Below are 57,671 nucleotides of genomic sequence, written 5' to 3'. Positions count from 1 at the left end.
TTGCAACATGCCCAGTTGGGCAATGGATAGCTTCATAGTTGGGATGGTATTGCGGCGCAGCATGCCGAGTTTTTGTCGCATATCAGAGGAGACCTTGACCATGTTGCGCATCTGTGGAGTAGTTGCCCAGGCTACATAAAGACGACTAACATACTCTGTATGTTGTTGCTCCAAGGTATTGATAACCTCGGTCATTCGAGCTAGCTCTTCTGATTTGCGGTGATGTTCAGGTGTCTGGCTGTCGAGTTGGACCAGCTCAGTCTGAATGGTGTTGGCACGTGAAGCAGCTTCCTGTTGACTAGCTTCAATAAAAGCAATGACCCCAACCAAATTTTCTACAGATTTTGTATTTTCTTCAATCAGCATTTCAGCCGAAACGATGTTGCGTGCTAAAACTTCTTCCTGTACAACTACGCTAGCAGCCATAGAGTCCATTTTTTGTTCTACATTTTTGGAATCAAAGTAAAATTCTTGTAGTGTATTTCCAGTTTGTTTGAACAATTTCTGCAAGAAGTTAGGCTTTTTCTCTAACTCTGCAGGTGTTGCGTCCTTGTACTTGGCCACAAAACCATGCAATTCTCGATTGGCATTAGCCAAGAGCTCATCTACTTGTGGAATTTCCAGTTTTTTCTGTTCTGCTAAGATATGGTTGACGGTCGTATTGACCTCTTCCACAGCAGATGTTCCAAAATCGAGTAGGGCATTTTGATCATGGATGAAACTATCCACTAGTGCGGGAGCTTTTGCACGAATAGCTGCTTGTTGCTCACTGCTTAATTTTTCAAAAAAATTGAGCTGGCCAGTGCCAGAATTGGCTTCGGCTTTGATGATTTCGGTGGTTTTGTCTGTTTTGGTGATAGCGTTATTGGCTATTTTATCGATGTCGAAGTGAAATGTCTCAGTCATTGTTTCTTCTCCTTTGTGCTGTCTTTAGTGTTTATCGAACTTATCTGAGAGAAAGTCCTTATCCGATTGGTGAGCATGCATCATCCGCAGACTAATTTCAAAGTCTTGAAGTTGGCTTTCATTGAGCCTACGAAGTGTTTCATCTAGGTCTAAATCAAATTGCTTGATAGCTTCTTGAGCTTGTATCAGGCGTTCATCCGCATGGTAATAATTCTTAGGTGATTCCTTGATTTTTAGATAACCATCTAAAATATCCTTGAAACGCTTCATATTGATGTGGTGCAAGGCTTCCAGTTCAGATTGATTTTCGGCTTCCTTAATCTTTTGCAAAATCAGGTGGTGATCACACTGGATATTGCGGTAGTATTGGATGATTTCAGGAGCCATTCGTAGGACAACTTCTTCTTCGCTAGTGGCTGGTTTGCTATCTGGTGAGATGTGTTGTTTTTTTAATTCTGTTTGAATAGCCTCGATTTGAGAGTTGATTTTCTGTGAAATCTTTGTAAAATCTGTGATATCAATATATTTTTGAATGGAGTACACCAAATAGGAATAGGAGGTTAACTTTTGTAATAATTTCTTGGCTGTGTTCTCGAATTTCAGATAATTTTGTTGGTCCAATAAATTCCCCAACCCAAGCATTTCTCGCTCAGATTGTTTCAGGTTGGTTTCAATCAGAAGTAGCTGCTCGTGGGCAATTTTTTTCTGACGTCGAGACTTTTGGGTAATTAAAAAATAAGTCCCAACACCCACACCTCCAATTAGGATGAGTGGAAGTAAGTTGGAAATAATAAAAATCAGGGAGATAATACCGAAAAAAGTTAGGACAGCTGTGCGTTGATTTCTGTTTGTATAGTAAGGCTTTTTGCCCATGGTTGTCACATCTTTCTAATCATTGTACTATCTGTATTTTACAGAAAAAAGCTGGTTATGACAACTGTTTTCATTGATTTTGGACTAAAATTCCCTTACTTGATAGGTGAAAGAGTTTCAGGGGAAATAGCAATTCAAAAAGCTATAAAAAGATTGCAAAAATGTTATAAAGTCTCTTGGAACTGTCAAGGTTACATCTTGGTGGACGGAAAGCTCCAAACCATTATGTGACGGGCAAAGTGCGATAAAGTAATTGATTATACAGCTATCGACTATGGAGTAGTTTATGCAAGGTAGTAGAAACGCCAAAAAGATTCGTCTATGCTCAGTTGACCACCAACATTCAAAAATGCCATGTGCCGAATTTGCTAAAAATAGGGGAAAGGACTTCTAAGATTCTTGGTTTTTTTAAAAATCAAAAACAGAAAAAATAAGCTTTTAAAAAACCGCCAACTGGCGGTTTTTTGCATGTTCTGAATTAAGCCAACTCAGGAAAAAGCTTCAACAGGATTTTCTTAGTGACAATTTGGCCAGGGCCTTCATGACAATAGGTGTGCATATACATGGATGGGTTAAAATTGAGCTCAATACAGGTGCAGGCTGGATTCTCCTGAGTCGAAGGAATGTTAGGATCTGGAATAATCAAGTCTACACCGCAGACCCAAGCTCCCATAGCCGTAGCCATATCTGCTGCGATTTGCTTGTAAGACTCATCCATGGTTTCGGTCACATCGATGGAATCACCACCGGTAGAAATATTGGAATTACCTCGTAGATCAGCCTTCACCCCCGCAGCTAGGATCGTGTCCGGTCGATAACCTTGTTGCTCCAGCATAAGAAGTTCGATATCGCCCAAGTCAATGATTTCGAGCGGAGAGCGGTGTTCACGACCCCGCAAGGGATTTTGATTTTTAAGTTCTACCAATTCTTGAATGGTATGAATACCATCCCCAATCACATTGGCTGCCACCCGTAGGAGTACAGCTTCACATTTGCCATCTAAGACAAAGAAGCGGTACTCGGTGCCTGGGATGAACTCCTCTACAAGAACATCGGAATCCTCTGAAAAGGCGATGTCCAAGGCTTTGTCATAGTCAGATAAGCTAGCTGGTTCCTGAAAAATGGAAATCCCCAGACCGAAGTTGGTTGATTTGGGTTTGACGACAATGGCCTTGTCCCTTACTTGGGCAAAGTAGCGAAGAGCCTCGCTTTTCTGACGAAACTCGCTACCAGCTGGTACAGGAAAGCCGGCTCCATGGAGAATTTTTTTAGTCACAGTTTTATTAGCCATGGCTAGGGGCACGACGTAATTGTCCTTGGAAGTCATATTGCCATTTTTGATTAACTCAACATGGTCAGTATGCCAGACTTTGATAAACTGGTCATTCTCATCCAAAATCTCTATATTTAGCCCCATCTGTATAGCGTCAAAGAGGATCATTTGAGTGGATAGTTCCATGTTTTCATACCCCTTTAAAGCGTAAGGAGCGGACCAGGCATCAGTATGAAAGAGCTGTCCTTGTTTGCGACCGAAAGATTCTAAGGAATGATTTTCAATATGAGCATAGAGCTGTCCTCCAATGGTCAGGTTGGGGTCAGCAATGGCTGCTCTGATAGTTTCCATCAGCTGTTTGTAATACTCATCGAGTTGGAAATGACGGATGACGTGCTCCATAGCTATTAAGATAGAGTCCACATCGGCTGTTTCTGGTAATTCTTCAAGTGGATGGCTAAGGGCAATTTGCTCGTTTAGGACTTGAGCTTGAGCTAGTTGGTTATCTACATCGGTCAAGTCATCTAGCCATAATAGGGCTAGGATAAAGAGGTGGACTGTATCTAGAGTTTCTTGGCTTATGGCTAAGGCCTCAAAGGGATTGAGGTCAAAACAGCGGAATTCCAAGTAGCGGATTCCCTTGGTTAAGTAGTCACGATTGCGTTGACTACCGCGCAAACGAACGGCAGAGTAAAATTCTTTCTCGGCGGATAGTTTGCCTGATGCCACACAGTCCTCCAGTTTGGTCACATAGGTTTCTAGACTCGAAAAGGAAATCTGGACATCATCGGCATTGACATAGCCATAGGAGCTGTTGCGTAGAGAACGAACAGGATAAGAAGGGGGATTCTTAAAAAAGTCAGCCTCTGCCAAGGGACTAGCTCCATAGAGATAGGTTAGAAGCCAGCGGTAGCGAAGAAAATTCTGGGCTAGTTTGAGATAGAGATCATTTCTGAAAGTTACGAAATGTTCATAGTCGCTGATTTCAAACAAGGATTGTGTTAAATCTTTGCCTAATTCAAAGTTGTAATGAATTCCCGACATGGATTGGAGAAGTTTACCGTAGCGTTGTCCCAAACTGACCCGATATTGGTATTCGTAGTCATTTTCTAAGGCAGCAATCTGAATCTCCTCTTCGGTGATGTAAGGAGGCATAGAGAGAGGCCATAGATACTCGGACTTCTCCATAGAACGGCTGGCTACATCTGTGATAGCACCTAGAAATCGTAAGGCCTCTTTTGTCGAGTGGCTGACAGGAGTAATTAACTCTAATTGGGGCTCGCTATAGTCCGTCTGAATATAGGGATGAAAAGAGCGGTTGCCTAGTGAGTTTGGATGGGGAGTTTGAGCAAGTTTGTTTTGGTGATTGATTCGTAGAGATTCTCTTTCTAGTCCAAAATTTCCCTGTAAAATGGGACTGTTTGGCTGTAGTCGTTGTAAAATGTTGGATAGGGTCATGTCTTTGCCTCGAGATTTATATTATCTCTATTTTATACCCTTTCTAGGTCAAAAACAAATTTTTACTACGTTAGCATGGGATAGGAAAAAGTTTGAGGTTCTTACAAAATTCGGAAAAAAATAAAATATTAGAGACAAAAGAACAAAACATTCGGTTTTTCTCTTGCCAATGTCCTTTCTTGAAAAAAAGTTCGTTTTTTATTATAATAAGGTGTAAACAAGACTTGTGGGTGCAATTCCCACCATTTGTTTTGAGGAAAGGACTGGGCAGGTCGTTTCTTGCCTATACATATAAATATGACATCAGTAGTAGTTGTTGGAACCCAGTGGGGTGATGAAGGTAAGGGTAAAATTACAGATTTTTTATCTGCCAATGCAGAAGTAATCGCCCGTTATCAAGGTGGTGACAATGCGGGTCACACCATTGTTATCGATGATAAAAAGTTCAAGTTACACCTGATTCCATCGGGCATTTTCTTCCCAGAAAAAATTTCTGTCATCGGAAACGGGGTTGTTGTTAATCCAAAATCTTTAGTGAAGGAGCTGGCCTATCTTCATGATGAAGGTGTTTCAACAGAGAGCCTGAGAATTTCCGATCGTGCCCATGTCATCCTGCCTTACCATATCAAGCTAGACCAATTGCAGGAAGAAGCTAAGGGAGAGAATAAGATCGGAACGACCAACAAGGGAATCGGCCCAGCTTACATGGATAAGGCGGCTCGTGTAGGGATTCGGATTGCTGATCTTCTAGACAAGGACATTTTTGCAGAGCGTCTTCGTATTAACCTAGAGGAGAAAAACCGCCAATTCACAAAACTCTATGATTCAGAGGCCCTTTCCTTTGAAGATATTTTTGAAGAATATTATGAATATGGTCAACAAATCAAGCAGTATGTGACTGATACCTCGGTGATTCTGAACGATGCCTTAGATGCAGGAAAACGGGTTCTCTTTGAGGGAGCTCAAGGGGTCATGTTGGATATTGACCAGGGGACCTATCCGTATGTGACTTCCTCCAATCCAGTAGCTGGTGGTGTGACCATTGGTTCTGGGGTTGGACCAAGTAAGATTGACAAGGTAGTTGGAGTCTGCAAGGCTTATACTAGCCGTGTTGGGGATGGTCCTTTCCCGACCGAACTCTTTGATGAAGTGGGCGAGCGCATCCGAGAAGTTGGGCATGAGTATGGCACAACAACTGGTCGTCCGCGCCGTGTTGGATGGTTTGACTCCGTTGTCATGCGTCATAGTCGTCGCGTATCAGGGATCACCAATCTTTCCCTTAACTCTATTGACGTCTTATCTGGCCTAGATACGGTCAAAATCTGTGTGGCTTATGATTTGGATGGTGAGCGGATAGACCATTACCCAGCTAGTTTAGAGGCCCTCAAGCGTTGCAAACCAATCTATGAAGAACTACCAGGTTGGCAGGAAGACATCACAGGTGTACGTAGCCTAGATGAATTACCAGAAAATGCCCGTAACTATGTTCGCCGTGTGAGTGAACTGGTCGGTGTCCGTATTTCAACCTTCTCAGTTGGCCCAGGTCGAGAGCAAACCAATATTCTAGAATCAGTTTGGGGAACTATTTAAACAGTAGAATTCTAAACAAATTTCCACCTGCTGGTCAAACAGTAGAAGAATAACTATAAAAAAGGCTTACAATCCAATTTTTTGGAATACAGTTGTAAGTCTTTTGTTTATTTCATAGATTTGATTGTTACAGCCTCTCTGTAACAGTTTCTATCTGAAGTAGATAAGTCATGAGAGAAGGAACTATAAGAATATTGAAAGGACTTTGTGTAAACGCTAACAAACTATGGTATAATAAAATAAATCATGTATTATATGTGCAACTGTATCAAGCAATATGCGAATAAAACAATGAGAACAAGGTAGTCTGTTCCTGTAGAAAGAGGGGGTATTAGGTTTCAAGAGAGTGTATAGTGTAGAAAGATCTTGTTTGGAGATGCTGGGCTAATTTGTTGGAGGTAATGGCTATGAAAAAAACTGTAAACAAAACGATGCGTTGGTTGGTATGGCTCGTATTCTTTAACTTCCTTTTTTTAGGCGGTCTTATTGCTGGCTGTAGCAAGAAAGAGCAGTCGATTACGTTAACGGTTTGGCATGTCTATGGTGGACAGACAGACTCTCCCTTGAATGTCATGATTGAGGAGTTTAATCAGACGGTGGGAAAAGAAAAGGGCATTACTTTACAAGTTACCCAAGTTTCAAATACCAACACGATACATAAAGCGGTTTTGGCAGCCTCTAAAAATGAACCTGGTGCTGCTGATCTTCCTGACTTGTTTATTTCTTATCCTAAGACCTTGTTAGCTATGTCGGATTCTTCGGTACTGGTTGATTTCCAAGATTATTTTTCCGAGGAAGAACTTTCATCCTTTGTTCCAGCATTCTTGCAAGAAGGGATGATTGACGAGGAGTTACTGGTCTTGCCAGTTGCGAAATCAACAGAGATTTTATTTGTTAATCAGACGCTCTTTGAGCGTTTTGCAACTGAAACAGGCGCAAATCTCGAACAATTGAAAACGTGGGAAGGCTTATTCCAGATGTCGAAAGAGTATCGAAAATGGACAGATCATCAGACACCGGAAGTAGTTGGTGACGGCAAGAGCTTGTTTGTTCATGATTACCACTTTAATTACCTTCAAGTTGGAATAACATCAATGGGTGAGGATTTTTTTAAAGAAGGGACGATTGCCTTTGACCAAAATTTTACGAAAGCTTGGTTACCTTATGCAAGGGCAGCCATTCAAGGTGGAATTTGGTTACAAGATGGCTATGCTACGGAACCCTTACGGACTGGAGAGATTATTGTGAGTGTTGCTTCCTCTGCCAGTGTGCTCTATTATGAAGACATTGTGACTTATCCAAATAATATCTCCGAACCAATTACTGTGCAGGCTTTCCCGATTCCTATTTTTGAAGATGGCTCTCGATTGGTGATGCAGCGTGGTGCTGGATTTTGTTTAACCAAGTCAACACCTGAGCGAGAAAAAGCGGCTAGTGAGTTTTTAAAGTGGTTAACAGAGCCAAAATGTAATGTCCGTTTTGTGACTCAAGTTGGCTATATGCCAGTGAAAAAAGATGCTTTTACTTATTTGCCAGAAGCCGTTACAAGCATGAAAAATCCGAAATATAAGAGCCTTTATGAGGCCTTTATCCAAACACAACAAGACTACTCTTTTTATACTGCTCCTCAGCTTTCTAACTACTTAGAGCTAGAAATGGAAGTTGAAAAAAATGCCCGTAAAATTCTCAGAGAGGCGAGGGAAAATTATGTGGCGGAGGTTGCTAGTTGGAAAGGTCTATCAGCAGAGGAAAAGGAGTCAAGAGAAGAACAATTAGCCCAGCAACTGGCATTAGAATCACTAGCGAATTTTCAAGATATGATAGAACAGTTTCAGGAATAAAAAAGGATGACAAAATAGGCGAAGAATGGGATGTGGAGGGACGATATGAAAAGGAGATTGCATGAACTAAGACACCTGCTCTTCATGTTCAACAAGGGCAATATTACCCTGCGAAGCAAACTCTTAGCATACTTGCTGTTTATGTCTTTGACAGCTTTTGGCATTTTAATACTGGTGCTGGCTACCTCAGGAGCAATTTTTAATTTTGAACATCAAGTCAGACAAGTATTGGAAATAAAAGCCAATCAAACAGCGGCATCTGTCCAAGATGTAATGGATATTATGACTGGCTATGGGGACAATATGGCTAGGAACCTTAGTCATCAAATAGAGTATCAACTCGAAGAGCATGGATTAAAAACAGTCGAAGGCCTGGACAATCAGCCAGAGATTTTATTAGACATACAGAAAGATTTTTTTGCAGAACTTAATACAACATTAAAGGTGACACGCAGTAGTGGCACCTATGCGACTCTAAATGCAACAATAAATACAGAGGCACCACATGCTGAGAAGTATCGCAGCGGTGTTTATCTGAGATTGGCCAATGTGGGGCATCATGTTCAGCTAGATCCAGATATTTTCTATTTCAGGGGAATTCCTGATATCGCTAGAGAAAAGGGATTAGAACTACATAACCGCTGGAACTTGGAGTTTGATATTGATGCATTTCCAGAATTCACAGAATGTTTCCAAGCCAAGCAGAAGTCAGGTTTTTGGACAGATAGTCGCCGAATACAGGATAGCTGGGAGAAGGCTATGTTTTATCATGCCCCTCTTTACGGCAGTCAAGGTGAGTTCTATGGTGTTTGTGGTGTAGAGCTGAGCGATCTATACATGAAACTATCTTATCCAGTCGTTGAAACAGAGTTTGGTCCTGCAATGACAGTAATGGCGCCCTTGGAAAAAGATCAATTAGAGATTGGGAAAGGTCTGGTTGGAGGTTCGACACCAACTTGGAACGATAGGCATCTCTCCTTAGTAGAAAACAACAATAGCGAACTCACTTATTATCAAGATGGTGTCGATAGCTATTTGGGGATTGAAAAGCCAGTCTCAATCGCAGGAAAGGAAGAGCAGAATTGGAAAGTGGTCGTTTTAATCCCCCACAGAATTTATATGGAACGTGTATCGGAGCATAGAGCTAGGCTAATCTTATCTGTCTTTCTTTTTATTCTATGTATGGGGACCATGTCTCTCATTATTTCGAGAAAATTTGTTCATCCAATTGTCAAAGGTTTGGAGTTTATTCAAACACAAAAGGACTATTCTACTTTCAGTACGGGAATTTCAGAACTGGATGTTCTTATTCGATTTTTGGAATCGCAACCACATGCAGAACAGCTTTCAGACCGAGGATTGCCAGAAGATATTGAGGAATTACTAGTGCGTTTTTCAGATGGAATCAAAACATTATCGGCTGCTGAGTACCATGTTTTTCATTTTTACTTGGAGGGACACAGTGTTTCCCAAATTCCAGAGTTAGCTTTTATCAGCATGAGTACAGTGAAAAAGCACAATCGCAATATCTATACAAAGCTAGGAATTTCTTCTAATGATGAATTACTCCTGTTGATTGATTTATTCAGAAGGTGTGGACGGATAGAGGAATTACACAGGCAGGAGTAGCCAAAATCGTAAAAAATGAATGGTATACCAGGTATACTTTTTCCAAAAGTAGTGGAAAAGTATCCTGGGTACCATTTTTTTCTTATAAAAACTAAAGTAAACTGATGGTGTAGAAAGCAGATGGCAAGGAGTTTGTAGGGCAAGAGCAGTGGGGAAGCGAGGTGATAGCGTGCGAAAGATTATTGCAGGAAAATTGGAGGACTGCTCAACAGAAGATGTATTTTGTTTTGCACTTACCTGCGAAGTGTGTGGTCGTGTATGGAAAAGCTCCTTAAAACGCTTCACAAAAGCGGGTGAATCCCCGACAGCAGAAGGGAGGAGGATTATTTACCAGAAAGTCTATCAGAGAGAGCAAGAACGCGCCAAAATTCAGGCTATTCAAGAAGCGATGAATCGATTTAGCCTTTGTCCAATCTGTGAGCGGTTAAGTTGTGACCATTGTTTTTTAGTCTGCGATGATATTGATATGTGCTGTCAGTGTGCAGAAAAATTGCAGGCAGTTGGTAGTGCTGTTCGGAAAAAAATGGATTTGGAGAGTGGGTAATCAGTTCTTTTCCAGTGTCTATTTTTAGTAAATCAGCTTCATAGTTGACAAAATCTCTATGCAATCGTTAGCTAGAGATTCAGAAAGACTACACCTATAGAGAGGAGGTATACTGCTGACCATACAAAATGAGCATGATGCTGGTTGTAATGAGAACACTACAGTGATTATCATTGGAAGAAAGGAGAAACTAGATGAAAAAATACGAGGTTTTAGGTGGGAATCTACCTGTTGTTATCTGCGAATTAGAAGCCGGAGAGTCCATGATTACAGAGAGCGGCAGTATGAGTTGGATGAGTCCTAATATGAAAATGGAAACAGTTTCTGGTGGTGGAATGAAAAAAATGCTGGGTCGTCTAGTATCTGGAGATTCTGTATTTCAAAATAAATACACTGCAGAAGGTCAGGATGGGATGATTGCATTTGCCTCAAGCTTTCCTGGTGATATTAAGGCATTACAAATTTCTCCAGGAAAATCAATCATTGTCCAAAAGAGTGCCTTTCTTGCATCAGAAACGGGTGTGGAATTATCCATGCACTTCCAGAAAAAATTAGGAAAAGGAATATTTGGTGGTGAAGGCTTTGTGATGCAAAAGTTAAGTGGCAATGGCATAGCTTTTATCGAAATTGATGGTCATGCTCAAGAGTATGATTTAGAAGCTGGTCAAGAATTGCTGGTGAGTACCGGCTACTTGGCAGCAATGGATGAAACTTGCACCATGGATGTTGTGGCTGTGAAAGGAGCCAAAAACATGTTATTAGGTGGTGAAGGTATCTTTAATACAGTCGTGAGAGGACCAGGGAAAGTATACCTACAAACTATGCCAATTAGCAATGTTGCAGAGCTCTTAAGTCCCTATTTTACAAATAAATAATAACAATTGAAAAGGAGAGATGACGAATGAAAAAGAAGATAAGCTGGTTATTGGGCACAATCATCATGCTGGCCTTAGTGCTATTGAGCGCATGTGGTGGAGCAACTGCTGAGAAAAGTCCTTATGAAGGAAAGTGGGTCGGAGTTGTTCTAGAAGGCTATGGCGTCGTAGAACCTGTTGAAAAAGCCTTGGGTGAAGCAATGGCCATCGAAGTGAAAAATGGAGGGAAAGCCGTCCTGACATTTGGTGAAGAAACTGGAAGCGGTAAATGGACTGTTGAGGATAACCAGATAACATTTGATATAGATGGAGTTGAAATGGTTGGGGTCATTGAAGAGAACATTTTTACCATTGATGACATATTTGGTATGGGTGTAAAGGTTATCTTTGCAAAAGAAGGTAGTGATGAAGCCAATCCAGAAATTTATATGAAGGAATAAAGCTGATGAAAAGAAAGACGTCTTCAATTAGACTCAGAGATGAATGATGACGAGGGGAATCATGTGGATGGTATGGTAGGTATAAAGAGCATACTGTACAAAGTAGCCTTGCGTCCTATATCTCTTGTGGCCTTTTTGCTAGTCTTAGTAGATAGGAGGGAAGAAGATTGAAAAAACATGTACGGCTGATGATATGCATTCTTATGAGTGTAATGGTGCTAGTGGCCTGTGGTCAGAAAACGCCGAAAGTAGATCAAAATCAACCAGAAGTAGAATTTACAGACCGGGAGAAACTAGATATGGGTTTTCTTCAGGTTTATATTCCGAAGACATGGCAATATGATAAAGAAAAAATGCAAAAAACTGACAGCTTTTCCGTTGTAACATTCTTTGATGGAGAGCAAGCAGACAGCTCCACTAGCACAGTAAAAGTGGAAGCAACTAAAGAAGATACTTATCAGTTTAGAAGCAAACTGTTTACGAATGCTGTAGATTTAAAAGATTATGCAGACGGAAAAGTAAAAACGACTGCTATAGGAAATGCAGAGTATGTGAATCTACCTGAAAAGTATGGACAGACTCTCTATATGTATCGTCATACACCGTCAGGTATTTCTTATACAATTAGTGTCAAAGGAGAGAAAGACAATGATGTTATTCAAGAATTGTTTGAAGGAATCATTGTCGATTTGAAAGATACTGGCAATAAGGAAGCCCCATGGCCTTGGGACGGTCAGGCGATAGCACCTGAAGTTGAAAAACAGATGGTAGGCACCTATACCATTTCTCCGAAATTCATTCCTTTTGATGAGCCAGAAACCAACTTTCATTCCACAGATCATCGGTTTATGAAGTATGAAAACCAATTGTTTCTCCTGTTTCAACATGATCTCCATACCTATGAATGGAAAGAGAAAGGCTTGAAACATGTTTCCACATTGGAATTGGATGATGAATATGAATATGTGTCATTAGGTAAGGATGGAATGCTTTATCTATCACAAGGTGTTTTCGAAGTCATCGGTGTAAAAGATGGAAAGAAGGCGCTCCAAACAACAGTTAAGGGTGATTTGGCGATGCACCCTTCGGGTGATTGGGGTATCAGCTTCTGGAGCAGTACCGATCCACAAAAGGTGACCGACCAAAATGGAAATTTAACCGCAGAACCCTGGATATTGACCGGTTTGAACGACGATGCCAATCGTCAAGGTCCGTTCTCTAGCATAGATAATGTGGAAATCACACAACAATACATCATGGTTGCTGGGAAAATAGCCGATGAAGATGATGCGACTAAAATCATTGTGTACAGCCATGACGGCAATCCGCTATTCACATTAGGAGGTGGTGGCTCCCAACATGATGATTTGTTAGGTTTCATTACAGGGATGGCTGAAACAGAAAATGGTTTTGTAGCTATTGATGGGAATATGCGTGAGATTCAATTTTGGACCAAGGATGGCACTCATATTGGTTCAATCGATTCAGACGATCTATTTGGAACCAATTACCCATGGCTGGAAGATATGCAACGGCTAGAAGATGGGGAGATACTAGTCATGTTAACTCAGAAAAGAGAGGACCATTCTGCTGAAGAAGTCTTGCTCTTTAGTTTCACAGGTTTCTAAAACCTTACGAGATATGAGAGCTAGACCTCCTTTTATGGAAGTAAGCTTAATGTAGGTTGAATGTTCTAGGAACATTGACAGATATTCGGATGATAAGAGAGGACTGTTAACCTCCCTGTCCTCTTGCTGTCTAAGAGACAAATGTCTATCCGATATCAAGTTAGATTGATGAAACAATTCATTTTTTGAAGGTTTCGTCAATCTTTTTTTGGGCTTAAAAATGCTAGAACGGCTATCTTTTTCTGTATCATACTGAGTTATTTGTTAGAGTACATGAGATTGAGTGGTTAAGATTTAGGTAGAAAAAGTGTTGACTTGAACGCTTTACCGCATCTTCGGTGTTTCTTGGCCTTGCTTTCGATTTGATTTTTGTTATAATAGAACATATTAAAAAATGAGGTGAAGAGAATGGGACAATTTATTTTTCCAGTGTTAATGTTGGGCTTGCTAGGTTGGATGGTATTTTCTCAAAAGAAACAGCAACAAAACCGTGTCAACGCCCTTAACCAAATTAAAAAAGGTGATGAAATCGTCACTATTGGTGGTCTATATGGTATCGTAGATGAAATCAATGACCAAAAAGTAGTTTTGGACATCGATGGCATCTACCTAACTTTTGACCGCTCTGCCATCCGTAACCGTGTCACAGAAGCGGCGTCAATTGTTCCAGTAGAGGCTGCGATTGAGGGAACCAACGAAGAGAGCGACAGCGCTATCGAAGAATAACAGTGGTTATTCTTTTTTTGTTAAAAGGGCTATGAGGAAAAGGAAGATGAATTACAAGGAATTGTTAGAATCTGGTGAGCCTATTTACCACGAAAGTGAACGCTTCAAACATTTTAAAAATCCAGCGACATCAGAGCGCTATTTTGCAAACTATATCAGCTATAAACGGATGCCTAGTCTATCTGATTTGGAGGCAGACTTGGCCTACTTGGCGCAAGAGCAAGCAAGGTATATCAGTGACTATGCTCTCCTTTTCTTTGTAGAGAATGAGGAACTTTCGGTAGAAATGGCAGATTATCTAAAAAAACTGGGATTTGACTGTTGCAAGAATCTTATTTTTACTAGCCCTGTTGAGGATTTACAACTGACACTTCGAGACTTGGGAGGGATTCGGATTGTAGAGTTGGATGAAGAATACTTGGATGCCTACCTAGAAGCTTCCTATCAGCATCATTTGCAATATGGTTCAGCCTATGCTGATCAGATGTTGGCTGACAATCGCAGCCATCTGTTAACTAATAACTCAAAAGTCTATCTGGCCTTGGATGGGTCAAGGATAGTTGGATCTGTTACGGCTTGGTTTTTCGGGGATTATGTAGAGATTGATGATTATCAGGTAGATGAGGCCTATCAAGGTCGTGGCATCGGCACAGCTCTCCAATTAGCTGCTTTGAAGAACCAGAAACAAGCAATCTTGATTGCAGAAGAAGTCAACCGAGCGATGTACCATCATCAAGGGTACGAGGAAGTAGCTTTCTATTGGACAAGCTTACGCAGTAACAGTCGCCATAGAACGGATCACTAAATCACCTGTTCTGGCTTATCACTCGTTGTCGGACATGTTGCATCTCTTGAAATTATGTTATAATAGTATGATTATAACTAATGAGGAAAAATGATGTTTACCTTTGGTTTTAGAAAAAAAGAAAAAGATGAGCTAGTGTTGGACATTCCCAAGCATATTGCAATCATCATGGATGGAAATGGTCGTTGGGCCAAAAAGCGGATGCAACCTCGGATTATGGGACATAAGGCAGGGATGGATGCCTTGCAAAAAGTGACGAAGGCTGCATCAGATATGGGAGTTAAGGTGCTGACAGTTTATGCCTTTTCGACAGAAAACTGGAGCAGACCTGAAAAGGAAGTAAAATTCATCATGAATTTACCTGTGGAATTTTACGATAAGTATGTGCCTGATCTACATGCTAACAATGTCCGTATCCAGATGATTGGAGATCATGACCGCTTGCCTGAAGCAACCATGACAGCTCTCTATAGGGCTGAAAATAAGACCAAGAACAATACTGGTTTGATTCTGAACTTTGCTCTCAACTACGGAGGACGAGATGAAATCACCAAGGCAGTTCGCTCGATTGTACAGGATACTTTGGATGCCAAGTTTAACCCTGGGGATATTGATGAAGAATTGATTGCAGACTATCTTTATACGGGTTGCTTGCCGGATAAGCTAAGAGACCCAGATTTAGTGATTCGGACTAGTGGTGAGCAACGTCTCAGCAACTTTTTACCCTGGCAAACAGCCTATAGCGAGCTCTATTTTACAGATATAGCTTGGCCGGATTTTGATGAGATAGCCTTGCGGACAGCTATCGAAGAATACAACCGCCGCCATAGACGTTTTGGTGGTATCTAAGGAGAAAGAAATGAACAGAGATTTACAAAAACGGGTCATTTTTGGTGCGCTCGCCTTGGTGGTTTTCATTCCACTTTTAATTAAGGGTGGGGTCATTTTTCAGCTCTTTATCGGCTTTCTAGCCATGATTGCGACAGCTGAGTTGCTTAAGATGAACCGCTTATTGCCTAGTTCGATTGAAGGGATATTGGCCATGTTGGCTGCTCTAGTCTTGACCCTGCCACTGGAGACTTATCTTTCATTTCTACCGACTGATGGTAACTATGTCGCCTTTGGTATTGTGGTTTTTCTCTTGCTTGGATCGATTGTCTTTAATATTGGACAGTATTCCTATGCAGATGTTGTCTATCCGATTGCCTCTAGTTTTTATGTAGGAATTGGCTTTCACAACCTAGTGGTTGCTCGGATGGATAGCCTCAACAAGGTTTTCTTTGCACTTCTTATCGTCTGGGCGACAGACACAGGTGCCTATCTGATTGGTCGCCAGATTGGTCGTCACCGGCTCATGCCACGTGTTTCTCCCAATAAGACAATAGAAGGTTTTATCGGTGGCATTTTGTCAGCTGTCACTGTATCAGCTGTATTTCTCATTTTGGATAAGCAAGTGGTGACCGGCTACTCCTTTGGTGTAACCTTGCTCTTGGTGGCAATCTTTTCTGTTTTTGCCCAGTTTGGAGATTTGGTGGAAAGTGCCATCAAACGGCACTTCGGTGTTAAAGATTCGGGGAAAATGATTCCAGGTCACGGTGGTATTTTGGACCGCTTTGATAGTTTGATTTTTGTCTTCCCTATCATGCATTTTTTCGGTCTATTTTAAGGAGATTCTATGCAGGGAATTATTGCATTTATATTTATATTTGGTGTCATCGTGGTGGTTCACGAGTTCGGACATTTCTATTTTGCTAAAAAGGCTGGCATTCTGGTACGGGAATTTGCAATCGGAATGGGACCTAAAATCTTTGCCCATATTGGAAAAGATGGAACAGCCTATACTATCCGGATGCTCCCCCTTGGTGGCTATGTTCGCATGGCAGGATGGGGAGAGGATAAAACGGAGATTAAGACGGGAACACCAGCCTCTTTGAGTCTTAATGAAAAAGGGATTGTGACCCGTATCAATCTGTCTGAAAAAATTCTGGACAATACCAGTCTACCCATGAATGTGACCAGTTTTGATTTTGAGGATCAGTTGATTCTAACAGGTTTGGTCTTGGATGAAAGTAAGACTTTCAAGGTTGACCATGATGCGACCATCATTGAAGAAGATGGAACGGAGGTGCGGATTGCACCGCTAGATGTCCAGTATCAAAATGCTAGCATCTGGGGTCGCTTAATGACAAACTTTGCTGGTCCTCTTAACAACTTTATATTAGGTGTTTTAGCCTTTATTCTCTTTTTCTTTCTCCAAGGTGGTGTTCCAGATGTGAGTACCAATCAAGTAACTGTTACGGATGGTGGTGCCCTTCAGGCAGCCGGTGTGAAAACAGGTGCTAGGATATTGGAAATCAATGGAAAAGAAGTGGCTGACTACGAAGTATTATCTTCGATTCTTGCTCAAGTCAATGAGGATGCCAAGGAGGCTCCAGTGCTGGATTTGGTAGTCGAAGAAAATGGTAAAGAAAGCAATCTTCAAATTACGACCATAAAGGATCAGGGCTACTATCGACTCGGTGTTTCGCCTCATTTGAAGTCCGGTTTTGTCGAAACAGTTGTTGGTGGCTTCCGTGAGGCTGGAGCCACTGCTCTTTTGATTGTCAATGCTCTGAAAAATCTCATTGCTAGCTTTGATGTCAAACAACTAGGTGGTCCAGTAGCTATTTACAACGTCAGCTCTCAGGCGGCTGAAGGAGGGATTCTCCCTGTTTTGAGGCTGTTGGCTATGCTGTCCATCAATCTGGGTATCTTTAATTTGATTCCTATTCCAGCCCTAGATGGCGGTAAAATCCTTATCAATCTGATTGAGGCTATCCGTCGCAAACCACTCAAACAGGAAACAGAGTCCTATATTACTCTAGCTGGTGTTGCTATTATGGTGTTGCTCATGCTGGTTGTGACCTGGAATGATATCATGAGAGTATTTTTCTAACAATAGACAACGGATAATGAAAATTTAGTAACTTAATTGAAAGGAAGTTTTCGTTCTAAACTGCTTGGTTTAGAATGGAATCAGGCGGAAGCTTGCATAGATACGTTCAGTCGTGGCTGTCATTCCAGACTCTTCGACTGTTTCGCTTAGCTGCTACTTCTTACGCCTGTTGTATCTTAATTATGAAACAATCTAAAATGATAATCCCGACGCTTCGGGAGATGCCTTCGGATGCTCAGGTAATTAGCCATGCTCTCATGGTACGAGCAGGTTATGTTCGCCAAGTATCGGCTGGTATTTATAGCTATTTACCATTAGCCAACCGTGTTATTGAGAAAGCCAAGACGATTATGCGCCAAGAGTTTGACAAAATCGGAGCTGTTGAGTTTCTAGCTCCTGCTCTCTTGTCGGCAGATATTTGGAGAGAGTCAGGTCGTTACGATACATACGGAGACGACCTCTACAAGCTCAAAAACCGCGAAGGTTCGGACTTTATCTTGGGACCAACTCACGAAGAAACTGTAACTCTTTTAGCTCGAGATGCGGTCAAGTCCTACAAGCAGTTGCCGCTCAATATCTATCAAATCCAGCCTAAGTATCGTGATGAAAAGAGACCTCGAAATGGGCTTTTGCGCGGTCGTGAGTTTATCATGAAAGATGGCTACAGTTTCCATGCAAATTATGAAAGTCTCGATGTGACCTATAATGATTATAAGACAGCCTATGAAGCCATTTTCACGCGCAGCGGTCTTGATTTCAAGGCTATTATCGGTGATGGTGGTGCTATGGGTGGTAAGGATAGCCAAGAATTTATGGCTATTACTCCAGATCGAACGGACCTCAATCGTTGGTTGGTCTTGGATAAGTCAGTTGGTTCTTTGGAGGAGATTCCAGAAAATGTATTGGCTGAAATTCGCTCAGAGCTATCTGCCTGGATGGTGTCTGGCGAGGATACCATTGCCTATTCTAGCGAGTCAGACTATGCAGCGAACTTAGAGATGGCTACTAGCGAATACAAACCTTCTGGTAAGATTGTTACAGAAGCAGATTTGGTCAAGGTTGAAACGCCAGACTGCAAGTCCATCGATGAGGTAGCAGCTTTCTTACAGATACCGACAGAAGAAACCATCAAAACAATGGTCTTCAAAGCAGATGGAGAACTGGTTGTAACGCTCTTAATGGGCAATGATCAAGTTAACGATGTCAAATTGAAGAATTACCTTGGTGCAGACTTCTTCGATGTAGCAGATGAGGCTGAAGTACAGGCTATCTTTGGGGCTAGATTTGGCTCACTTGGTCCGGTTGGTCTCCCAGACAATATTCAGATTATTGCGGACCGCAAGGTTCAGGATATAAAAAATGCTGTTGTTGGGGCTAATCAAGATGGTTATCATTACACGGGTGCCAATGCCGGTCGTGATTTCCAAGTGAGCGAATATGTAGATATTCGCGAAGTTAAGGAAGGAGAAGTGTCTCCTGATGGCCAGGGAGTATTGCAGTTTGCGCGTGGTATTGAGATTGGCCATATTTTCAAGCTAGGCACTCGGTATTCAGACAGTATGAAAGCCCACGTTTTGGATGAAAATGGACGTAGTGTGCCAATTATCATGGGTTCTTATGGTATAGGAGTCAGTCGTCTCTTGTCCGCTGTCTTAGAGCAACATGCTCGCTTATTTGTCAATAAGACACCTAAAGGCGATTTTCGTTATGCTTGGGGTATCAACTTCCCTAAAGAATTAGCACCATTTGATGTGCATCTGATTCCGGTGAATGTCAAGGATGAAGAAGCTATGACGCTGACAGCTAGTATCGAAAGCAACTTACTAACAGCTGGTTATGAAGTGTTGACAGATGACCGCAACGAACGGGCTGGTGTTAAGTTCTCTGATAGTGATTTGATTGGGTTGCCGATTCGCATTACTGTTGGTAAAAAGGCAGCTGAAGGCATTGTTGAAGTCAAAATCAAAGGGACAGGTGATACAGTGGAGGTCCATGTGGACCAGTTGTTGGAAACTTTGGCTATATTAACCCAAGACTTATAAGAATAGAAAAGCCTGAGGAAATCCCTCAAGCTTTTTCTTCTATCTGACCGCCCCTCTTTTCTCGAAAACGACTGATGAATGTGATAAAATAGAAATATTATGTTACCCCTAGAAAAGAAAGTTCTTTGGGTACAAAATAGGGAGACTCTATGTCAGATAAATTTCAGCTTCTTTTAGAGCAGATTGGCATGCCGCTTGAGTTACGAGAATCAGGGGCTTTTTCTGCTGGAAAAATTGAGAATGTTTTGCTTCATAAAATCAGTAAGGTCTGGGAATTTACTTTCCGCCTGCCACAGGTTTTGGACATCAGTCATTACCAGCTCTTAAAGGCACGTCTCCACAATGAATTTGCAAAGACAGGGAACCAGGCCCGCTTTCAGATAGTGACCGATAATCAAGAAATATCTGCTCAACTCTTGCAGGCTTATTATCGTCAGGCTTTTGAGGAAGAACTTTGCCAGAGTGCGGGTTTCAAATCGCTTTTTCAGGATTTGAAGGTGACGTATGAGGATAGTCAGGTCTGGATTGAAGGCCCACAAAGCGTGGATACGCTTCACTTTCGCAAGAATCATCTCCCCAATCTCATTCAACAGTTTGAGCGTTTTGGTTTTGGGCAGTTGAGGGTAGATATCCGAGTCTGTCAGGAGATGACCCAGCAGCAAGAGCAAGTCTTCCATGCTCAAAATGAACAAATATATCAAAAAGCCAATCAGGAGAATCTGGAAGCCCTGGAACAACTAGCTCAGATGACTCCGCCGCCTGTGTCAGAAGCTCAGCCAGTTGGAGGGAATTTCCAAGACTTTAAGAAGAAAAAAGTAGCTCGACCTTCTCTGGACAAAGAACCTATCACTCCGATGGTAGAGGTGGAGACAGAAGAAAATCGTCTGGTTTTTGAAGGCTTAGTCTTTGAAGTAGAGCAAAAAACAACTCGAACAGGTCGTGTTATTATCAACTTTAAGATGACTGATTATACTTCCTCCTTCAAACTGCAAAAATGGGCAAAGGATGAAGAGGATGCTCAGAAGTTTGATATGATCAAAAAGGGCAATTGGTTGCGGGTTCGTGGGAATATCGAAACGAACATGTATACGCGGGATTTGACCATGAATGTTCAAGATGTACAGGAAGTTAAGAAAGAAATCCGTAAGGATTTGATGCCGGAAGGCCAGAAGCGCATCGAGTTTCATGCTCATACCAATATGTCTACCATGGATGCTCTTCCTCCGGTGGAAGATTTGATTGCACGGGCAGCAGCATGGGGCCATAAAGCTATTGCCATCACGGACCATGCCAATGTCCAATCGTTTCCTCACGGCTACCATGCAGCTCGCAAAGCTGGGATTCAGGCTATCTTTGGCTTGGAAGCTAATCTTGTAGAGGACAGCATTCCCATCACTTTCAATGAAGTTTCGATGGATTTGAAAGAAGCAACTTATGTGGTCTTCGATGTGGAAACCACTGGGCTATCAGCCGAGCATAATAGCCTGATTCAAATTGCAGCCTCTAAGATGGAAAAGGGCAATATCATCGAACAATTTGATGAATTTATTGACCCAGGGCATCCCTTATCAGCCTTTACAACAGAGTTGACAGGAATCACCGATAACCATGTTAAGGGCTCAAAACCTCTTTTGCAGGTCTTGCAAGAATTTCAGGCTTTTTGTCAGGATGCTGTCTTAGTAGCTCATAATGCTAGTTTTGACGTAGGCTTTATGAATGCCAACTATGAGCGCCACGGTCTACCCCTGATTAGCCAACCAGTCATTGATACTCTTGAATTTGCCCGAAACCTTTATCCAGAATACAAGCGCCATGGTTTGGGGCCATTGACCAAGCGTTTCCAAGTGTCTTTGGAGCACCACCATATGGCCAACTATGATGCTGAAGCAACAGGTCGTCTTCTTTTTATCTTTATCAATGATGTCAGAGACCGTCATGGGATTACCAATCTGGTCGATTTGAATACGCGTCTAGTGCGAGAAGATTCGTATAAGAAGGCCCGTGTCAAGCATGCTACTATCTATGTGACCAATCAGGTAGGATTGAAAAATATTTTTAAGCTGGTTTCCCTCTCTAATGTCAAGTATTTCGAAGGAGTTGCGCGGATTCCAAAAACAGTCTTAGAACAGCATCGGGAAGGCTTGATACTGGGAACTGCTTGTGCAGATGGGGAGGTATTTGATACCTTGCTATCACAAGGATTTGAAGCAGCGCTGTCTGTGGTGGATGAGTATGACTTTATTGAGGTGATGCCTCCAGCTCTGTACGCCCCCCTCATTGCCCGTGATTTAATCAAGGATGAAGAGGCCATTCGTCAAATCATCCGTGATTTGATTGAACTGGGTCGTAGGAGTGGTAAACCAGTCATTGCAACAGGAAACGTCCATTATTTGGATCCTGAAGAAGAGATTTATCGTGAAATTATAGTGCGGGCTCTAGGTCAGAGTTCAATGATGAACTGGACTATTGGATCAGGCGAAGATGCTCAGCCAGCACCTCTACCGAAGGCTCATTTTCGGACGACCAACGAAATGTTGGATGAGTTTAACTTCTTGGGAGAGAATCTGGCTAGGGAAATTGTCATCACCAACCCAAATCAACTTCTAGAGTGTTTTGAAGACATCGAAGTGGTTAAAAAGGACCTCTATACTCCGTATATTGAGAGGGCAGAGGAACAGGTTGCTGAGATGACCTATGCCAAGGCCTTTGAAATCTATGGCAATCCCCTGCCAGATATCATCGACCTGCGTATCGAAAAGGAACTGTCGTCCATTTTGGGAAATGGTTTTGCTGTGATTTATCTGGCTTCACAGATGTTGGTACAACGTTCCAATGAACGAGGTTACCTAGTCGGTTCACGGGGTTCTGTCGGATCCAGCTTTGTTGCAACTATGATTGGCATTACAGAGGTCAACCCAATGCCTCCACACTATGTCTGTCCGAACTGTCAGCACTCAGAGTTTATTACCGATGGTTCTTACGGTTCTGGATTTGATATGCCTGATAAGAACTGTGAAAAATGTGGACATCCGTACAATAAAGATGGTCAGGATATTCCTTTTGAGACCTTCCTTGGTTTCGATGGAGATAAGGTACCCGATATCGATTTGAACTTCTCAGGTGATGATCAGCCGGACGCCCATTTGGATGTTCGAGCTATTTTTGGAGAAGAGTATGCTTTTCGGGCAGGTACCGTGGGTACTGTTGCTGCTAAAACAGCCTATGGATTTGTTCGTGGGTATGAGCGGGACTATGGTAAGTTTTATAAGGATGTGGAAGTAGAACGTCTGGCTGCTGGTGCGGCTGGTGTGAAGCGCACAACTGGTCAGCATCCGGGTGGTATCGTTGTTATTCCTGATTACATGGATGTTTATGACTTCACCCCTGTTCAATACCCTGCCGATGATAATACGGCTACCTGGCAAACAACCCACTTTAATTTCCATGATATCGATGAGAATATCCTCAAATTGGATGTCTTGGGTCATGATGATCCGACGATGGTTCGAAAGCTACAGCAACTATCAGGTATTGATCCAAATACCATTCCCTTTGATGACAAGGGTGTGATGGCGCTCTTTACTGGGACGGAGATTCTTGGCGTTTCACCAGAACAAATCGGAACACCGACAGGGATGTTGGGTATTCCGGAATTTGGAACCAACTTTGTTCGTGGCATGGTAGAAGAAACCCATCCAACCACTTTTTCTGAGCTGTTGCAATTATCTGGTCTATCTCATGGTACCGATGTATGGTTGGGCAATGCGCAGGATTTAATTAAGTCAGGAATTGCTAACCTATCTACGGTAATTGGTTGTCGGGATGATATCATGGTGTATCTAATGCATGCCGGTCTCCCGCCCAAGATGGCCTTTAACATCATGGAGCGTGTTCGTAAGGGACTCTGGCTCAAGATTTCAGAGGAAGAACGCAATAGCTATATCCAAGCTATGAAAGACAATCATGTACCTGACTGGTACATCGAATCTTGTGGAAAAATCAAGTACATGTTCCCCAAAGCCCATGCAGCAGCCTATGTCATGATGGCCCTGCGAGTGGCCTATTTCAAAGTGCATCATCCAATTTTTTATTATTGTGCTTATTTTTCTATCCGTGCCAAGGCCTTTGACTTGGCAGTGATGTCTGGTGGTCTGGATAAGGTCAAGGCTAAGATGGAAGAAATCTCCCTCAAGAAGAAAAACAATGAGGCTTCCAATGTCGAAAATGATCTTTACACTACTTTAGAAATTGTCAATGAGATGCTGGAACGTGGTTTCAAGTTTGGAAAACTTGACCTCTACAAGTCCGATGCGATCGAGTTTCTGATTGAAGGGGATACGTTGATTCCACCATTTGTGGCCATGGATGGTCTGGGAGAAAACGTAGCCAAGCAAGTAGTAGCGGCCCGTGCACAAGGTGAGTTTCTGTCCAAAACAGAGCTTCGCAAACGCGGAGGTCTCTCTAGCACTTTGGTCGAAAAAATGGACGACATGGGGATTCTTGGCCGAATGCCAGAAGATAACCAACTCAGTCTTTTTGATGAATTATTTTAGCAATATACACTAGAAATAGTAACCATAAATGACATGTTTACCTGATAGTCTTTTTTATCTTCAATTCTGGTAAACGTCCTAAAATATGGTACAATGTTCTAGTATTATGATTTAAAGGAGAATTTCATGGTTTTACCAAATTTCAAAGAAAACCTAAAAAAATATGCCCATCTCTTAGTTAAGCAGGGTATCAACGTACAGCCAGGTCATACTGTGGCCTTGACTATTTCCGTTGAGCAGGCTGAATTGGCTCGTCTGTTGGTGCAAGAAGCTTATGCTCTTGGAGCTGTCGAGGTCCTAGTGACATGGACAGATGAGTTTGTAACCCGCCAGAACTACCTCCATGTACCAGAGGAACGTTTGGAGAACATCCCTCAATACCGAGTGGAAGAGATGAACTATGTTTTGGATAAGAAAGCTAGTCGCTTGGGGATTTTATCATCAGCTCCAGATGCACTAAGTGGCGTGGATCCAGAAAAATTGTCCAAAGCCACTCGTGCTCTTAATATCGCTTTAAAACCACTTCGTTTAGCTAGCCAAGCCAACAAGATTAGCTGGACTCTAGGTGCGGCTGCAGGTGCAGCTTGGGCTAAACAAGTCTTTCCAGAAGCAGCTAGCGAAGAAGAAGCTGTTGATTTACTTTGGGACCAAATCTTCAAGACTTGCCGTGTCTATGAAGAAGATCCAGTACAAGCTTGGGTAGAGCATGAAGCACGCTTAGATGAGAAGGCTGCTATTTTGAACAAAGAGCAGTTTGTGAAATTACACTACCGTGCACCGGGTACAGATTTGGTATTGGGAATGCCAAAACATCATGTCTGGGAATCTGCTGGTTCTGTCAATGCTCAGGGAGAACACTTTGTGGCCAACATGCCAACAGAGGAAGTTTTCACAGCTCCAGATTTTCGAGTTGCAGATGGTTATGTGACCTCAACGAAACCACTCAGCTACAATGGAAACCTAATCGAAGGAATTAAGGTAACCTTTGAAAACGGTCAAATTACTGATGTTTCAGCTGAAAAAGGTGATGAGGTCATGAAGAAATTGGTCTTTGATAATCGTGGCGCACGTGCCTTGGGAGAAGTTGCCTTGGTGCCAGATAAGAGCCCGATTTCTCAATCTAATATCACTTTCTTGACCACCCTCTTTGATGAGAATGCTTCCAACCACTTGGCTATCGGTGCAGCCTATGCTTTCTCTATTGAAGGTGGAACAGAAATGTCTGAAGAAGAGCTAGAAGCAGCAGGGATGAACCGCTCTGATGTCCATGTAGACTTTATGATTGGTTCTGATAAGATGGACATTGACGGAATTCGCGAAGATGGTACCGTCGTTCCTATCTTCCGCCAAGGAGACTGGGCGATTTAACTTGAGTTGACAAGAATATATAAAAAGAGTTCTGCTATTAGCAGAACTCTTTTTGGAGATCTAGTTTAATATCTGTGTACCTGATTACTCAATAATCAACATCCCATCTTTCACAGCTAATGGATGCTCTGGATCAATCCGGTCGTAGAACATGATACCGTTGATATGGTCAATTTCATGCTGAACCACAATGGCATTGAAGCCCTTGAGCTTGAGCTTTTTCTTTTCGCCCTCTTTGTCAAAGTACTCAACAGTGATGCGAGCGTGTCGGATGACATAGCCTGGGACCTCGCGATCTACGGATAGGCAACCTTCGCCACCTTCAATAGCGGCTTCTTGGACAGAGTGGGAAATGATACGAGGATTATACATGATTTCCTGCAGTGAATAGGCTTCTGGAGGTGGATTGCCTTCCTGATCCTCTGGATTGGGGACTAGGACAGCGATGATACGGCGACTAACATCCAGCTGAGGAGCTGCAAGCCCTACACCACCGCGTAAGTTCATTTTTTCTGCCATAACAGGATCTTGGGAATGTTTCAGGAATTGCAACATTTTTTCGCCAAGAATGATATCTTGATCAGATAAGGGAAGCTCCACTTCTTGTGCAGTAAGGCGTAGAGTTGGATGACCTTCACGGATAATATCTTCCATGTCGATCAGATGGGCAGGCTTGGTCAGTTTTTCAATTGCAGACATGTTCTCTCACTTTCTATTTTCAGGTATAACTTTCTATTCTCAAGTATAAATAGTATATCATGATTAGACGGATTTTTAAATAGGACAGGTCAAGGATGGATACGTAGTTTTTCTAAAACTGCCCGATCGCAAAGGAAATACCCCTTTCCTTGTTTAAGAATAATCCTTTTTTCTAAAAAAAACTTGATAGTTCGCAAGAGATGGCGGTAGCTCGTACCAAAAGAATCCGCTAGGAGATGGAGCTCTAGTTGGAAATATCCTTGGTTTTCTATGTCTAGAATATGGGTGGCGAGGCGTTCTTTAACCGAGTAGCCGATGTTGGAAGCGGCTTGGATATTTTGTTGGTAGAGACTGGTTGCTAGTCCTTTGCCCACCTTATAGAGGAAACTGACATCGCTCAATAGTTCTTGGCGGTTGTATAGGGGTAACTGAACCACCCAAACCTTCTCAAGGGGAATCACTGATGAGACAATCTTTTGGTTCGTCATCAGTTCGATATTTCCGATTAGATTGGGGCTACTAGAGATATCTAGGATATACTCCTTACCATTAAAGAGTTTGCGGACAATCTTAACTTTTCCCTTTACTACTAACGAGAGAGCGGTTAATTGCTCATCCTGTTGGCAAATAGCTTCTCCTGCTTCGTAGGTGACCAGACGGAGTTTAGGTCGGTAGCTTTCTGGGAAGACCTGGCGGGTGTGAGAGGAGGTCAGAAAGGATTGGATGAGATAGGTATCTTTAATTATTTTCATATTTATTTTTGTGACATTTGTCCTATTATTTTCTTCTGGTCTCTATTATACTAGATAAGGTAAAAAATGAAAATAAAGGTGAATCATGAAACAGATTATTGAAAAAATCAGCATTCTCTCTCTCTCTCTTATGCTGGTATCGACCTTTGCGGTCTCGCCTGCCTTACCCCAAATGATTGATTATTTTGGTCGACAAGGTTATGCGGCCAGTCAGGTGGAATTTCTAATCACCATCACCTCTCTTTTTATCATGATTAGTTTATTGGCCAATCCCATCTTTGTCCGTTTCTTATCTGATAGGGCTTTGGTGATATTGGGACTGACTCTGATGGCCTTGGGTGGATCCCTGCCTTTTCTCTTTCCCAACTATTACATGGTCTTTTTGTCTAGGACTCTTCTGGGATTGGGCATTGGTCTTATCAATGCACGGGCCATCAATATTGTAGGTCTTTTCTATCAAGGCAAGGAACGCATTCAGATGATGGGCTTACGTGGCTCTTTTGAGGTTTTGGGTAGTGCTAGTTTGACTATTTTGGTTGGCTGGCTGAGTGGATTTGGTTGGCAAACAGCCTTTCTAGCTTATTTAGTGGCTCTTATCATTCTCTTTCTTTTTATCCGTTTTGTACCCAAGCGTGAGCTATCAACAGAAAAGACCTCACCTGATAGACCTAAGCTCACTAAGGACCTCTGGAAAATGGGTTTGAGATTAGCCTTTTTAGCTTTCTTTGTCATCAATGTCAACACCTTCACCACCATCCGTATCCCTCTTATCGTGACAGACAATCAACTGGGAACAGCGGTACAGGCCAGCTGGATTTTGGGTGGGATGCAGCTGATGGGGATTATCTCAGGAGCTCTTTTTGGTTTTTTAGTGGGCCGTCTAAAAGAGTGGCTTCTACCAGTAGCCTATGTGGCTTTTGGTCTATCTATTCTGATTGTAGCCTTTTCAACCAATCTTTTCCTGCTGGGGGTTGGAGCTATGATTTCAGGTTTCTGTTATAGTGTGGTTCTCACGATTGTCTTTAGCCAGACAGCAGAAAAAACACCACCAAGTTTGCTGATGGCGGTCATGACTGTGGTTTTAGCAGGTTGCAATATCGGAGGAGCAACAGCCTCTATTTTGCCAAACTTCCTAGAAAGTCTCAATCCCACACCAACAGGAGCCTTTGGTATCTATGCTGTCGGTTGTGCCTTGATCAGTTTGTTGTTGATTTACCAGCAATTTTCTAGAAAAAAATCTCTTTAAGTTTTCTCTAAGGTTTCCTTTAGGATTTTTTAAGGAAATACAATTATACTTCTATTATCCTAGTAATAGGAAAACAAATTTTCTTTTTCATATATCTCCTGGGAAGAACACTGAGCAATCGGTGTTTTTTCTATTTTTTAGCAATATTTTTGTTATAATAACCGTATGCGATTGGATAAATTTTTAGTGGACTGCGGAGCCGGTTCACGAACGGAAGTCAAAAAACACCTAAAAAATAAGGCAGTCATGGTCAATGGCAAAGTGGAGACATCAGCTAAGTGTCAGGTGGATGAAAAGGCTGACAAGGTTACTTTTCAAGGACAGGTTTTGCAGCATGAGACCTTTGTGTATTACTTGCTCAATAAACCCCCAGGTGTCATTTCAGCCACAGAAGATGCTAGACATAGGACAGTTTTAGACCTGCTAGATGATCCAGCGCGCCGCAAGCAGGTTTTTCCTGTAGGACGTTTGGATATTGATACCCACGGTCTTTTGCTTTTGACGAACAACGGAGACTTGGCTCATGCCATGTTATCTCCCAAAAAGCACGTGGATAAAATTTACCAAGCTCAGATTAGAGGAATCATGACTGAACAGGATGTGGAAAGATTTCGTCAAGGTATTGAACTGAAAGATATGAGATGCTTACCAGCTGAATTGGAAATTATGGAACTAGATGAAGCTAACCACACCAGTCTCGTCCGCATCACCATTCGAGAGGGGAAATTTCATCAGGTCAAACGCATGGTAGCTGCCTGTGGCAAAGAGGTTACAGACCTTCAGCGTCTCAGTATGGGGCCGTTAGTTTTGGATGAAAATCTGCCAATCGGAACGTTTCGTAGACTGACAGAGGCTGAACGAGCTAGCTTGTCAATCTTTGGTGTGGTGTTGTAGGAGTCCACTTTTTCGAGTGTATCCTTTTGAATGTTCGGTTTTCAGAACAAAATCAGCAAAAATCCTAGCTATCTCCGCTGCTTTATGCTACAATACTACAAGCGTAGGTTTTTAAACTCATCCTGTGAGGTGAGAAAGACATCAAGAAATATTGAGGGCCTATGACTACTATAATAGAACTGGGCCTTTTTGCATGCCCAGAAAAGGAGAATATATGGAAATGAAGATGCAAGTTTCGGAGCATGATGAGCGAACAGCTCTGGATTTAGATGTGTCCAAAGTAGATTTGTTATTGGATGTGGATGATAAGCCAGAGTTTGGCAAAGGGTTGCTCCTTAGTTTTCAGCACGTTTTTGCCATGTTTGGTGCAACTATCTTGGTGCCTCTTATCCTAAACATGCCCGTCTCGGTAGCCCTCTTTGCATCAGGGGTGGGAACTTTGATTTATCAAGTGGCAACCAACTTTAAGGTTCCGGTCTATCTGGGGTCATCCTTTGCCTATATTTCAGCGATGGCGGTAGCCATTAAAGCTTTGGATGGGAATGTTTCTGCAGCTCAGACAGGCATTCTCTTTGTTGGTCTTATCTATGTGCTCATTGCTAGTTTGGTAAAAGTGGTTGGTACAAAATGGATTGACACCCTTTTACCGCCTATTGTCATCGGTCCTATGATTATCATTATCGGTCTTGGTTTGGCTAATTCAGCTGTGACGAATGCTGGTTTTGTAGTAGATGGGGACTGGAAACAGATGTTAGCGGCGATTATCACTTTCCTCATCGCAGCTTTTGTTAACACCAATGGTAAAGGTTTTATCAAAATTATTCCTTTCCTTATTGCCATTATCGGTGGCTATGTCGCATCTATTTTCCTTGGATTGGTTGATTTTACGCCTGTACTAGAAGCTGCTTGGTTTGAGTTGCCTGGTTTTGTCCTGCCTTTTAAAACAGGGGTTTTCAAAAGTTTTGAACTCTACTTTGGTCCTGAGATGCTCGCTATTTTACCCATTGCTATCGTAACGGTTGCGGAGCACATCGGAGACCATACTGTGCTTAGTCAAATCTGTGGCCGTCAGTTCTTAAAGGATCCAGGGCTGAACCGTACCTTGATTGGGGATGGAGTGGCAACAGCCGTTTCAGCTTTACTTGGTGGACCAGCCAATACGACTTACGGTGAAAATACAGGGGTGGTTGGTATGACCCGTATTGCCTCAGTATCCGTCATCCGTAATGCTGCCTTTATCGCTATTGCCTTTTCTTTCTTTGGTAAATTTACAGCACTCATCTCTACTATCCCGAATGCTGTCTTAGGCGGTATGTCGATTCTTCTCTATGGAGTCATTGCTAGTAATGGCCTCAAGGTTCTCATTGAGAGACGTGTGGATTTTGGTCAGGTTCGCAATCTCATTATTGCAAGTTCTATGTTGGTTCTCGGTTTAGGTGGTGCTGTCCTTAACCTTGGTGCCTTGACACTTTCAGGTACCGCTCTTAGTGCCATTGTTGGTGTTGTGATGAATCTGATTTTACCAAAAGCAGATAGATAGAGAGCTAAATCATATTTAGATATAAATGCTAATATTAATATATATTTTTGAAAAATAAAACGTTATTTAGTAAGGATTGATTAGAAAAAATCAATCCTTTCAAGGTTGTAGTGTGTGTGAAATAGACTGCTTTAGCATGTAATTCAGAAGCTTTCCAATAATAAACGGAAACGATAGATGCCTAGAAATTTTTGGCCAGTCAAGAAAAAATACAAGTAGTTGACAAAGTGAGTAAAGACTGATAGACTAATAGAAGTCCTATGGACAATCTAGCTCATCTTGGTTGCAGGAGATGCCAACCTGCCACTCAGATTCAGCTCAAATACAAAGGAGAAATACTCATGGCAATTTCAAAAGAGAAAAAAAATGAAATCATGACACAGTACGCTCGTCATGAAGGCGATACTGGTTCAGTAGAAGTGCAAGTTGCAGTCCTTACTTGGGAAATCAACCACCTCAACAACCATATCAAACAACACAAAAAAGACCATGCAACTTATCGTGGTTTGATGAAGAAAATCGGTCGCCGTCGTAACCTCTTGGCTTACCTTCGTCGCACTGATGTAAACCGTTACCGTGACTTGATCCAATCTCTTGGACTTCGTCGTTAATTTTAGGTCTAACCCCCTTTATGCGCTGTTGGCTTGTTTTGCTGGGCTTGGTCTCTGTATTGATAAGCTGCAGGGCTATAAGGAAGTTGATGACCTAAAATATAAAGTTTGCCTATTGTAGGAAACGTTTAGATTGAAGAAAACTGTCTGTAAAGCCTGTTTCTTCAATCTTTTTTTGTGGAAAAAACGAAGTGCTCCCTATCACATTTTAGAGAATGTTCATGAAGTATGCCACTACTTTCCTATACTTATCTTGCAGTACACTTAGAGAACTCATCTCGCATCTGAACTTTCCATCAGTTGATGGGAAGTGTTTTTAATTATAATAATTCTAATTAATTGTCTTTGCAGTTCAAGAGTGCTATACTGGACTTATGAAAATATTTGAATTAAAAAAGCTGGGTTTATCAGCCCCAGATAAGGTTATTTTAGAAGATATCAGCTTGTCAATTGAAAAAGGGAGTCATCTGACCATCACAGGCCCTTCAGGTTCTGGCAAGAGTAGTCTACTCAAAGTGCTCTCTAGTCTAGTTTCTCACACCTCTGGAACCTTGCTCTATCAAGGACAGGATGTACAACACTTAGACCCAGTAGCCTATCGTAGGCAGGTTTCCTATTGTTTTCAGCAACCAGTCCTCTTTGGTCAAACGGTACGGGATAATCTGACTTTTCCTTTTGAAATTCGTGGTCTTCCTTTTGACATGGAGAAGGTGTCGAGCGCTCTCAATCGTTTAAATTTGAGTTCTGAATTTCTGGATAAGCCGATAAAGGAGCTCTCTGGTGGAGAGAAACAGCGAGTAGCCCTTGTGCGCAATCTCCTCTTTGAACCTGAGGTTTTACTGTTGGACGAAGTGACTTCTGGCTTGGATGAGAAAACCAAGTCTCTCTTGCGTTCGTTCTTACAGGATTTACACCAGAAGGGGATGACGCTCATTGAGGTAACACATGACCAAATGGAGCTGGAACAAGCCAAACAGCTAGTGAACATTGTAGAAGGGAGGCTAGTCTATGGCTAAAGTTGATATTTCTTATTTATCCCTATTTCTGGCTTTGAGTTTAGTTCTAGTTGCTCTCACTATTAGTAGCAAGGAGAAACTTGGTTTGACCAAGGATATTGTTGTCAGTGTGGTACGGACGATTGTCCAGTTGACAGTGGTTGGTTACCTTCTCTACTATATCTTTGATGTCGATCACATTTTCCTGACGTTGACTATGGTTCTGATGATTATCTTCAATGCCAGTCGTCAGGCAAACAAGCGCAATCCTAATCACAACAAACGGTTTATCCAATCTTTCTTGGCTATCTTTTTAGCAACAGGATTGACGCTGACGGTTTTGGTGTTGTCAGGAGCGATTCAGTTTCTGCCCTCTCAGCTTATTCCGATAACAGGAATGATTGCTAGCAATAGTATGGTGGCTATCGGACTATGCTATAGAGAGATGAATAGTCTCTTTCGAGATCAACGCCAGCAAGTTATGGAAAAATTGGCTCTAGGGGCTCCCGTCAAGCTCGCCAGCGCGAGTATTGTCCGACAGTCTATTCGCACGGCCATGCAACCAACTATTGATTCTGCTAAGACAGTTGGCCTAGTGAGTCTTCCTGGCATGATGTCGGGCCTTATCTTTGCGGGGGTCAATCCTATTTTTGCTATTAAGTACCAGATTATGGTTATGTTTATGCTACTATCCGCAACCAGCTTGGGAGCTGTTGTTGCAGCTTATTTTGCCTATCGGAATTATTTCAATGATCGGGCGCAACTGGATTTTGAGGAGGAAAAGCTGTAGTTTTTAGAAAACCTCTTTTATGATATACTAGATAAAAAGGGGGTAGGAGCTATGATTTGGTCAATGATTATCGGAGTTTTGATTGGTGCGGTGGCTGGTGCCATCACCAATCGTGGAGAAAATATGGGCTGCTTCTTTAAGATGTTTGCCGGTCTAATCGGTTCATCTGTTGGTCAGGCCTTGCTAGGCAGCTGGGGACCGTCTCTAGCTGGTATGGCCTTGATTCCATCTATTGTGGGAGCTATCATCGTGATTGCAGTAGTTGAGTTTTTCTTTGGAAAAAACCGCTAAGTAGCAAAATACATTAGTGAAGATATCTTGTTTTTTCGATGTAAGGGGAAACAAGGTATCTTTTTGCAATGAATTTGGAAAATAACCTTTCTTTTTTCATAAAATATGATATAATACCTTGGATTATGCAATATAGGAGATAAAAATGAAAGCTTCAAATAGTGCCCTCATTGATAATTTGGCTAAGTCAATTGAGAAAAAAGACAATCTTTCTAGGAACAGTTATACTAAGTACGCTGTTCGTGCGATGCTAGCGACCATGTTCTTGACCCTAGGAACGGGCATAGCTTTTTATATCTCTATGTATGTAGATGCTATTGTCCCCCATGCAGGTAAACTATTTTATGCCTTTATGTTTAGCTGGTCTCTCGTTATGATTGTTTACATGAATGCAGAATTGGGTACCTCCAATATGATGTATATGACGAGTGCAGTTTACAATAAAAAACTTCGTTTTTGGACAGCGGCAAAAATTTTAGCTATTTGCGTCTTTTTCAACTTTGTTGGAGCGGTCATTTTTGCCTGGTTTATGTCACAGACGAATGCCTTTAATCATTTAACACCAGACAGTTACCTCTTTGAGGCTGTTTCAGCCAAATTGGCTAAAACGCCCTGGACACAATTTACAGAAGGCATCTTTGCGAATATCGTCGTCAATACTGCTGTCTTTTGTACCCTTCGGATGAAAGACGATGCTGGTAAAGTATTTTCAATGATTTTCATTATTTTCATCTTTGCCTTCCTTGGATTTGAACACGTTATTGCGAACTTTGTTTCCTTCTCCTTGGCCTTCTTTGCCAATGGTGGACCAATTGAAGGTATGACAATCTGGTCTGTTCTCTCCAACTTCCTCTTTTCTGGACTTGGAAATTATGTTGGTGGTGGCTTAGTGATCGGTCTTCTCTATAGCTGGCTCAACAAAAATAGCGATGTTTATGTTGACTAAAAATAAAAAACACTTCCTATAGGAAGTGTTTTCTAGTGAAATGATGCTATGAGAGACTGGCTTGCACATAGTAGCTAGTAGTAGTCACTCAGTAGGTACTTGTGGGAGGAAAAGATGGCAAGACCAAGGACAAAAGAGGATTTATTACAACAATCCAGGGAGAATTTTACGAAACTTTGGGATTTGTTGGAAATGATTGCAGTCAAAGGCATCACGACGGAGCTGGATTTCTCTGATGATCCAAAGCGTAAGGAAGTTCACTGGCTGCGGGATAAGAATGTCAAGGATGTGCTGATTCATCTGTATGAATGGCACCAGCTTATGCTCCACTTTGTGGAGGAGAACCTACTTGGAAAAGAACAATCTTTTCTGCCAGAACCTTATAATTGGCGGACCTATGGTGAGATGAATATTGCTTTTGTGAAACGGCATGAGAAGACAAGCTTGGCTGAGGCGAAGGAGCTCTTACAGGGAAGCCATGCCAGAGTGATGGAGTTGGTTGCGACCTTTAGCGATACAGAACTATTTACTCACAATGTCTATGCCTGGTCTGGAAATAACACTTTGGGTTCTTACTTCGTATCGTCTACATCCAGCCATTATGATTGGGCTAGCAAAAAGCTGAAAGCTCACATTCGAAAACAAAGTACGAAATAAAGCACCGAGCCTATTTTTAAGCTCGGTTTAGTCGTTTTCAATCCAGTAGTGTAGCATGAGCTCATCGTCCACTTTATCGTAGTAGCTGTTTTCCAATACGCCGCCATTGGCCAAAATGGTCTTTTGGGAACCGGTATTCCAATCAGCTGCAGTGACGAGGACACGGTTGATTCCCAGTTTTTTCGCTTCCAGTAAGGCCAGTCTCAGCTGCGCCGTCGCATAGCCTTTTCTGCGTTCTGCAGGATGGATAGAGTAGCCGATGTGGCCAGCGATAGTCAACAGATAGTCTTGGTTGAGGTCGTGGCGAATATTGCAGATGCCCACCATGGCCTGATCCCGCTCGCGGATGCAAAGAAAGGTAGTCGAAGGCGACCGTCCTTCCTCGCAGCTAGAAGCAGAACCAGCCTTTTCCAGGTGCTGCAACCAAGCTGACAAATCATCTGTTTCCTGCAGGCGGCTGCCACCATGCAGGTGCTCCTCCCCAAATGCTTCCTTATAGGCTAGAATCTCTTTTTCCCAATCCATGCTTGGGCTGACTAAGGCCAATTTTTCCATGTCTTTTCTCCTTGACTTTTTTCAAGTTTACCACAGTCAAGTTTTCTAGTCAAAATCGGATTTTAAGCCTTTCATTCTGTCTGAAATATGATAAAATATTAAGGATACGTGGTTTTGTGCAAAGATGAGTTTAAGAGATTCTTGGATTGATTTTTGTAGAAAACACGTAAATTCAGAATTCAGGAGAATATTCATGTCAAAACAAGTTTTTGAAACAGTCTTTGCTGGCAAAAAGCTAGTTGTTGAAACTGGTCAAGTTGCCAAACAAGCCAATGGTGCGGTTGTAGTTCGTTATGGGAACTCTACAGTTTTAACAGCGGCGGTCATGTCGAAGAAGATGGCAACTGGGGACTTCTTCCCATTGCAAGTCAACTACGAAGAAAAAATGTATGCAGCTGGGAAGTTCCCAGGTGGTTTCCACAAGCGTGAGGGTCGTCCATCTACAGACGCAACATTAACAGCTCGCCTGATTGACCGCCCGATTCGACCGATGTTTGCAGAAGGTTTCCGTAATGAAGTGCAGGTTATCAATACTGTCTTGTCCTATGATGAGGATGCTTCAGCACCAATGGCGGCGATGTTTGGTAGTTCATTGGCTTTGGCGATTTCAGACATTCCTTTTGATGGTCCTATCGCTGGTGTGCAAGTAGGCTATGTGGATGGGCAGTTCATTATCAATCCTGACCAAGCGCAAAAAGAAGTTTCTTTGTTGGATTTGACAGTGGCGGGGAACAAAGATGCCATCAACATGGTAGAATCCGGTGCTAAAGAATTGCCAGAAGAAATCATGCTGGAAGCTTTGCTCAAGGGTCATGCAGCTATTCAAGAACTCTTGGATTTCCAAAATCAAATCGTAGCAGCAGTTGGCAAGGAAAAGGCTGAAGTCGAACTATTACAAGTGGATCCAGAGCTTCAGGCTGAAATTGTCGCAGCCTACAATGCTGATTTGCAACAGGCTGTTCAAGTAGAAGAGAAATTAGCCCGTGAAGATGCTACTAATGCAGTCCGTGAGCAGGTCAAGGCAGTTTATGAAGAACGCTATGCAGATCATGAAGATGTTGACCGCATTATGCGCGATGTCGCTGAGATTCTGGAACAAATGGAGCATGCTGAGGTCCGTCGTTTGATTACCGAAGACAAGGTTCGTCCAGATGGTCGTAAGGTTGATGAGATTCGTGCTCTTGATGCGGAAGTTGACTTTTTGCCACAGGTACACGGTTCTGGTCTCTTCACACGCGGACAAACTCAAGCTCTCTCTGTTTTAACCTTGGCTCCGATGGGGGAAACGCAAATCATTGATGGTCTAGATGACGAGTATAAGAAACGCTTCTTGCACCATTACAATTTCCCACAATACTCCGTCGGCTCGACTGGTCGTTATGGTGCACCAGGCCGTCGTGAAATTGGTCATGGTGCTCTGGGTGAACGTGCTCTGGAGCAGGTCTTGCCAAGTTTGGAAGAATTTCCATATGCGATTCGTCTGGTAGCTGAGGTTCTAGAATCAAATGGTTCTTCCTCGCAAGCTTCGATTTGTGCGGGAACTCTGGCCCTCATGGCTGGTGGTGTACCGATTAAGGCCCCTGTTGCAGGTATTGCTATGGGTCTGATTTCTGACGGTACCAACTATACCGTTTTGACAGATATCCAAGGGTTGGAAGATCACTTTGGAGACATGGACTTCAAGGTCGCTGGTACTCGTGCGGGTATTACAGCCCTACAGATGGACATTAAGATTTCCGGTATTACACCAGAAATTTTAGAAGAAGCCTTGGCCCAAGCTAAGAAAGCACGCTTTGAAATTCTGGATTTGATTGAAGCCACTATTCCAGCGCCACGTCCAGAATTGGCACCAACTGCACCAAAAATTGACAGCATCAAGATTGATGTGGATAAAATCAAGGTTGTTATCGGTAAAGGCGGGGAGACCATCGACAAAATTATCGCAGAAACCGGCGTTAAGATTGACATTGATGACGAAGGAAATGTATCCATTTACTCATCCGATCAAGATGCTATCAACCGTGCCAAGGAGATTATTGCCAACCTAGTGCGTGAAGCTAAGGTGGGCGAAGTCTACCATGCTAAGGTAGTTCGCATTGAAAAATTCGGTGTCTTTGTCAACCTCTTTGAGAAGACAGATGCCCTCGTACACATCTCTGAAATGGCTTGGACACGGACCAATCGTGTGGAAGATTTGGTTGGTATCGGTGATGAAGTGGATGTTAAGATCATGAAGATTGATGAGAAGGGGCGTGTTGATGCTTCTATGAAAGTGCTCTTACCACGGCCAGAAGGAGTGGAATTAGAAGAAAAGAAAGAGCGCTCAGAACGCCCACGTCGTCCCCAACACAATAAACATGACAAACACGAGAAAAAAGATTACAAAGGTTTTGGGGAATTTAAATTCCATAAAGTAGAGAAATAATCGAGCAGACAAGTTCAGTCATGAACTTGTTTTCTCACTAAAAAGGAGAAACTATGGGTTGGTGGAAAGAAACCATAAATATCGTAAAAGAGAATGATCCAGCAGCACGAACGACTGCTGAGGTGCTTTTGACCTACCCTGGTGTCAAGGCCTTGGCTGCCCATCGGATTTCTCATTTTTTATGGAAACATGGCCTGAAACTGCTCGCTCGCATGCACAGTCAGTTTTGGCGTTTTTGGACCCAAATTGAAATCCATCCCGGAGCTGAGATTGCAGCTGGTGTCTTTATTGACCATGGTGCAGGACTTGTGATTGGGGAGACAGCTGTTGTTGAAAAGGGAGTGCTTCTCTACCACGGAGTGACACTAGGTGGAACAGGTAAGGATGTGGGCAAACGACACCCGACAGTCCGTGAAGGGGCTCTCGTATCAGCCCATGCCCAGATTATCGGCCCAGTTGAAATCGGTCGCTATGCTAAGGTCGGAGCTGCAGCAGTTGTGGTATCTGATGTGCCGGCTGAGGTGACTGTAGTAGGAATACCAGCCAAGGTCGTCCGTGTCCATGGGAAAAAAGATGACTTAGTGATTCATCAAATTGAGGAAGAGCGCGAAACACGTTATTACACTTCCAAGCTAGAAAAAATGCGCGACTGTAGTCATCATTCATCGCATCTATAAACTTATATATAAACTTATAACGGAGGCTCTATGTTACTAGATGAGTTTGAAAATGTCCCGGCAGTCATTGAGCCCCTAGGGCATGGTATGGTTGAAGAATTTGGAATTTGTGATACGATGATTTTTTCCTTCAATGGCGGAATTGTAGATCGAGTTCGTCAAATACCGGGAGTTAGATTAGGTGGCTACCTTAAAAGTCTCAACGGTCTCCATCCTTGGTATATCTTAGAAAATGATGGGCTTGAAGTTGCAGTTATGCTAGCAACAATCGGAGCCCCTATGGCAGTTGGTCATTTGGAAGAGCTCAAATCTAGTGGTTTTAAAAACTTTGTTGTGCTGGGCTCTTGTGGGGTTTTAGATAAATCCATCGCTGCGGATAAAATAATCTTGCCTAGCTCTGCTTTACGTGATGAGGGAACTAGCTACCACTACACCCCAGCTAGCGATGAAATCAGCTATGAGCCTGCTCTGCTTTTGACCATGGAAAAGGCCTTGGATGCGGCTGGAATCGAGCATGTGCGGGCCAAGACCTGGACCACAGATGCCTTTTATCGGGAAACGGCCGATAAGGTCAAACGCCGCCTGGCGGCTGGAGCCAGGGTTGTGGATATGGAAGCTTCCGCCATTATGGCCTGGGCCCAATTCCGCTCGGCCAAGGTCTATCAGTTTTTCTATACAGCAGATTATGTGGACCACCACAAGAACGAATGGGATGCCCGCCATGGGGAACGGACCGCTGATTGCATGAGCTTTTTTGAGGTCGCCCTGGCTATTGTGAAGGGATTGTGAGATGAAGGATTTTTTCAAGGACAATAAGTTTTTTGCAGTCTATTTGATGGGGAGTTTGATTTCTATTTTTAGCCTTTTTCGAGCTGGTCAGCTGGTCTTGGGCCTGAGCATTCTGCTTTATGGAGCACGATTCTACCTCAGATGGAAGGCAGACCGGAAATAGAAAGGAAGGGGCAGGATGGCAGTCTATTTTTACGGCTGTATCACCATGGATGGCTATTTGGCGGACAGTCAGCATCGGATTGACTGGCTCCATCAGCTTGGTTCTGTGGAGGATACGGGCTATGATGATTTTTACCAGCAGATGGATATGACCATCATGGGCAAGCGGACCTTTGAAGAGATTCAGGGTTTGCCAGATGTGGAGAGCTTCTATCAGGCTACAGAAAATTTTGTTTTTACCCATGAACCAAGCTTGCCTGTCAAGAACTACCAGCCAGTCGCTGGTGATGTGGTGGCTTTTGTGCAGCAACTGGACAAGGCAAAAAATGTCTTCGTCATTGGGGGAAATTCCTTGGTAGGGCCCCTTTTGGATGCGGACCTCTTTGATGTCCTCATCATCCAGATGGCACCAGTTATTTTGGGTAAGGGGATTCCCCTCTTTACCCAGAAGGAGGGTCAGCGTTTTTACCAGCTGGATGAGGTCAAACAGTTTGGCCCCTTTGCAGAGTTGGTTTTCAGTCGAAAAAAAGAAAAGGATGGGAAACAGTGATTAAAATTTACGATACCATGACCCGGAGCTTGCGTGACTTTGTCCCTATTCAAGAAAATAGGGTCAACATGTATGTTTGCGGGCCGACAGTTTACAACTATATCCATATTGGGAATGCACGGAGTGTAGTAGCTTTTGATACTATCCGACGTTATTTTGAGTATCGTGGTTATGTGGTCAATTACATTTCTAACTTTACAGATGTGGATGACAAGATTATCAAGGGTGCGCGTGATGCGGGTATGGATACCAAGGCCTTTTCTGACAAGTTTATCGCAGCTTTTTTGGAAGATGTTCGACAGCTAGGTGTCAAGCCAGCAACCAAGAATCCTCGCGTCATCGACTACATGACTGAGATTATTGATTTTATTCAAGTTTTGATAGACAAGGGCTTTGCCTATGAGTCACAAGGAGATGTTTATTTCCGTGTAGCCAAGTCTGACAACTATGCCAAGTTGGCCAATAAAACGCTGGCTGATTTGGAAGCTGGTGCCTCTGGTCGGGTCGATGGAGAGAGTGATTTAAAGGAACATCCTTTTGATTTTGCACTATGGAAATCAGCCAAACCAGAAGAGGTCTCTTGGGATAGTCCTTGGGGAATGGGTCGCCCAGGTTGGCATATCGAGTGCTCGGTCATGGCTACAGAGATTCTTGGTGATACTATTGACATTCACGGCGGCGGAGCAGACTTGGAGTTTCCTCACCATACCAATGAAATCGCCCAGTCAGAAGCCAAGACTGGTCAGACATTTGCCAACTATTGGATGCACAATGCCATGCTCAACATCAATGACGAAAAAATGTCTAAATCTCTTGGTAACTTTGTGACCGCCCATGAGATGCTGGAGAAGATAGAGGGTCAAGTGTTGCGCTTTTTTCTAGCAACTCAACATTATCGTCGTCCTCTCAACTATACCGAAAAAGCCATTCATGATGCACAGACCAATCTCAAGTACCTAAAAAACACCTATGCTCAGCCCTTTACCAAGCAGGTAGATGAGGCAAAATGGCAGGATTTGTTAGCAGATTTTGAAAAGGCCATGGATGATGACTTTAATACTGCAAATGGCATCACCGTTGTCTTTGATATGGCCAAGTGGATGAACTCAGGCAACTACAACGAGCAGATCAAGGCTGATTTTGCTAAGGTTTTGTCTGTTTTTGGTATTGTTTTTGAAGAAGAAGTATTGGATACGGACATTGAAAAACTAATTGAAGAACGCCAAGTAGCGCGCGCCAACCGTGATTTTGCGACTGCAGACCGCATCCGAGATGAATTAGCGGCCCAAGGTATCAAATTGTTGGATACCAAGGATGGTGTGAGGTGGACTCGTGACTAACACAGTGGATGTCAATCTAATCAATGGGATTGCCCTCGCTTTTGAAGGAGATGCAGTCTATTCCATGTATATCCGTCGTCACTTGATTTTTAAAGGCCAAACTAAACCAAACCAGCTCCACCGCCTGGCTACACATTACGTATCGGCCAAGGCACAGGCTATGCTGATAAATGCTATGTTGGAAGAAGGTCTTTTGACAACAAAAGAAGAAGAAATCTACAAGCGCGGTCGCAATGCCAACTCCAATACCAAGGCAAAAAATACGGACATCGTAACCTATAAGATGTCCACAGGCTTTGAGGCAGTTATGGGCTATCTGCATATGACTGAACAACGCGAACGTTTGAAAGAGTTGATTGATTGGTGTATCAAGAAAGTAGAAGAGTAGTGAAAATAGTTTTCTATGAAAGCTATTTTTTACTTGACTGTAACCTATGGTTATCCTTTATACTCTTATTTGAGTGGAGGAAAACATATGAAAATAAATATTATTCGTTCAGATAAAGTCTATCGAAACTTGTTGAATATGCCAATAATAGAGAGAAGAAGCTATTTTAAAGAACAAATCTTAGCACCATTTAAACCAAAATTTTACCAGCAAGGTATCCCTTATGAAGCAAAACAAGATGGTGGTTTTGATATTATGATGTTGCTCAGTTGGATGCACTTCATTCCTGAAAAGCTTACCCTGCAGCAGCTCCCCTTGATTGACAACTTAGATGATAGATTTTGGGAAAACTGCGAAATAGCTATCCGAGATAGTTTGGCAAGATTTAGTTCTTTCAAATTACCAGTTCAGGACTACACTTTTACAACTTTATTAGCGAATACAGTTGCACCAATGTTACAGATCAATAATGGTTATAGTGGAGATGGTGGAATTCCAGGGTATATATTTTTATCGTTGGTTCCAGACAGCACTATCTTATCCCGTATTCCATCTGCATTAGCTCATGAAGTAAACCATAATGTACGCTATCAATTTATTGAATGGGATGGCGGGTCTCTAATGGAAATGATTGTAGCAGAGGGCCTAGCAGAAAATTTTGCTGTTCAAATGTATGGTAAGGAAAATTTAGGACCTTGGGTTAGTAAAACCAATCTTGATACTCTCAATCAAATCATCAAACCCTTTTTACATAGTAATCTGGAAGTGAGAGGCATGCAAACTATTACTGCATACCTATACGGTGATGAAATAGCGGCAATGATGGGGCAAGATGGTGTTGGAATGCCTTATTGTGCAGGATATGCTTGTGGTTATTACCTGATAAAATATTATTTGGAAAAAACAGGCAAAACAATTGAGGAAGCAAGCCTCTTGCCAGCTTCGGAAATCCTAGCGGAGGTAGAAGAATTTTGGATAGAAACTACACATTAAAGGAAATTATGACCATTACAGGGGTGACTAAGCGAACTCTACATTATTACGACCAAATTGGATTGTTGCCAGCAGAAAAATTGGGGAATGGATATCGTAGATATAAGCAAGAAGATCTAATCCGTTTGCAAAAAATTATCTTTTTAAAGTCTTTAAATTTTTCTATTAAAGACATTCAAGGTTTAATCAATATAACTGACGAGGACCTTCGTCCAATTTTAGAAAAACAAAGGGAATTTCTTTCTTTAAAAATCAAAGAACTCCAAACGAAAGAAAAACAATTACAAAAATTTTTATCAGGTCAATCTCTGGTGGATTTAGAAATCTTCGAAAAGCCTCTTTCCGAACAATATCAGACAGAAGCAGAATTGAAGTACGGGGATACTCTAGCTTTTCAGGTTTATACAGAGCGACAAAATAGGCAAGATATTAGTCAAAATAGTAATAATCAGGAAAGGTTAGAAAGAGTTTTTCGAATCTTTAGCTTACATACCCATTTATCCTACGATACTCCTAAAATAAAACACATAGTTGAAGAGTGGAAGCAAGCTCTTCTGGCTTTCAGTAATTTTAGTGATCAAGTATTGGTTTATATTGCTCGAACTTATGAAGATGATCCTCGATTTAAACAGTATTTTCAAAAATATGGCAATCCGACCTTAACAGCTTTTATAAAAAAAGCAGTTGAAAGACATTTAGGAACTGATACTGAATAATTTGTATATAATCAAATCAGAGTACTATAAAAGAGCCGAAGATATTATCTTGGGCTCTTTAGGCTTCTGCCTTGTAATTATATTCTTTATAAAACTCCACCTTGAGCTGGATAAATTCTTTCATGTCCTGAAGAAGTTGAAAGAGTGTTGCCCTTGTTTCAAACTCCTGACGACTCTGTGGTAGGGGGCGTTCTCGGAAGGTCTGGTGAAAGAGGGCGATGTCATCCAACAATTCGATGGCAGGATTTTCCTGGCTGAGTTGCTGAGCGCATCGCTCAAAAAGACTGGCTAAAATAATGCTTTCTCTGGATTCCAGTTGGCAAGAATTGATATTTTTAGCCATTTTGTGCAAAATTTTGTTTTGAGCCTTCCTCATTTCGAAATAATGAACTTGATAGTTAGTTTGGTGGAAGAGTTGATTGTGTCGGTCTAGATAGACAACGTGTAGCGCATCTTGTAGGACATCATCTAGTTGGTGGATGAGTTTAGCCTCATTACGTCCATCTCCATTGAGAAGGAAGGATTCAAAACGCAGGAGAATTTGTTTGAGTAGATCATTCACTTCTTCATGATAGGCTTGGATTTTGGCTTCTTGTGATGGCATGTAGAGGTTAAACAGCAAGGCCAACCCAGCACCAATCAGGAAAATGCTCAGTTCATTCGCTAAAAAAGTTGGGCTGGTATTTTTTTCTAAAAGGAGATGGGTGACAAGAACTGTCGATGGAGCAATCCCTGCCTCCCACTTAAAATGATAGGCTGTCGGAACATAGAGTAAAAGGTAGATGGCCAAGGTCCACATTTCAAAGCCAAAAAGAGAGAAGATGAGCCAGGCGATAGCGAGGGCCAAGAAAGTTGAGAGGAGCCTAGTACGGGCCATCTTAAAGCTAGACTTACGCGTATCTAAGATACTGAGAATAGCGATGATACCTGCAGAGGTCGCATAGGTTAGGTCTAACCAAGAGGCTAGATAGATAGCCAAAACGGTAGCCAAAATCAGCTTAATCGTTCGTTGGAAAATAGGCATAAAAGCTCCTTTCTCTTGTCCGTTCTATTGTAACAAAAAAGTAGTGATGGAAACAGTTTTTTCTCTTCCAAAGCAGCTAGGCCTACTCTCACACTGGTTGACTCGTCAGATATCTAGTGGTACAAGACAAAGTACAGCAACCGTCTTTTTTTGTGTCTAGTATGTATACGAATGATAAGCTATAGACAGATAATCTTTATTTTTACTTTCTTGGACAAGCAATTTGCCCAAGTATATTCATTTCATGCTATAATAGCCTTATGAAAGAGAAACAGTTTAAAGATAAAGAACAAATGGATATCGTTTATGGAGTCCATGCTGTGGCGGAAGCCCTCCAAGCGAATACGGGTAATAAACTCTACATTCAAGAAGATCTCCGTGGGAAGAATGTCGAGAAAATGAAAGAACTTGCAGCAGAAAAGAAGGTATCCATTTCGTGGACGCCTAAAAAAAGCCTGTCTGATATGACTGGTGGTGCGGTGCATCAAGGTTTTGTTCTTCGTGTATCTGAGTTTGCTTATACGGAACTCATAGACCTTTTGGAAAAGGCGCAGGCAGAAGACAATCCCCTCATACTAATCCTAGACGGATTGACAGACCCACACAACTTTGGATCCATCTTGCGGACAGCAGATGCGACCAAGGTAGCAGGTATCATCATTCCTAAACACCGATCTGTTGGGGTAACGCCAGTGGTAGCAAAAACATCCACAGGTGCCGTAGAGCATGTCCCCGTTGCCCGAGTGACCAACCTCAGTCAGACCCTAGATAAGCTCAAGGAAGCTGATTTTTGGATTTTTGGGACGGATATGAACGGCACACCAAGCCACAAGTGGAATACAGCAGGTAAAGTTGCTTTAATCATAGGCAATGAAGGCAAGGGAATTTCTGCTAATCTCAAAAAGCAGGTGGATGAGATGATTACGATTCCCATGGCTGGACATGTCCAATCCCTGAATGCTAGTGTTGCTGCCGCCATTCTTATGTACGAAGTATTTCGTCATAAGATTTAGGAAAAGGAATCATCATGAAAGAGAAGATGTTGCTGGTTGATGGGTACAATATGATTGCTTTTTGGCAGTCTACTAAGCAAGCCTTCCGTCAAGGAAAGTTGGATGTTGCTCGCTCCATTTTACTGGATAAGCTATCTAACTACGCCTCCTTTGAGCAAATTCAGGTTATCTGTGTCTTTGATGCTCAGCATGTACCTGGTCTTCGCCAGCGTTATGATGCTTACAATGTTACGGTGATTTTTACCGAAGAAGATGAGACGGCGGATAGCTATATTGAGAAACTAAGTGCAAAGCTCAACCAACAATCCAAGTTGGTTTATGTAGCGACAAGCGATCTCAACGAGCAGTGGGTGGTTTTTTCTCAAGGAGCTTTGAGAGTGTCGGCTCGTGAGCTAGAAAAAGAGATTCAGGATGTCAAGAAAAATCTGGATGGTTTTTTATCAGAGACTGAACTATATACACCACGCCTGACTCCTTGGTCCCAAGGTCAAACCCAAACCTTGAGAAACCTGATGGATGACCTCTAAATCAAATTTACCAAATATACTTTTTTGTTATACTAAAACAAATAGATCAATTACCTTTTTGAAAGAGAGAAAAAATGACCTTTAAAATCATAACGGACTCTACTGCAGATTTGGATGAAAAGTGGGCGCAGTCCCATGATGTTGAAATTCTAGGACTTCATATTACACTGGATGGTATCGTCTACGAAACAGTTGGTGACAAACGCCTGACCTCTGAGGTTCTTTTAGAGCAGATGAAAAATGGCAGTAAACCTACGACCAGTCAAATCAATGTGGGTCAATTTGAAGAAGCATTCCGCCGCCATGCCGAATCTGGACAAGCGGTGCTCTATCTAGCGTTCTCATCGGTCTTATCTGGCACCTATCAGAGTGCTGTGATGGCACGGGAGATGATTTTGGAAGAATACCCTGAGGCTGTCATTGAGATTGTAGATACCTTGGCTGCTGCTGGTGGTGAGGGCTATCTGTCTATCCTAGCAGCACAGGCTCGTGATGAGGGTAAAAATTTAGAAGAGACAAAAGCTATGATTGAGGATGTTTTGCCTCGCTTACGGACCTATTTTCTGGTTGATGATCTCTATCACCTCATGCGTGGTGGTCGTCTTTCTAAGGGGTCAGCTATCATTGGTAGTTTAGTCAATATCAAACCCCTCCTTTGGTTGGCGGCAGATGGCAAGCTCCTTCCCATTGCTAAAGTTCGTGGCCGCAAAAAAGGTATGAAGGAAATGCTATCCTTAGCAACTCAAGATCTGGCTCATAAAACTGCTATTGTAGCCTATTCTACTGACTTAGATAGCGCGCAAACTCTTAAGGAAAATTTGCTTGAAAATCCAATGATTGATGAGGTTCTCATTGTGCCACTTGGACCGGTTATCTCTACCCACGTAGGACCTGGTACCTTAGCGGTATTTACAATCGGAAAAGAAGCCCGCTAAACACTTGCAAATACGATACCATCCTGGTCAAGGATGGTATTTTTGTATATCATTATTAACTTTTTGTAAAATATAGTTTACAAATTGCTGTTTAATGTAAAAGGCGATTACAACCCCACTATCAACCTCTGTATTGCCATTTGCAGGGCCTTGGATAAAACTTTGGATGAATTGTTTTGGGAGTAGGGAAATTGAGATGAAGGGACTTTGGTTATTCTTCACAAAGATCAAGGTGAACCAGTCCAAAATAGGCTGGTAGTCCCGCATCAGAGAAAAGAAAGCGAATACTCAACCAGCTCTGCCTTTTCCCAAGAAAATAAAAAGAAAAAATAGGCTCAAATCGCTTGACGGTGGGCTTGTTTTTTTGGTATGATAGAAGACGGTATTGTTTACCCCATTTGAAAGGCCCCGGAACCCTTCAAATAACCCGTGGACCGGAACATCCACACCGTAAACATCAACGAATTCGTATAGGAGAAATCATGAACAAAACAACTTTTATGGCTAAACCAGGCCAAGTTGAGCGCAAATGGTACGTAGTAGACGCTACTGATGTACCTCTTGGACGTCTATCAGCAGTAGTTGCAAGCGTATTGCGCGGAAAAAACAAACCAACTTTCACACCACACACTGATACAGGTGATTTCGTAATTGTTATCAATGCTGAAAAAGTGAAATTGACTGGTAAAAAAGCAACGGATAAAATCTACTACACTCACTCAATGTACCCAGGTGGTTTGAAACAAATCTCTGCTGGTGAGCTTCGTTCTAAAAACGCTGTGCGTTTGATCGAAAAATCAGTGAAAGGTATGCTTCCACACAACACTCTTGGACGTGCACAAGGCATGAAATTGAAAGTCTTCGTTGGTTCTGAGCACACACACGCTGCACAACAACCAGAAGTACTGGATATTTCAGGACTTATCTAAGAGAAAGGAGCATTAAATAATGGCACAAGCACAATATGCAGGTACTGGTCGTCGTAAAAACGCTGTTGCACGCGTTCGTTTGGTTCCAGGTACTGGTAAAATTACTGTAAACAAAAAAGATGTAGAAGAGTACATCCCACATGCTGACCTTCGTTTGGTCATCAACCAACCTTTCGCAGTTACTTCAACTCAAGGTTCATACGATGTTTTCGTTAACGTTGTAGGTGGTGGTTATGCTGGTCAATCAGGCGCTATCCGTCATGGTATCGCACGCGCTCTTCTTCAAGTTGACCCAGACTTCCGCGACTCACTCAAGCGCGCTGGTCTCCTTACACGTGACGCCCGTATGGTAGAACGTAAGAAACCAGGTCTTAAGAAAGCACGTAAGGCATCACAATTCTCAAAACGTTAATATTCAGTTATATCAACGTTTCAGAGCACTTTGCGAAGTTTTCGCAAGGTGCTTTTTTTGATGAAAAAAGTGCTTTGGTAATCCTTTTGGTAATCTTTCGAGACTTGGTTTTTGGTCAATATGAGGCTGAGCAATAAATCTAGTTCATTTAGCCTTATTAAGATACTCTGCAAATTTTGTAATTGACTGTTTTTCACCAGCTTTTGTAGCATGGCTATAAGTGTCTAAAGTCATCTGGCTGCTTGCATGTCCTAAGCGTTTAGCAGTATTGACTGGGTCAATTCCCATTTCAATCATCAAGGTTGCGTGAGTGTGTCTAAACCCATGTGGGCTAATCTTTTTAAGATTATGCTTACGTATAATACGTTTTAGAATATTGTTGATATAGTCAGCGTGTAAGGGTTCTATCTCACCATCTCGGTTGCAGTATGTAAACATAAATTCTTTGTCGAGAGAAAGAGGTTGTACTGATAATTGCCACTTTTCTCTGCTAGTTTCCTGTTTCCATTTGTTGAGGATAGAACAGGTTTCATCATCAAGATATATAGAGCGTACAGAGAATGTATTTTTAGTTCCTTTTTCAATGGCATGACCATCTATTCTTCCTAAACTTTTGCTGACTGTTAATAGTTGATTCTCAGAATCAAAATCTTCCCATTTGAGGGCGTAGAGTTCTCCTTTTCGTAACCCACTGTATGCTAGTAATCGAAATAGTGCATAATGTTTATAAGGTTCATTTTCTAAAATGATTGTCAAAAAATGATGCAACTCGTTAACTGTCCAATAGTTCTCACTGACAGTTTTTTTGAGTTTAGGCATAATAACCTTGCTCATAGGATTTCGTTCAATATAATTCATATTAATGGCAAATTCAAATATTTTAGAAGTATAAGATTTGATTTGCTTCATGTTTTTGAATGTCTTGGCTTTGTCAGTGATGAAGGATTGACAGTCTAAAGGACTGATTTTTGAAATTTTCTTTTCTCCAAAAACAGGAAGAATATGTAGGCGATAGAGGTCGGCAGTTTTGACTGCAGTAGTTGCTTCAACAGTATATTTGTAAGCTTCATACCACCTTTGATAAAGCTCTTGGTAAGTGTAGGTTGTTTGAGCAGTAATATGGACAAAAGTTCCACTATTCAACTGATGATTAACAGCAGTTTCATGAGCTTTGGCAGCTTTGCGCGTCTTGAATCCTCGTTTAGTATAATATTTTTTCTTACCGTAGTCGTTTAGACCAAGGTAAACTTTAACAAAATAGGTGACTCCTTTTGTAGATTGGTACTTGTGTACAGACATAACAGTTCTCCGTTTCTAAGTTTTCGGAGCTTATGTAATTGAGAAACTGTTCGTTTATTTTTTGTGTCGGTCTTCTTGTCTAATTCGGTATTCTTCAGTCTGAATCCAGGTTTGCCAAATTTCTGACTCTCGTTTTAAACTATTCATGTGTTTAGTGAAAGTTTTCATGAATTCTTCCTCATGATTGATCAAGTAGCGCGCTAAAATGCGCCTAAAATCGTCTGAGAAGCCTTCATTTAAGGGCATAGACAGATGAATCTCTCCTAGTTCGATTCCTTTCTTAAGCTTCTCCATATCGCTTTTAAAAGGTGTTACAGAAGTAATTTCAGATGTCTTGAAACTATCAGTGACGATTTTTAAATTTGACGGAGCGTACTTTTCTTCGTCAATTCCAAGGATGTATGCCACTGAGACACCAAAATAATCCGCTAACTTTTGAGCATTCTCTTTTTTAGGTTTTCGTATTCCTTGGTTATAGCTAGATAGTGTTGGGTAGGATATATCTAGCGCTTCACTGATACTTTTTATTTTTTTGCCACTTTCTTCTATAAGTTTAGCTATATTATTAGTCATAGATTCCTCCTAATTGATATTCTACCACATTTAATACAAAAAGTATAATACCACTTGACAAGAATACAAAAAGTATTTATAATTTAAAATGTATAATAAAATATACAAATTTCGGAGTTTATTTAATTGAGAAATGGAAACGAGGTAATAATATGTCTGAAGAAGCGACTTTAGTTGTTCAACTTCCCAAAGTTTTGGAAAAACAGTTAAGGGCACATTATGATGAAATGGTCTCTACAGCTATTGAAAGAGCGCTAGAAGATAAAGAACTATACAAACCTATGGTTCGGATGGCCGCTCTTTCTAGGTGGCTTGATGTATCAACGACAACCCTTCAAAAATGGACACGAGAAGGAATGCCTACAATGGTCATTGATGGGGTGACTCTGTACGATAAACGAGCTGTCACTAGATGGCTAAAGCAATATGAAAGATAGGAGGTACACGTATGAGTGAAGTACAATGGATTAAGATTACTACAGATATCTTTGATGATGAAAAAATACAGTTGATTGAGTCAATGCCCGAAGGAGATACTTTAATTGTCATCTGGTTTAAACTACTCGTTTTAGCAGGTAAACAGAATTACAGTGGAGTCTTAGCTCTAGGAGATGAGGTCTTTTATACAGAAGAGATGTTAACTACAGTCTTTAGGAGAAAGTCAACGACTGTGAAGCTGGCTCTGAAAACATTTGAACAATTTGGAATGATTGCTTTTGTGGATGGAGCAGTCACAATTCCTAAATGGGAGAAACATCAGAATATTGATGGTCTAGAAAAAATTCGTAAACAAACAAGAGAAAGAGTGGCTCGTCATCGTCAAAAGCAAAAAGCTCTAGTAAGTGGGCAAGATAGTTTATCAATAGAATGTAACGTTACAGAAACGTTACCTGTAACGGAAAGTAACAGTCAAGTAACGCAACAGATTAAGAACAAGAATCAGAAAGAGAATAAGAATATACTAGATAATAGTTCTAGAGAGATAGAGGATCAGTCAACAACTTATCTCAAACCAGAGTATTATTCCCTTTTGCAAGTGATTGCGGATAGATATAACGATCGTTTTATTTACCCCTATAATTACACCCTAACGCATAAGCAAAAAATGGCGATTGGACAGTTTTTAAGCGAAGGCTATATGACTTCTGATGAAGTCTTGGGAATGATAGATCGTATTCCTAATGATGTAGAGTCACCATTAGCCTATTTAATGAGCTCTATGGAGCACCTAAAAGATGAGCGATTATTGGAAGCTAAGGTAATTGCTCATGAAAATGCTAGAAAGTTTTACCAAAAAGGATAAGGAGAGTAGAATGACAATTTATTATCAATTGGAGAATATGCTAGTCGCTGGTTTTAAATCAGAAGAAGAGTTACAACGGTATCAAGGGTTAAAAGCAGAGTATGAGGAAGAAACCCTGGATTATAGTTTCTCAATTAGAGAAATTGTCAATCAATTAGAAATTATTATCCAGAGTAGAGAAAATGACTTCCCAAATTTAGAAGAAGGGCTGTTGCAAGATTATCAGGAACTTGTAGAATATTTGAGGGAATACGATGTGTCTCAGGCAGAAAAATACACAAGGAGAATTTATCGTGGTTGAGCGTTATCGAACAGTTCTGAAAAAATTCTATATCACAAAATCGCAGAATCAAACGCTAAACTACCTTATCAGTTATACAGGTTTAAGGAATTTTTCTAACTATGCTAGGAAAATGTTATTTAAGAAATTCCCTATTGTTGTGGTATTTGATGAAACTTCATTTGAAGACTTGATATTTTCTTTGAGGCGAATTAAAAATAATATCAATCAGTTAGCAAGGATAGCAGAGCAATCTCAGGATCTTCAAGCATTACGAGCTATGACTTACAGTGTTCAAATGATTGAAAAATATGAAAAATCGTTCCTTAAATACCATAAAACGAAAAAGGCGAGGTTACTATCAAAAGTGGATGAATGAAAAATAGAATTAAAAATATCGTGAAGCAAGTCTTTTTGACTGAGGATGAGAATAAAAGATTGTTAGCATTAATGGCTAATGAAAAAGAGTCAAACTTTTCCGCTTTTGCCAGAAAGAAATTATTTAACGAAGAGATTGAATCATGGACGATTAATTTTCCAGAGTATGAGCAACTGACAGAGCGATTCATTCAGATTGGCAGATCAATTAATAGGATTGCCAAGTTGTCAACTCAGGTTGGAAATATTTCACAACAGAATTTTATAGAACTTGGTCAGTTGATAACTCAATTATTGGATGAATTGGAAAAGGGACTCTCAGTTAACCTGAAAAAGAAGTCTACTAAACATTAAATAAGTAAATGAAACCGCAGGATTTTATCTGCGTTTTTTTTATGTCCTTCTAAAAAATGATTGTCTGACAATGTCAGCCACCGTGTCTGGCACGGGGAATTTAGAATTGATACAAAAACATAATTTTAGGTCTTTGCGAGCTCAGACAGTGTATACACACTATCGCAAAAAATCCCCCACCCAAATTGAACCTACGGCTATTTTGGAGAATGGATTTTAACCACTTGGGGCAAATCCCCAAACCCCTTGAGGAAACGTGTGAGAAATAGGGAAAAATGGTATAATAGACGGGTAACATACTTCTGATAATTTTTTATTAAGTGTAGATGTGGGAGACTCGGTATGGCAACATTCATCAAAGACAAAAAGAGCATGAGCGAAGAAGATATTAAAGCTAATTTTATTACTCCAACCATTTTAGCTAAAGGTTGGAAAAATGGTGAGCATATTGCCTATGAGGAATATTTTACAGATGGGCGAATAGAGGTTCGAGGTGATAAGGCTCGTCGTAAAGAAGGGAAAAAATCAGACTATGCTCTCTACTATCAATTTGGGCAGCGTATTGCAATCGTTGAAGCTAAAGATAATAAGCATAGTTTACGAGCTGGATTACAGCAGGCGATTGAATATGGTGAGATTTTAGATGTTCCTTTTGTTTATTCCTCAAATGGTAATGGTTTTATTGAGCATGACCGTATCACGAGGCAAGAACGTGAGTTAACTTTAGAGGAGTTTCCTACTCGTGAAGAATTATTTGAGCGTTTGATTTCTGAAAAAGAGATAAGTTCTGAGGTTTCAAAGGCGATTTCAGTCCCTTACTATACTGATGCGTTCTCCAATAAAACACCACGTTATTACCAGCAAATCGCTATCAACCGTACCGTTGAGGCGGTTGCAAGAGGAGAAAATCGGGTCATGTTTGTTATGGCAACAGGGACAGGTAAGACCTTTATGGCTTTTCAAATTATCCATCGTTTGCGAAAAGCTGGTTTAGCCAAACGTGTTCTCTTTTTAGCCGACCGAAATATCTTAGTTGACCAAACAATGGCTGAAGATTTTAAGCCTTTTGAAAAGGTTATGACCAAAATCACAGCAAAGTTACTGAATTCTCCAGAAAAGTTAAATTCTTTTGAAATTTACTTAGGTTTGTATCAGCAATTAGCAGGTGAAGACGGCGAAGAAACGCATTACCAAAAGTTTGATAAGGATTTCTTTGACCTGATTGTTATTGATGAGGCTCACCGCGGTTCAGCTAAGGAGGACAGCAACTGGCGTCAAGTGATTGCTTATTTTGCCTCAGCAACCCAGATTGGGATGACAGCGACACCAAAGGAAACCAAAGAAGTTTCTAATATAGATTATTTTGGAGAGCCTGTTTATACTTATAGTTTGAAACAGGGAATTGAGGATGGCTTCTTGGCTCCTTATCGTGTGATGCGAGTTAATTTGGATATTGATGTCGATGGCTATCGTCCAGAGAGTGGAAAAGAGGATGCCACAGGAAGACTTATCGAAGATAGGTACTATGGTCGGAAAGATTTTGATAAGACCATTGTTATTGATGATCGTACCCAAAAGGTGGCTAAGTTTGTTTCTGACTATATGAAACAGAACAATGCTCGATTTGACAAAACCATAGTCTTTTGTGTTGATATTGACCATGCTGAGCGGATGAGAGCAGCTTTTGTCAAAGAAAATATAGACTTGGTTCAGGAAGATTATCGCTATGTGATGCAGGTGACCGGCGACAATGCCGAGGGTAAAGCACAGCTAGATAACTTTATGGATGTTAATTCTAAGTTTCCATCTATTGTCACAACATCAAAACTCTTGACAACGGGGGTCAATGCAAAAACTTGTCGTTTGATTGTGCTCGATTCCAATATTCAATCCATGACGGAGTTCAAACAGATTATTGGTCGTGGAACACGTTTGTACCCGCAGAAAGGGAAAGAATTTTTCACCATTATTGATTTTAGAAACGTGACCAATTTATTTGCAGATCCAGATTTTGATGGAGAGCCAGCGTATGTCTTTGACCATAAAGGGCCAACTGGAGGTGGCGGCGAATCAACTGGAGGAGGAGAACCTATTGAAAAATATAGGGTCACTGATAAAAAAGTAGATGTTCTCAATTCAACCATTCAGGTTTTGGATGAAAATGGGAAGTTAGTGACAGAAAGTCTGACCGATTATACTCGGAAAAATATTCTAGGAGCTTACTCTACCTTGACCGAGTTTATTACTGCCTGGCAAGCAGCGGATAAGAAAAGAGTCATCTTAGAAGAACTCTATAAAAAAGGCGTTTATCTTGATGCTATTCGAGAAGCAGAAGGGATTTCTGAACAGGAGATTGATGACTTTGACTTGCTGTTAAAACTGGCTTATGGTCAAAAAGAGTTGACTAAGAGCCAGAGAATTAGCAGGGTTAAGAGTAGTGGTTATCTGCAAAAGTACAGTGAAGAGGCTCGAGCTGTTTTAGAGACGTTATTAGATAAGTACATGGATAAGGGGATTGGTGAACTGGAAAGCATTGAAACGCTAAAATTACCAGAGTTTCAAATTTACGGTGGAACCTTTAAGATTATCAATACCTATTTTGGAAATAAGCAAGCCTATCTAAGGGCCATTAAAGAATTGGAAGAAGAGCTATTTACAGTAGCTTAATGAAAGGAAACTATGTCAATTACATCATTTGTGAAACGTATTCAAGATATTACACGCAATGACGCAGGTGTTAATGGAGACGCCCAACGTATTGAACAAATGTCTTGGTTACTCTTTTTGAAAATTTATGATAGCCGTGAGTTGGTTTGGGAGTTGGAGGAAGATGATTATGAGTCAATTATTCCTGAAGACTTAAAATGGCGAAATTGGGCTCACGCTGAAAAAGGTGAGCAAGTCTTGACAGGTGATGATTTGCTTGATTTTGTGAACAATAGGCTGTTTAAGGAATTAAAAGAGCTTGAAATCACACCCAATATGCCCATTCGGAAAAGTATTGTCAAGTCAGCCTTTGAAGATGCTAATAACTACATGAAAAACGGTGTGCTCTTGCGTCAGGTTATCAATGTTATTGATGAGGTGGACTTTAATAGTCCAGAAGACCGACACTCCTTTAATGATATTTATGAGAAAATCCTCAAGGACATCCAAAGTGCAGGGAACTCTGGGGAATTTTATACCCCTCGTGCAGCGACCGATTTCATTGCTGAAATGCTTGACCCTAAATTAGGTGAAACAATGGCTGATCTTGCCTGTGGAACAGGTGGTTTCTTGACCTCGACTTTAAATCATTTAAGTAGACAGCGTAAGACTAGCGAGGATATTCAAAAATACAATCAGGCTGTCTTTGGGATTGAGAAAAAAGCCTTTCCTCACCTTTTAGCAGTGACGAACCTCTTTCTTCATGAAATTGATGACCCTAAAATCATTCATGGTAATACCTTGGAGAAAAATGTCCGAGAGTACACAGATGACGAGAAGTTTGACCTTATCATGATGAACCCACCTTTTGGTGGTTCCGAACTTGATACGATTAAAAATAATTTTCCAGCAGAGTTGCGGAGTTCGGAGACAGCGGACCTTTTTATGGCAGTTATCATGTATAGGCTGAAAGAAAACGGTCGTGTTGGGGTAATTTTACCAGATGGCTTTCTCTTTGGAGAGGGTGTCAAAACTCGGTTGAAAGAAAAGTTGGTTGAGGAGTTTAATCTTCATACGATTATCCGTTTGCCTCATAGTGTCTTTGCCCCTTACACAGGTATTCACACCAATATCCTTTTCTTTGACAAGACTAAGAAGACGGAGCAGACTTGGTTTTATCGTTTGGACATGCCAGAGGGGTATAAAAACTTTTCTAAGACCAAGCCGATGAAATCAGAGCATTTCAATCCTGTTCGTGAGTGGTGGACTAGCCGTGAGGAGATTTTAGAAGGGAATTTTTATAAAGCCAAATCTTTTACACCATCTGAGTTAGCTGATTTGAACTATAATTTTGATCAATGTGGCTTTCCTAAGGAAGAAGAAGAGATTTTGGAACCGCTGGAACTTATTCAAAACTATCAGCAAGAAAGAGCGGCTTTGAACCAAAAAATAGATGCTGTTTTGGCAGATATTTTAGAGCTTTTGGAGGAGAACTAATGACCCCAGAACAACTAAAAGCTAGTATCTTACAGCGAGCGATGGAGGGGAAATTAGTTCCTCAAGACCCAACTGATGAGCCAGCTAGTGAGCTTCTTAAACGTATCAAAGTGGAAAAAGAAAAACTCATTGCTGATGGTAAAATCAAGCGAGATAAAAAAGAAACAGAGCTTTTTCGAGGTGCTGACGGGAAACCTTATGAGAAGTTAGCTGATGGGACGGTTAAAAAAGTTGAAGTACCTTATGAAATTCCAGATAGTTGGGAGTGGGTGAGACTTAGAAGTATTTCACAAAGAATTAATTATGGTTATACTGCTTCGGCAGAAAGTAAAGGTAATGCTAAATTTCTCAGAATTACCGATATTCAAAACGGAAAGGTAAACTGGAATAGAGTACCATATTGTAGTATCTCTCGTGAAAAATTAGATAATTATATTTTATATCCTGGAGATATCGTAATTGCACGAACAGGTGGAACAATAGGAAAGAGTTTTTTGATTGAGCAGGTAGAACACACTTCTGTGTATGCTTCATATTTAATTAGGCTGCAGCTATTCCCAAAAATAGAAAAATATATAAAAATATTTTTAGAAAGTAACTTCTACTGGCAACAACTAAGTGATGTCTCGATGGGGACAGGTCAGTCTAATGTAAACGGAACGAATCTATCAAATCTAATAATCCCCCTCCCACCTCTAGCCGAACAAAAACGAATTGTTGCCCAAATCGAGAGAGCCTTGGAAAAGGTTGAAGCATACGCTGAAAGCTACAACAAACTCCAAGAGTTGGATAGAGCATTTCCAGATAAACTAAAAAAATCTATCCTCCAGTATGCTATGCAAGGAAAATTAGTTGTACAAGATCCGAACGACGAACCCGTCGAAGTCTTACTTGAAAAGATTCGTGCTGAAAAGCAAAAACTCTATGAGGAAGGTAAACTCAAGAAGAAAGATTTGGCAGAAATAGTGGTGACAGAAGGAGATGATAGCTCTCCTTATA

Annotated in this window: 55 protein-coding genes and 1 pseudogene (1 of these 56 running past the window's edge); 47 read left to right on the top strand and 9 right to left on the bottom strand. The window is 41.5% G+C overall.

What is annotated here, in order from left to right:
• The 3 genes from F602_RS0103885 to gshAB form a co-directional block, all read right to left on the bottom strand.
• A protein-coding gene (locus F602_RS0103885; RefSeq protein WP_018166652.1) for a toxic anion resistance protein crosses the window boundary here: on the bottom strand, nucleotides 1–906 show its 5' portion. It extends 366 nt beyond the left edge of the window; only the first 906 of its 1,272 coding nucleotides appear in the window; its start codon is at nucleotides 904–906; its stop codon lies beyond the left edge, outside the window.
• 24 nt (nucleotides 907–930) lie between these two features.
• Nucleotides 931–1,779, bottom strand: a complete 849-nt coding sequence (locus F602_RS0103880) for a hypothetical protein (RefSeq protein WP_018166651.1) — start codon at nucleotides 1,777–1,779, stop codon at nucleotides 931–933.
• Nucleotides 1,780–2,257: 478 nt separating this feature from the next.
• On the bottom strand, nucleotides 2,258–4,510 hold the full coding sequence (gene gshAB / locus F602_RS0103870) for a bifunctional glutamate--cysteine ligase GshA/glutathione synthetase GshB (RefSeq protein WP_018166649.1): 2,253 nt from the start codon (nucleotides 4,508–4,510) through the stop codon (nucleotides 2,258–2,260).
• A 297-nt stretch (nucleotides 4,511–4,807) separates the two neighbouring features.
• Here gshAB and F602_RS0103860 point away from each other — a divergent pair, with 297 nt between their 5' ends.
• The 15 genes from F602_RS0103860 (at nucleotide 4,808) to F602_RS0103790 (ending at nucleotide 25,486) form a co-directional block, all read left to right on the top strand.
• Complete coding sequence (locus tag F602_RS0103860) at nucleotides 4,808–6,100, top strand: adenylosuccinate synthase (RefSeq protein WP_018166647.1); 1,293 nt, start codon at nucleotides 4,808–4,810, stop codon at nucleotides 6,098–6,100.
• Nucleotides 6,101–6,507: 407 nt separating this feature from the next.
• Nucleotides 6,508–7,941 carry an extracellular solute-binding protein gene (locus F602_RS0103855; protein ID WP_018166646.1) on the top strand — a complete coding sequence of 478 codons (1,434 nt, stop codon included), beginning with the start codon at nucleotides 6,508–6,510 and terminating at the stop codon, nucleotides 7,939–7,941.
• A gap of 45 nt (nucleotides 7,942–7,986) precedes the next feature.
• Nucleotides 7,987–9,570 (top strand): response regulator transcription factor, encoded by a 1,584-nt coding sequence (locus F602_RS0103850; RefSeq protein ID WP_169331167.1) that lies wholly within the window; start codon nucleotides 7,987–7,989, stop codon nucleotides 9,568–9,570.
• A 169-nt stretch (nucleotides 9,571–9,739) separates the two neighbouring features.
• Entirely contained in the window at nucleotides 9,740–10,114 is a 375-nt protein-coding gene (locus tag F602_RS0103845; RefSeq protein ID WP_156801852.1) for a hypothetical protein, read from the top strand.
• A 194-nt stretch (nucleotides 10,115–10,308) separates the two neighbouring features.
• Nucleotides 10,309–10,989 (top strand): TIGR00266 family protein, encoded by a 681-nt coding sequence (locus F602_RS0103840; protein WP_018166643.1) that lies wholly within the window; start codon nucleotides 10,309–10,311, stop codon nucleotides 10,987–10,989.
• A gap of 26 nt (nucleotides 10,990–11,015) precedes the next feature.
• Nucleotides 11,016–11,429, top strand: a complete 414-nt coding sequence (locus F602_RS0103835; protein ID WP_018166642.1) for a hypothetical protein — start codon at nucleotides 11,016–11,018, stop codon at nucleotides 11,427–11,429.
• A 167-nt stretch (nucleotides 11,430–11,596) separates the two neighbouring features.
• Nucleotides 11,597–13,057, top strand: coding sequence for a hypothetical protein (locus F602_RS0103830; RefSeq protein WP_156801850.1), 1,461 nt, complete (start codon nucleotides 11,597–11,599; stop codon nucleotides 13,055–13,057).
• A gap of 408 nt (nucleotides 13,058–13,465) precedes the next feature.
• Nucleotides 13,466–13,783: a preprotein translocase subunit YajC gene (yajC, locus tag F602_RS0103825; protein WP_018166640.1), complete on the top strand. Its 318-nt coding sequence runs from the start codon at nucleotides 13,466–13,468 to the stop codon at nucleotides 13,781–13,783.
• A 46-nt stretch (nucleotides 13,784–13,829) separates the two neighbouring features.
• Nucleotides 13,830–14,588, top strand: coding sequence for a GNAT family N-acetyltransferase (locus tag F602_RS0103820; RefSeq protein WP_018166639.1), 759 nt, complete (start codon nucleotides 13,830–13,832; stop codon nucleotides 14,586–14,588).
• A gap of 93 nt (nucleotides 14,589–14,681) precedes the next feature.
• The gene (locus tag F602_RS0103815) at nucleotides 14,682–15,437 is read left to right on the top strand and encodes an undecaprenyl pyrophosphate synthase (RefSeq protein WP_018166638.1); all 756 of its coding nucleotides are present in this window, start codon (nucleotides 14,682–14,684) and stop codon (nucleotides 15,435–15,437) included.
• Between the two features lie 10 nt (nucleotides 15,438–15,447).
• Entirely contained in the window at nucleotides 15,448–16,254 is an 807-nt protein-coding gene (locus F602_RS0103810) for a phosphatidate cytidylyltransferase (RefSeq protein WP_018166637.1), read from the top strand.
• 9 nt (nucleotides 16,255–16,263) lie between these two features.
• Nucleotides 16,264–17,523, top strand: coding sequence for an RIP metalloprotease RseP (gene rseP / locus F602_RS0103805; protein ID WP_018166636.1), 1,260 nt, complete (start codon nucleotides 16,264–16,266; stop codon nucleotides 17,521–17,523).
• A 182-nt stretch (nucleotides 17,524–17,705) separates the two neighbouring features.
• Entirely contained in the window at nucleotides 17,706–19,565 is a 1,860-nt protein-coding gene (locus F602_RS0103800; RefSeq protein WP_026183291.1) for a proline--tRNA ligase, read from the top strand.
• Nucleotides 19,566–19,714: 149 nt separating this feature from the next.
• Entirely contained in the window at nucleotides 19,715–24,118 is a 4,404-nt protein-coding gene (locus tag F602_RS0103795) for a PolC-type DNA polymerase III (RefSeq protein ID WP_018166634.1), read from the top strand.
• Nucleotides 24,119–24,244: 126 nt separating this feature from the next.
• Nucleotides 24,245–25,486: an aminopeptidase gene (locus F602_RS0103790; protein WP_018166633.1), complete on the top strand. Its 1,242-nt coding sequence runs from the start codon at nucleotides 24,245–24,247 to the stop codon at nucleotides 25,484–25,486.
• An 84-nt stretch (nucleotides 25,487–25,570) separates the two neighbouring features.
• On the opposite strand, the gene def is transcribed toward F602_RS0103790, so the two are convergent.
• Complete coding sequence (gene def / locus F602_RS0103785; RefSeq protein ID WP_018166632.1) at nucleotides 25,571–26,185, bottom strand: peptide deformylase; 615 nt, start codon at nucleotides 26,183–26,185, stop codon at nucleotides 25,571–25,573.
• Nucleotides 26,186–26,274: 89 nt separating this feature from the next.
• Nucleotides 26,275–26,937, bottom strand: a complete 663-nt coding sequence (locus F602_RS0103780) for a cyclic nucleotide-binding domain-containing protein (protein ID WP_018166631.1) — start codon at nucleotides 26,935–26,937, stop codon at nucleotides 26,275–26,277.
• 85 nt (nucleotides 26,938–27,022) lie between these two features.
• On the opposite strand from F602_RS0103780, the gene F602_RS0103775 reads away from it, so the two are divergent.
• The 9 genes from F602_RS0103775 (at nucleotide 27,023) to F602_RS0103735 (ending at nucleotide 34,907) form a co-directional block, all read left to right on the top strand.
• Nucleotides 27,023–28,183, top strand: coding sequence for an MFS transporter (locus F602_RS0103775; protein ID WP_018166630.1), 1,161 nt, complete (start codon nucleotides 27,023–27,025; stop codon nucleotides 28,181–28,183).
• 165 nt (nucleotides 28,184–28,348) lie between these two features.
• A complete protein-coding gene (locus F602_RS0103770; RefSeq protein ID WP_026183289.1) occupies nucleotides 28,349–29,077 on the top strand; it encodes a pseudouridine synthase in 729 nt (242 codons plus the stop codon).
• Nucleotides 29,078–29,303: 226 nt separating this feature from the next.
• The gene (locus F602_RS0103765; RefSeq protein ID WP_156801854.1) at nucleotides 29,304–30,617 is read left to right on the top strand and encodes a solute carrier family 23 protein; all 1,314 of its coding nucleotides are present in this window, start codon (nucleotides 29,304–29,306) and stop codon (nucleotides 30,615–30,617) included.
• A 341-nt stretch (nucleotides 30,618–30,958) separates the two neighbouring features.
• Nucleotides 30,959–31,228 (top strand): 30S ribosomal protein S15, encoded by a 270-nt coding sequence (rpsO, locus tag F602_RS0103760; protein ID WP_018166627.1) that lies wholly within the window; start codon nucleotides 30,959–30,961, stop codon nucleotides 31,226–31,228.
• 374 nt (nucleotides 31,229–31,602) lie between these two features.
• Nucleotides 31,603–32,244, top strand: coding sequence for an ABC transporter ATP-binding protein (locus F602_RS0103755; protein ID WP_018166626.1), 642 nt, complete (start codon nucleotides 31,603–31,605; stop codon nucleotides 32,242–32,244).
• Nucleotides 32,237–33,013, top strand: coding sequence for an ABC transporter permease (locus F602_RS0103750; protein ID WP_018166625.1), 777 nt, complete (start codon nucleotides 32,237–32,239; stop codon nucleotides 33,011–33,013). Before F602_RS0103755 ends, F602_RS0103750 begins: the two co-directional genes overlap by 8 nt.
• 51 nt (nucleotides 33,014–33,064) lie before the next feature.
• Nucleotides 33,065–33,304, top strand: coding sequence for a GlsB/YeaQ/YmgE family stress response membrane protein (locus tag F602_RS0103745; RefSeq protein WP_018166624.1), 240 nt, complete (start codon nucleotides 33,065–33,067; stop codon nucleotides 33,302–33,304).
• A gap of 145 nt (nucleotides 33,305–33,449) precedes the next feature.
• Nucleotides 33,450–34,250 carry a formate/nitrite transporter family protein gene (locus F602_RS0103740; RefSeq protein WP_018166623.1) on the top strand — a complete coding sequence of 267 codons (801 nt, stop codon included), beginning with the start codon at nucleotides 33,450–33,452 and terminating at the stop codon, nucleotides 34,248–34,250.
• A gap of 114 nt (nucleotides 34,251–34,364) precedes the next feature.
• Entirely contained in the window at nucleotides 34,365–34,907 is a 543-nt protein-coding gene (locus F602_RS0103735) for a ClbS/DfsB family four-helix bundle protein (protein WP_018166622.1), read from the top strand.
• Between the two features lie 27 nt (nucleotides 34,908–34,934).
• On the opposite strand, the gene F602_RS0103730 is transcribed toward F602_RS0103735, so the two are convergent.
• Nucleotides 34,935–35,462 (bottom strand): GNAT family N-acetyltransferase, encoded by a 528-nt coding sequence (locus tag F602_RS0103730; protein WP_018166621.1) that lies wholly within the window; start codon nucleotides 35,460–35,462, stop codon nucleotides 34,935–34,937.
• 193 nt (nucleotides 35,463–35,655) lie between these two features.
• Here F602_RS0103730 and pnp point away from each other — a divergent pair, with 193 nt between their 5' ends.
• From pnp to F602_RS0103685, 9 genes are all read left to right on the top strand, one after another.
• Nucleotides 35,656–37,887: a polyribonucleotide nucleotidyltransferase gene (gene pnp, locus F602_RS0103725; RefSeq protein WP_018166620.1), complete on the top strand. Its 2,232-nt coding sequence runs from the start codon at nucleotides 35,656–35,658 to the stop codon at nucleotides 37,885–37,887.
• A gap of 53 nt (nucleotides 37,888–37,940) precedes the next feature.
• A complete protein-coding gene (cysE, locus tag F602_RS0103720; RefSeq protein WP_018166619.1) occupies nucleotides 37,941–38,564 on the top strand; it encodes a serine O-acetyltransferase in 624 nt (207 codons plus the stop codon).
• A gap of 30 nt (nucleotides 38,565–38,594) precedes the next feature.
• The gene (locus F602_RS0103715) at nucleotides 38,595–39,353 is read left to right on the top strand and encodes a nucleoside phosphorylase (protein ID WP_018166618.1); all 759 of its coding nucleotides are present in this window, start codon (nucleotides 38,595–38,597) and stop codon (nucleotides 39,351–39,353) included.
• A 1-nt stretch (nucleotide 39,354) separates the two neighbouring features.
• A complete protein-coding gene (locus F602_RS10975; RefSeq protein ID WP_018166617.1) occupies nucleotides 39,355–39,516 on the top strand; it encodes a hypothetical protein in 162 nt (53 codons plus the stop codon).
• Between the two features lie 15 nt (nucleotides 39,517–39,531).
• Nucleotides 39,532–40,065 carry a dihydrofolate reductase family protein gene (locus F602_RS0103705; RefSeq protein ID WP_018166616.1) on the top strand — a complete coding sequence of 178 codons (534 nt, stop codon included), beginning with the start codon at nucleotides 39,532–39,534 and terminating at the stop codon, nucleotides 40,063–40,065.
• Nucleotides 40,062–41,405, top strand: coding sequence for a cysteine--tRNA ligase (gene cysS, locus F602_RS0103700; protein ID WP_018166615.1), 1,344 nt, complete (start codon nucleotides 40,062–40,064; stop codon nucleotides 41,403–41,405). Before F602_RS0103705 ends, cysS begins: the two co-directional genes overlap by 4 nt.
• Entirely contained in the window at nucleotides 41,398–41,793 is a 396-nt protein-coding gene (locus tag F602_RS0103695) for a Mini-ribonuclease 3 (RefSeq protein ID WP_018166614.1), read from the top strand. Before cysS ends, F602_RS0103695 begins: the two co-directional genes overlap by 8 nt.
• 87 nt (nucleotides 41,794–41,880) lie before the next feature.
• Nucleotides 41,881–42,786 carry a DUF2268 domain-containing putative Zn-dependent protease gene (locus tag F602_RS0103690; protein WP_026183287.1) on the top strand — a complete coding sequence of 302 codons (906 nt, stop codon included), beginning with the start codon at nucleotides 41,881–41,883 and terminating at the stop codon, nucleotides 42,784–42,786.
• Nucleotides 42,787–42,794: 8 nt separating this feature from the next.
• Nucleotides 42,795–43,502, top strand: coding sequence for a TipAS antibiotic-recognition domain-containing protein (locus F602_RS0103685; RefSeq protein WP_018166612.1), 708 nt, complete (start codon nucleotides 42,795–42,797; stop codon nucleotides 43,500–43,502).
• 58 nt (nucleotides 43,503–43,560) lie between these two features.
• Here F602_RS0103685 and F602_RS0103680 read toward each other — a convergent pair whose 3' ends face one another.
• Nucleotides 43,561–44,526, bottom strand: a complete 966-nt coding sequence (locus F602_RS0103680; RefSeq protein WP_018166611.1) for an aromatic acid exporter family protein — start codon at nucleotides 44,524–44,526, stop codon at nucleotides 43,561–43,563.
• Between the two features lie 260 nt (nucleotides 44,527–44,786).
• Between F602_RS0103680 and rlmB the strand changes: the two genes are divergently transcribed.
• The 6 genes and pseudogenes from rlmB to rpsI all read left to right on the top strand — a co-directional run bounded on the left by rlmB (nucleotide 44,787) and on the right by rpsI (nucleotide 48,342).
• Nucleotides 44,787–45,539, top strand: a complete 753-nt coding sequence (rlmB, locus tag F602_RS0103675) for a 23S rRNA (guanosine(2251)-2'-O)-methyltransferase RlmB (RefSeq protein ID WP_051070657.1) — start codon at nucleotides 44,787–44,789, stop codon at nucleotides 45,537–45,539.
• A gap of 14 nt (nucleotides 45,540–45,553) precedes the next feature.
• Nucleotides 45,554–46,066 carry an NYN domain-containing protein gene (locus F602_RS0103670; RefSeq protein WP_018166609.1) on the top strand — a complete coding sequence of 171 codons (513 nt, stop codon included), beginning with the start codon at nucleotides 45,554–45,556 and terminating at the stop codon, nucleotides 46,064–46,066.
• Nucleotides 46,067–46,140: 74 nt separating this feature from the next.
• Nucleotides 46,141–47,001, top strand: a complete 861-nt coding sequence (locus F602_RS0103665) for a DegV family protein (protein WP_018166608.1) — start codon at nucleotides 46,141–46,143, stop codon at nucleotides 46,999–47,001.
• Between the two features lie 99 nt (nucleotides 47,002–47,100).
• Nucleotides 47,101–47,187, top strand: a pseudogene (locus F602_RS10710) (helix-turn-helix transcriptional regulator); the annotation flags it as partial.
• Between the two features lie 296 nt (nucleotides 47,188–47,483).
• Nucleotides 47,484–47,930, top strand: a complete 447-nt coding sequence (gene rplM / locus F602_RS0103655) for a 50S ribosomal protein L13 (protein WP_018166606.1) — start codon at nucleotides 47,484–47,486, stop codon at nucleotides 47,928–47,930.
• 19 nt (nucleotides 47,931–47,949) lie between these two features.
• Nucleotides 47,950–48,342, top strand: coding sequence for a 30S ribosomal protein S9 (rpsI, locus tag F602_RS0103650; protein ID WP_018164140.1), 393 nt, complete (start codon nucleotides 47,950–47,952; stop codon nucleotides 48,340–48,342).
• 144 nt (nucleotides 48,343–48,486) lie between these two features.
• Here rpsI and F602_RS0103645 read toward each other — a convergent pair whose 3' ends face one another.
• Together F602_RS0103645 and F602_RS0103640 are read right to left on the bottom strand one after the other, a co-directional pair.
• A complete protein-coding gene (locus F602_RS0103645) occupies nucleotides 48,487–49,641 on the bottom strand; it encodes a site-specific integrase (protein WP_018166605.1) in 1,155 nt (384 codons plus the stop codon).
• Between the two features lie 54 nt (nucleotides 49,642–49,695).
• A complete protein-coding gene (locus tag F602_RS0103640) occupies nucleotides 49,696–50,214 on the bottom strand; it encodes a helix-turn-helix domain-containing protein (protein ID WP_003046517.1) in 519 nt (172 codons plus the stop codon).
• 152 nt (nucleotides 50,215–50,366) lie between these two features.
• On the opposite strand from F602_RS0103640, the gene F602_RS0103635 reads away from it, so the two are divergent.
• The 8 genes from F602_RS0103635 to F602_RS0103600 form a co-directional block, all read left to right on the top strand.
• Nucleotides 50,367–50,651 carry a hypothetical protein gene (locus F602_RS0103635; protein WP_001287945.1) on the top strand — a complete coding sequence of 95 codons (285 nt, stop codon included), beginning with the start codon at nucleotides 50,367–50,369 and terminating at the stop codon, nucleotides 50,649–50,651.
• 11 nt (nucleotides 50,652–50,662) lie between these two features.
• Entirely contained in the window at nucleotides 50,663–51,517 is an 855-nt protein-coding gene (locus tag F602_RS0103630) for a phage replisome organizer N-terminal domain-containing protein (RefSeq protein ID WP_018166604.1), read from the top strand.
• A gap of 10 nt (nucleotides 51,518–51,527) precedes the next feature.
• The gene (locus F602_RS0103625; protein ID WP_000158582.1) at nucleotides 51,528–51,818 is read left to right on the top strand and encodes a DUF5962 family protein; all 291 of its coding nucleotides are present in this window, start codon (nucleotides 51,528–51,530) and stop codon (nucleotides 51,816–51,818) included.
• Nucleotides 51,811–52,176 carry a plasmid mobilization protein gene (locus tag F602_RS0103620; RefSeq protein WP_018166603.1) on the top strand — a complete coding sequence of 122 codons (366 nt, stop codon included), beginning with the start codon at nucleotides 51,811–51,813 and terminating at the stop codon, nucleotides 52,174–52,176. Before F602_RS0103625 ends, F602_RS0103620 begins: the two co-directional genes overlap by 8 nt.
• Nucleotides 52,173–52,529 (top strand): hypothetical protein, encoded by a 357-nt coding sequence (locus F602_RS0103615; RefSeq protein ID WP_018166602.1) that lies wholly within the window; start codon nucleotides 52,173–52,175, stop codon nucleotides 52,527–52,529. The genes F602_RS0103620 and F602_RS0103615 overlap by 4 nt, the downstream gene beginning before the upstream one ends.
• 342 nt (nucleotides 52,530–52,871) lie before the next feature.
• Nucleotides 52,872–55,196 carry an EcoAI/FtnUII family type I restriction enzme subunit R gene (gene hsdR / locus F602_RS0103610; protein ID WP_018166601.1) on the top strand — a complete coding sequence of 775 codons (2,325 nt, stop codon included), beginning with the start codon at nucleotides 52,872–52,874 and terminating at the stop codon, nucleotides 55,194–55,196.
• 12 nt (nucleotides 55,197–55,208) lie between these two features.
• On the top strand, nucleotides 55,209–56,672 hold the full coding sequence (locus F602_RS0103605) for a class I SAM-dependent DNA methyltransferase (protein ID WP_018166600.1): 1,464 nt from the start codon (nucleotides 55,209–55,211) through the stop codon (nucleotides 56,670–56,672).
• Nucleotides 56,672–57,671 (top strand): restriction endonuclease subunit S (locus F602_RS0103600; RefSeq protein WP_018166599.1); only part of this gene is annotated, 1,000 nt, incomplete at its 3' end. The genes F602_RS0103605 and F602_RS0103600, both read left to right, overlap by 1 nt.

It is taken from the genome of Streptococcus minor DSM 17118 (genome assembly GCF_000377005.1).
In the GTDB taxonomy this organism is placed as follows: domain Bacteria; phylum Bacillota; class Bacilli; order Lactobacillales; family Streptococcaceae; genus Streptococcus; species Streptococcus minor.
The sequence above is the reverse complement of the archived record's forward strand: the minus strand, read 5'-3'. Positions and strand labels throughout refer to the sequence as shown.

What these genes read in the sequence shown, in the direction of transcription:
- F602_RS0103745 (WP_018166624.1), top strand. Translation starts at nt 33,065, where the DNA reads ATGATTTGGTCAATGATTATCGGAGTTTTGATTGGTGCGGTGGCTGGT.
- rplM (WP_018166606.1), top strand. Translation starts at nt 47,484, where the DNA reads ATGAACAAAACAACTTTTATGGCTAAACCAGGCCAAGTTGAGCGCAAA.
- F602_RS0103835 (WP_018166642.1), top strand. Translation starts at nt 11,016, where the DNA reads ATGAAAAAGAAGATAAGCTGGTTATTGGGCACAATCATCATGCTGGCC.
- F602_RS0103820 (WP_018166639.1), top strand. Translation starts at nt 13,830, where the DNA reads ATGAATTACAAGGAATTGTTAGAATCTGGTGAGCCTATTTACCACGAA.
- F602_RS0103860 (WP_018166647.1), top strand. Translation starts at nt 4,808, where the DNA reads ATGACATCAGTAGTAGTTGTTGGAACCCAGTGGGGTGATGAAGGTAAG.
- yajC (WP_018166640.1), top strand. Translation starts at nt 13,466, where the DNA reads ATGGGACAATTTATTTTTCCAGTGTTAATGTTGGGCTTGCTAGGTTGG.
- F602_RS0103730 (WP_018166621.1), bottom strand. Translation starts at nt 35,462, where the DNA reads ATGGAAAAATTGGCCTTAGTCAGCCCAAGCATGGATTGGGAAAAAGAG.
- F602_RS0103715 (WP_018166618.1), top strand. Translation starts at nt 38,595, where the DNA reads ATGTTACTAGATGAGTTTGAAAATGTCCCGGCAGTCATTGAGCCCCTA.
- F602_RS0103705 (WP_018166616.1), top strand. Translation starts at nt 39,532, where the DNA reads ATGGCAGTCTATTTTTACGGCTGTATCACCATGGATGGCTATTTGGCG.
- rlmB (WP_051070657.1), top strand. Translation starts at nt 44,787, where the DNA reads ATGAAAGAGAAACAGTTTAAAGATAAAGAACAAATGGATATCGTTTAT.
- F602_RS0103740 (WP_018166623.1), top strand. Translation starts at nt 33,450, where the DNA reads ATGAAAGCTTCAAATAGTGCCCTCATTGATAATTTGGCTAAGTCAATT.
- F602_RS0103665 (WP_018166608.1), top strand. Translation starts at nt 46,141, where the DNA reads ATGACCTTTAAAATCATAACGGACTCTACTGCAGATTTGGATGAAAAG.
- F602_RS0103685 (WP_018166612.1), top strand. Translation starts at nt 42,795, where the DNA reads ATGACCATTACAGGGGTGACTAAGCGAACTCTACATTATTACGACCAA.
- F602_RS0103605 (WP_018166600.1), top strand. Translation starts at nt 55,209, where the DNA reads ATGTCAATTACATCATTTGTGAAACGTATTCAAGATATTACACGCAAT.
- F602_RS0103790 (WP_018166633.1), top strand. Translation starts at nt 24,245, where the DNA reads ATGGTTTTACCAAATTTCAAAGAAAACCTAAAAAAATATGCCCATCTC.
- F602_RS0103855 (WP_018166646.1), top strand. Translation starts at nt 6,508, where the DNA reads ATGAAAAAAACTGTAAACAAAACGATGCGTTGGTTGGTATGGCTCGTA.
- hsdR (WP_018166601.1), top strand. Translation starts at nt 52,872, where the DNA reads ATGGCAACATTCATCAAAGACAAAAAGAGCATGAGCGAAGAAGATATT.
- F602_RS0103840 (WP_018166643.1), top strand. Translation starts at nt 10,309, where the DNA reads ATGAAAAAATACGAGGTTTTAGGTGGGAATCTACCTGTTGTTATCTGC.
- F602_RS0103815 (WP_018166638.1), top strand. Translation starts at nt 14,682, where the DNA reads ATGTTTACCTTTGGTTTTAGAAAAAAAGAAAAAGATGAGCTAGTGTTG.
- F602_RS0103690 (WP_026183287.1), top strand. Translation starts at nt 41,881, where the DNA reads ATGAAAATAAATATTATTCGTTCAGATAAAGTCTATCGAAACTTGTTG.
- F602_RS0103795 (WP_018166634.1), top strand. Translation starts at nt 19,715, where the DNA reads ATGTCAGATAAATTTCAGCTTCTTTTAGAGCAGATTGGCATGCCGCTT.
- cysE (WP_018166619.1), top strand. Translation starts at nt 37,941, where the DNA reads ATGGGTTGGTGGAAAGAAACCATAAATATCGTAAAAGAGAATGATCCA.
- rseP (WP_018166636.1), top strand. Translation starts at nt 16,264, where the DNA reads ATGCAGGGAATTATTGCATTTATATTTATATTTGGTGTCATCGTGGTG.
- pnp (WP_018166620.1), top strand. Translation starts at nt 35,656, where the DNA reads ATGTCAAAACAAGTTTTTGAAACAGTCTTTGCTGGCAAAAAGCTAGTT.
- F602_RS0103775 (WP_018166630.1), top strand. Translation starts at nt 27,023, where the DNA reads ATGAAACAGATTATTGAAAAAATCAGCATTCTCTCTCTCTCTCTTATG.
- F602_RS0103630 (WP_018166604.1), top strand. Translation starts at nt 50,663, where the DNA reads ATGAGTGAAGTACAATGGATTAAGATTACTACAGATATCTTTGATGAT.
- F602_RS0103850 (WP_169331167.1), top strand. Translation starts at nt 7,987, where the DNA reads ATGAAAAGGAGATTGCATGAACTAAGACACCTGCTCTTCATGTTCAAC.
- F602_RS0103670 (WP_018166609.1), top strand. Translation starts at nt 45,554, where the DNA reads ATGAAAGAGAAGATGTTGCTGGTTGATGGGTACAATATGATTGCTTTT.
- F602_RS0103800 (WP_026183291.1), top strand. Translation starts at nt 17,706, where the DNA reads ATGAAACAATCTAAAATGATAATCCCGACGCTTCGGGAGATGCCTTCG.
- F602_RS0103735 (WP_018166622.1), top strand. Translation starts at nt 34,365, where the DNA reads ATGGCAAGACCAAGGACAAAAGAGGATTTATTACAACAATCCAGGGAG.
- F602_RS0103810 (WP_018166637.1), top strand. Translation starts at nt 15,448, where the DNA reads ATGAACAGAGATTTACAAAAACGGGTCATTTTTGGTGCGCTCGCCTTG.
- gshAB (WP_018166649.1), bottom strand. Translation starts at nt 4,510, where the DNA reads ATGACCCTATCCAACATTTTACAACGACTACAGCCAAACAGTCCCATT.
- F602_RS10975 (WP_018166617.1), top strand. Translation starts at nt 39,355, where the DNA reads ATGAAGGATTTTTTCAAGGACAATAAGTTTTTTGCAGTCTATTTGATG.
- F602_RS0103880 (WP_018166651.1), bottom strand. Translation starts at nt 1,779, where the DNA reads ATGGGCAAAAAGCCTTACTATACAAACAGAAATCAACGCACAGCTGTC.
- F602_RS0103635 (WP_001287945.1), top strand. Translation starts at nt 50,367, where the DNA reads ATGTCTGAAGAAGCGACTTTAGTTGTTCAACTTCCCAAAGTTTTGGAA.
- F602_RS0103645 (WP_018166605.1), bottom strand. Translation starts at nt 49,641, where the DNA reads ATGTCTGTACACAAGTACCAATCTACAAAAGGAGTCACCTATTTTGTT.
- rpsO (WP_018166627.1), top strand. Translation starts at nt 30,959, where the DNA reads ATGGCAATTTCAAAAGAGAAAAAAAATGAAATCATGACACAGTACGCT.
- F602_RS0103625 (WP_000158582.1), top strand. Translation starts at nt 51,528, where the DNA reads ATGACAATTTATTATCAATTGGAGAATATGCTAGTCGCTGGTTTTAAA.
- rpsI (WP_018164140.1), top strand. Translation starts at nt 47,950, where the DNA reads ATGGCACAAGCACAATATGCAGGTACTGGTCGTCGTAAAAACGCTGTT.
- F602_RS0103680 (WP_018166611.1), bottom strand. Translation starts at nt 44,526, where the DNA reads ATGCCTATTTTCCAACGAACGATTAAGCTGATTTTGGCTACCGTTTTG.
- F602_RS0103770 (WP_026183289.1), top strand. Translation starts at nt 28,349, where the DNA reads ATGCGATTGGATAAATTTTTAGTGGACTGCGGAGCCGGTTCACGAACG.
- def (WP_018166632.1), bottom strand. Translation starts at nt 26,185, where the DNA reads ATGTCTGCAATTGAAAAACTGACCAAGCCTGCCCATCTGATCGACATG.
- F602_RS0103765 (WP_156801854.1), top strand. Translation starts at nt 29,304, where the DNA reads ATGCAAGTTTCGGAGCATGATGAGCGAACAGCTCTGGATTTAGATGTG.
- F602_RS0103780 (WP_018166631.1), bottom strand. Translation starts at nt 26,937, where the DNA reads ATGAAAATAATTAAAGATACCTATCTCATCCAATCCTTTCTGACCTCC.
- F602_RS0103640 (WP_003046517.1), bottom strand. Translation starts at nt 50,214, where the DNA reads ATGACTAATAATATAGCTAAACTTATAGAAGAAAGTGGCAAAAAAATA.
- F602_RS0103755 (WP_018166626.1), top strand. Translation starts at nt 31,603, where the DNA reads ATGAAAATATTTGAATTAAAAAAGCTGGGTTTATCAGCCCCAGATAAG.
- F602_RS0103750 (WP_018166625.1), top strand. Translation starts at nt 32,237, where the DNA reads ATGGCTAAAGTTGATATTTCTTATTTATCCCTATTTCTGGCTTTGAGT.
- F602_RS0103615 (WP_018166602.1), top strand. Translation starts at nt 52,173, where the DNA reads ATGAAAAATAGAATTAAAAATATCGTGAAGCAAGTCTTTTTGACTGAG.